The organism is Flavobacterium sp. LS1R10, from assembly GCF_003968825.1.
Classification (GTDB): Bacteria; Bacteroidota; Bacteroidia; order Flavobacteriales; family Flavobacteriaceae; genus Flavobacterium.
The window spans coordinates 230,686-288,356 of record NZ_RYDH01000003.1 but is presented as its reverse complement, the minus strand read 5'-3'; the positions used below and the strand labels follow the sequence as shown (position 1 = coordinate 288,356).

General features: G+C 36.0%; 53 protein-coding genes and 1 riboswitch (1 of these 54 running past the window's edge). Of the genes, 35 read left to right on the top strand and 18 right to left on the bottom strand.

The window, feature by feature from the left end:
- Positions 1–77, bottom strand: a riboswitch (cobalamin riboswitch); it reaches 193 nt to the left of the window's first position.
- Between the two features lie 40 nt (positions 78–117).
- From cobC to EKL96_RS08410, 6 genes are all read right to left on the bottom strand, one after another.
- Positions 118–642, bottom strand: coding sequence for an alpha-ribazole phosphatase (gene cobC, locus EKL96_RS08435; protein WP_126460790.1), 525 nt, complete (start codon positions 640–642; stop codon positions 118–120).
- On the bottom strand, positions 627–1,403 hold the full coding sequence (locus tag EKL96_RS08430; protein WP_126460787.1) for an adenosylcobinamide-GDP ribazoletransferase: 777 nt from the start codon (positions 1,401–1,403) through the stop codon (positions 627–629). Before EKL96_RS08430 ends, cobC begins: the two co-directional genes overlap by 16 nt.
- 66 nt (positions 1,404–1,469) lie before the next feature.
- Positions 1,470–3,146 carry a nicotinate-nucleotide--dimethylbenzimidazole phosphoribosyltransferase gene (gene cobT / locus EKL96_RS08425; protein ID WP_126460784.1) on the bottom strand — a complete coding sequence of 559 codons (1,677 nt, stop codon included), beginning with the start codon at positions 3,144–3,146 and terminating at the stop codon, positions 1,470–1,472.
- Positions 3,147–3,216: 70 nt separating this feature from the next.
- Positions 3,217–3,384 carry a hypothetical protein gene (locus EKL96_RS08420; RefSeq protein ID WP_126460781.1) on the bottom strand — a complete coding sequence of 56 codons (168 nt, stop codon included), beginning with the start codon at positions 3,382–3,384 and terminating at the stop codon, positions 3,217–3,219.
- 3 nt (positions 3,385–3,387) lie between these two features.
- Positions 3,388–3,897 (bottom strand): bifunctional adenosylcobinamide kinase/adenosylcobinamide-phosphate guanylyltransferase, encoded by a 510-nt coding sequence (locus EKL96_RS08415; protein ID WP_126455584.1) that lies wholly within the window; start codon positions 3,895–3,897, stop codon positions 3,388–3,390.
- A 1-nt stretch (position 3,898) separates the two neighbouring features.
- Complete coding sequence (locus EKL96_RS08410) at positions 3,899–4,276, bottom strand: DUF5522 domain-containing protein (protein ID WP_126455583.1); 378 nt, start codon at positions 4,274–4,276, stop codon at positions 3,899–3,901.
- A gap of 94 nt (positions 4,277–4,370) precedes the next feature.
- Here EKL96_RS08410 and EKL96_RS08405 point away from each other — a divergent pair, with 94 nt between their 5' ends.
- The 3 genes from EKL96_RS08405 to EKL96_RS08395 all read left to right on the top strand — a co-directional run bounded on the left by EKL96_RS08405 (position 4,371) and on the right by EKL96_RS08395 (position 7,412).
- Positions 4,371–5,513 (top strand): ABC transporter substrate-binding protein, encoded by a 1,143-nt coding sequence (locus EKL96_RS08405; RefSeq protein ID WP_126460778.1) that lies wholly within the window; start codon positions 4,371–4,373, stop codon positions 5,511–5,513.
- 1 nt (position 5,514) lies between these two features.
- A complete protein-coding gene (locus EKL96_RS08400; protein ID WP_126460775.1) occupies positions 5,515–6,546 on the top strand; it encodes an iron ABC transporter permease in 1,032 nt (343 codons plus the stop codon).
- 80 nt (positions 6,547–6,626) lie between these two features.
- A complete protein-coding gene (locus EKL96_RS08395; RefSeq protein ID WP_126455577.1) occupies positions 6,627–7,412 on the top strand; it encodes an ABC transporter ATP-binding protein in 786 nt (261 codons plus the stop codon).
- Here the strand turns inward: EKL96_RS08395 and EKL96_RS08390 are convergent.
- Together EKL96_RS08390 and EKL96_RS08385 are read right to left on the bottom strand one after the other, a co-directional pair.
- Positions 7,409–7,864: a tRNA (cytidine(34)-2'-O)-methyltransferase gene (locus tag EKL96_RS08390; protein WP_126455575.1), complete on the bottom strand. Its 456-nt coding sequence runs from the start codon at positions 7,862–7,864 to the stop codon at positions 7,409–7,411. The two genes, EKL96_RS08395 and EKL96_RS08390, sit on opposite strands and share 4 nt — an antisense overlap.
- 23 nt (positions 7,865–7,887) lie before the next feature.
- Positions 7,888–8,472: a pseudouridine synthase gene (locus EKL96_RS08385; RefSeq protein WP_126455573.1), complete on the bottom strand. Its 585-nt coding sequence runs from the start codon at positions 8,470–8,472 to the stop codon at positions 7,888–7,890.
- Between the two features lie 465 nt (positions 8,473–8,937).
- Between EKL96_RS08385 and EKL96_RS08380 the strand changes: the two genes are divergently transcribed.
- From EKL96_RS08380 to EKL96_RS08360, 5 genes are all read left to right on the top strand, one after another.
- Positions 8,938–12,351, top strand: coding sequence for a T9SS-dependent choice-of-anchor J family protein (locus tag EKL96_RS08380; protein ID WP_126460772.1), 3,414 nt, complete (start codon positions 8,938–8,940; stop codon positions 12,349–12,351).
- 200 nt (positions 12,352–12,551) lie between these two features.
- A complete protein-coding gene (rmuC, locus tag EKL96_RS08375; protein WP_126460769.1) occupies positions 12,552–13,910 on the top strand; it encodes a DNA recombination protein RmuC in 1,359 nt (452 codons plus the stop codon).
- A gap of 17 nt (positions 13,911–13,927) precedes the next feature.
- On the top strand, positions 13,928–14,293 hold the full coding sequence (locus tag EKL96_RS08370; RefSeq protein WP_126460766.1) for a 6-phosphogluconate dehydrogenase: 366 nt from the start codon (positions 13,928–13,930) through the stop codon (positions 14,291–14,293).
- The gene (locus EKL96_RS08365) at positions 14,294–14,839 is read left to right on the top strand and encodes an acyl-CoA thioesterase (protein ID WP_126455565.1); all 546 of its coding nucleotides are present in this window, start codon (positions 14,294–14,296) and stop codon (positions 14,837–14,839) included.
- Between the two features lie 174 nt (positions 14,840–15,013).
- The gene (locus EKL96_RS08360) at positions 15,014–15,553 is read left to right on the top strand and encodes a YceI family protein (RefSeq protein WP_126460763.1); all 540 of its coding nucleotides are present in this window, start codon (positions 15,014–15,016) and stop codon (positions 15,551–15,553) included.
- Positions 15,554–15,555: 2 nt separating this feature from the next.
- Here the strand turns inward: EKL96_RS08360 and EKL96_RS08355 are convergent, their stop codons facing one another.
- Positions 15,556–16,470 (bottom strand): TIGR01777 family oxidoreductase, encoded by a 915-nt coding sequence (locus EKL96_RS08355; RefSeq protein WP_126460760.1) that lies wholly within the window; start codon positions 16,468–16,470, stop codon positions 15,556–15,558.
- A 118-nt stretch (positions 16,471–16,588) separates the two neighbouring features.
- Between EKL96_RS08355 and EKL96_RS08350 the strand changes: the two genes are divergently transcribed.
- The 9 genes from EKL96_RS08350 to EKL96_RS08310 all read left to right on the top strand — a co-directional run bounded on the left by EKL96_RS08350 (position 16,589) and on the right by EKL96_RS08310 (position 24,979).
- Complete coding sequence (locus tag EKL96_RS08350; RefSeq protein WP_126460755.1) at positions 16,589–17,248, top strand: TetR family transcriptional regulator C-terminal domain-containing protein; 660 nt, start codon at positions 16,589–16,591, stop codon at positions 17,246–17,248.
- Positions 17,248–18,555, top strand: a complete 1,308-nt coding sequence (locus EKL96_RS08345) for an ABC1 kinase family protein (protein WP_126460752.1) — start codon at positions 17,248–17,250, stop codon at positions 18,553–18,555. The genes EKL96_RS08350 and EKL96_RS08345 overlap by 1 nt, the downstream gene beginning before the upstream one ends.
- On the top strand, positions 18,555–18,689 hold the full coding sequence (locus EKL96_RS08340; RefSeq protein ID WP_126460749.1) for a DUF2256 domain-containing protein: 135 nt from the start codon (positions 18,555–18,557) through the stop codon (positions 18,687–18,689). The genes EKL96_RS08345 and EKL96_RS08340 overlap by 1 nt, the downstream gene beginning before the upstream one ends.
- Positions 18,665–19,972 (top strand): DASH family cryptochrome, encoded by a 1,308-nt coding sequence (locus tag EKL96_RS08335; RefSeq protein WP_126460744.1) that lies wholly within the window; start codon positions 18,665–18,667, stop codon positions 19,970–19,972. Before EKL96_RS08340 ends, EKL96_RS08335 begins: the two co-directional genes overlap by 25 nt.
- Positions 19,973–19,979: 7 nt before the next feature.
- Entirely contained in the window at positions 19,980–21,464 is a 1,485-nt protein-coding gene (locus EKL96_RS08330; protein ID WP_126460741.1) for a cryptochrome/deoxyribodipyrimidine photo-lyase family protein, read from the top strand.
- 51 nt (positions 21,465–21,515) lie between these two features.
- A complete protein-coding gene (locus tag EKL96_RS08325; protein ID WP_255416288.1) occupies positions 21,516–21,800 on the top strand; it encodes a TIGR03643 family protein in 285 nt (94 codons plus the stop codon).
- A 56-nt stretch (positions 21,801–21,856) separates the two neighbouring features.
- Positions 21,857–22,540, top strand: a complete 684-nt coding sequence (locus EKL96_RS08320; RefSeq protein WP_126460738.1) for an SDR family NAD(P)-dependent oxidoreductase — start codon at positions 21,857–21,859, stop codon at positions 22,538–22,540.
- Between the two features lie 148 nt (positions 22,541–22,688).
- On the top strand, positions 22,689–23,300 hold the full coding sequence (gene folE / locus EKL96_RS08315) for a GTP cyclohydrolase I FolE (protein WP_233579281.1): 612 nt from the start codon (positions 22,689–22,691) through the stop codon (positions 23,298–23,300).
- A gap of 260 nt (positions 23,301–23,560) precedes the next feature.
- Positions 23,561–24,979, top strand: a complete 1,419-nt coding sequence (locus tag EKL96_RS08310) for an SDR family oxidoreductase (protein ID WP_126460729.1) — start codon at positions 23,561–23,563, stop codon at positions 24,977–24,979.
- 1 nt (position 24,980) lies between these two features.
- Here EKL96_RS08310 and EKL96_RS08305 read toward each other — a convergent pair whose 3' ends face one another.
- The 7 genes from EKL96_RS08305 to EKL96_RS14195 all read right to left on the bottom strand — a co-directional run bounded on the left by EKL96_RS08305 (position 24,981) and on the right by EKL96_RS14195 (position 31,220).
- Entirely contained in the window at positions 24,981–26,276 is a 1,296-nt protein-coding gene (locus EKL96_RS08305; protein ID WP_126460726.1) for a cryptochrome/photolyase family protein, read from the bottom strand.
- Positions 26,276–26,737, bottom strand: a complete 462-nt coding sequence (locus EKL96_RS08300) for an SRPBCC family protein (RefSeq protein ID WP_126460723.1) — start codon at positions 26,735–26,737, stop codon at positions 26,276–26,278. Before EKL96_RS08300 ends, EKL96_RS08305 begins: the two co-directional genes overlap by 1 nt.
- Before the next feature lie 166 nt (positions 26,738–26,903).
- A complete protein-coding gene (locus EKL96_RS08295; RefSeq protein ID WP_126460720.1) occupies positions 26,904–27,344 on the bottom strand; it encodes a sterol desaturase family protein in 441 nt (146 codons plus the stop codon).
- 45 nt (positions 27,345–27,389) lie between these two features.
- Positions 27,390–28,229 carry a phytoene/squalene synthase family protein gene (locus EKL96_RS08290; RefSeq protein ID WP_126460717.1) on the bottom strand — a complete coding sequence of 280 codons (840 nt, stop codon included), beginning with the start codon at positions 28,227–28,229 and terminating at the stop codon, positions 27,390–27,392.
- Positions 28,226–29,707 carry a phytoene desaturase family protein gene (locus EKL96_RS08285; protein WP_126460714.1) on the bottom strand — a complete coding sequence of 494 codons (1,482 nt, stop codon included), beginning with the start codon at positions 29,705–29,707 and terminating at the stop codon, positions 28,226–28,228. The genes EKL96_RS08290 and EKL96_RS08285 overlap by 4 nt, the downstream gene beginning before the upstream one ends.
- Positions 29,708–29,746: 39 nt before the next feature.
- A complete protein-coding gene (locus EKL96_RS08280; RefSeq protein ID WP_197037229.1) occupies positions 29,747–30,646 on the bottom strand; it encodes a MerR family transcriptional regulator in 900 nt (299 codons plus the stop codon).
- A gap of 436 nt (positions 30,647–31,082) precedes the next feature.
- Entirely contained in the window at positions 31,083–31,220 is a 138-nt protein-coding gene (locus EKL96_RS14195; RefSeq protein WP_158614851.1) for a hypothetical protein, read from the bottom strand.
- A 1,003-nt stretch (positions 31,221–32,223) separates the two neighbouring features.
- On the opposite strand from EKL96_RS14195, the gene EKL96_RS08275 reads away from it, so the two are divergent.
- The 6 genes from EKL96_RS08275 (at position 32,224) to EKL96_RS08250 (ending at position 35,492) form a co-directional block, all read left to right on the top strand.
- Positions 32,224–32,484 (top strand): heavy-metal-associated domain-containing protein, encoded by a 261-nt coding sequence (locus EKL96_RS08275; RefSeq protein ID WP_126460711.1) that lies wholly within the window; start codon positions 32,224–32,226, stop codon positions 32,482–32,484.
- 103 nt (positions 32,485–32,587) lie between these two features.
- A complete protein-coding gene (locus EKL96_RS08270) occupies positions 32,588–32,920 on the top strand; it encodes an ArsR/SmtB family transcription factor (RefSeq protein ID WP_126460708.1) in 333 nt (110 codons plus the stop codon).
- Between the two features lie 19 nt (positions 32,921–32,939).
- Positions 32,940–33,410: a DUF6428 family protein gene (locus tag EKL96_RS08265; RefSeq protein WP_126460705.1), complete on the top strand. Its 471-nt coding sequence runs from the start codon at positions 32,940–32,942 to the stop codon at positions 33,408–33,410.
- 15 nt (positions 33,411–33,425) lie between these two features.
- Positions 33,426–34,058, top strand: coding sequence for a low molecular weight phosphatase family protein (locus EKL96_RS08260; RefSeq protein ID WP_126460702.1), 633 nt, complete (start codon positions 33,426–33,428; stop codon positions 34,056–34,058).
- A gap of 2 nt (positions 34,059–34,060) precedes the next feature.
- Positions 34,061–35,155: an ACR3 family arsenite efflux transporter gene (gene arsB, locus EKL96_RS08255; RefSeq protein WP_126460699.1), complete on the top strand. Its 1,095-nt coding sequence runs from the start codon at positions 34,061–34,063 to the stop codon at positions 35,153–35,155.
- A gap of 127 nt (positions 35,156–35,282) precedes the next feature.
- Positions 35,283–35,492: an FAD-dependent oxidoreductase gene (locus EKL96_RS08250; RefSeq protein ID WP_126460696.1), complete on the top strand. Its 210-nt coding sequence runs from the start codon at positions 35,283–35,285 to the stop codon at positions 35,490–35,492.
- 37 nt (positions 35,493–35,529) lie between these two features.
- Here EKL96_RS08250 and EKL96_RS08245 read toward each other — a convergent pair whose 3' ends face one another.
- Together EKL96_RS08245 and rocD are read right to left on the bottom strand one after the other, a co-directional pair.
- Entirely contained in the window at positions 35,530–36,492 is a 963-nt protein-coding gene (locus EKL96_RS08245; RefSeq protein ID WP_126460693.1) for an arginase, read from the bottom strand.
- An 11-nt stretch (positions 36,493–36,503) separates the two neighbouring features.
- Positions 36,504–37,787 (bottom strand): ornithine--oxo-acid transaminase, encoded by a 1,284-nt coding sequence (gene rocD, locus EKL96_RS08240; protein WP_126460690.1) that lies wholly within the window; start codon positions 37,785–37,787, stop codon positions 36,504–36,506.
- Between the two features lie 231 nt (positions 37,788–38,018).
- On the opposite strand from rocD, the gene EKL96_RS08235 reads away from it, so the two are divergent.
- From EKL96_RS08235 to EKL96_RS08180, 12 genes are all read left to right on the top strand, one after another.
- The gene (locus EKL96_RS08235; protein ID WP_126454003.1) at positions 38,019–38,471 is read left to right on the top strand and encodes an Lrp/AsnC family transcriptional regulator; all 453 of its coding nucleotides are present in this window, start codon (positions 38,019–38,021) and stop codon (positions 38,469–38,471) included.
- 124 nt (positions 38,472–38,595) lie between these two features.
- Entirely contained in the window at positions 38,596–40,689 is a 2,094-nt protein-coding gene (locus EKL96_RS08230; RefSeq protein ID WP_233579280.1) for a penicillin acylase family protein, read from the top strand.
- A 111-nt stretch (positions 40,690–40,800) separates the two neighbouring features.
- Positions 40,801–41,571: a dienelactone hydrolase family protein gene (locus tag EKL96_RS08225; RefSeq protein WP_126460684.1), complete on the top strand. Its 771-nt coding sequence runs from the start codon at positions 40,801–40,803 to the stop codon at positions 41,569–41,571.
- A 750-nt stretch (positions 41,572–42,321) separates the two neighbouring features.
- Entirely contained in the window at positions 42,322–44,097 is a 1,776-nt protein-coding gene (locus tag EKL96_RS08220; protein WP_126460681.1) for an AMP-dependent synthetase/ligase, read from the top strand.
- A 5-nt stretch (positions 44,098–44,102) separates the two neighbouring features.
- Positions 44,103–45,155, top strand: coding sequence for a proline iminopeptidase-family hydrolase (locus EKL96_RS08215; protein ID WP_126460678.1), 1,053 nt, complete (start codon positions 44,103–44,105; stop codon positions 45,153–45,155).
- 403 nt (positions 45,156–45,558) lie between these two features.
- Entirely contained in the window at positions 45,559–46,068 is a 510-nt protein-coding gene (locus EKL96_RS08210; protein WP_233579279.1) for a MarR family winged helix-turn-helix transcriptional regulator, read from the top strand.
- Between the two features lie 43 nt (positions 46,069–46,111).
- The gene (locus EKL96_RS08205) at positions 46,112–48,502 is read left to right on the top strand and encodes a 3-hydroxyacyl-CoA dehydrogenase/enoyl-CoA hydratase family protein (protein ID WP_126455655.1); all 2,391 of its coding nucleotides are present in this window, start codon (positions 46,112–46,114) and stop codon (positions 48,500–48,502) included.
- 91 nt (positions 48,503–48,593) lie between these two features.
- A complete protein-coding gene (locus tag EKL96_RS08200) occupies positions 48,594–49,775 on the top strand; it encodes a thiolase family protein (protein ID WP_126460675.1) in 1,182 nt (393 codons plus the stop codon).
- Positions 49,776–49,922: 147 nt separating this feature from the next.
- The gene (locus EKL96_RS08195) at positions 49,923–51,728 is read left to right on the top strand and encodes an acyl-CoA dehydrogenase family protein (RefSeq protein ID WP_126460672.1); all 1,806 of its coding nucleotides are present in this window, start codon (positions 49,923–49,925) and stop codon (positions 51,726–51,728) included.
- 152 nt (positions 51,729–51,880) lie between these two features.
- Positions 51,881–55,165, top strand: a complete 3,285-nt coding sequence (locus EKL96_RS08190; RefSeq protein ID WP_126460668.1) for an amidohydrolase family protein — start codon at positions 51,881–51,883, stop codon at positions 55,163–55,165.
- Between the two features lie 402 nt (positions 55,166–55,567).
- A complete protein-coding gene (locus tag EKL96_RS08185; RefSeq protein WP_233579283.1) occupies positions 55,568–56,227 on the top strand; it encodes a superoxide dismutase in 660 nt (219 codons plus the stop codon).
- A gap of 220 nt (positions 56,228–56,447) precedes the next feature.
- Positions 56,448–57,647 (top strand): LETM1-related biofilm-associated protein, encoded by a 1,200-nt coding sequence (locus EKL96_RS08180; protein ID WP_126460662.1) that lies wholly within the window; start codon positions 56,448–56,450, stop codon positions 57,645–57,647.
- Positions 57,648–57,671: the final 24 nt, after the last annotated feature.

Below are 57,671 nucleotides of genomic sequence, written 5' to 3'. Positions count from 1 at the left end.
ATCTGTAATCGCTTACCTGATTCCCTTTTAATGCTGGTATGAAAAACAAAACAGCAACCTCATTACGGTGGCAAAGATAAAATTATATTACGTTATTATCCTACACTATTCTCAATTTTATACTTCAATTTTAATCACCGCTCCAAAGTTCACTTTATTTTGAAACGCTTCTTGTAATGGCAACTTTGTAATTTTACACAAAATACTTCGAATCACTCCGGCATGGGTCACGATCACAATAGGTTTAATGGTCTTTTTAGGAAGTCCATTATCTAAAAAATCGCTAACTCTATCATGGAGGTCTGTAAAAGACTCCCCGTTTGGCACACGAACATGAACAAAATCATTCATCCAAGGAGTAAAATCGATAACCGGAACGCTATCCCAATTTTTTAATTCCCAATCACCAAAATTCATTTCCATTAACCGGGAGTCCATTTGTATTTTTGTTGATGATAGGAAGTTTGCCAACTCCACGCACCGATTTAACGGACTAGAGTACACGATACTTTCAGCAGGAATTTGTGCTTTTATGGCTTCAAATTGTTGTTCATAAGGTTCCAACAATGCCACATCAGCTTGTCCGTAGCAAATTCCTTTTTCACAAACGGTTTCGGTATGGCGTACTAAATAAACTTCCATAAAGCAATACAAGATAAGTAGAATATAATTTCACAAACTTGCTGTGTTGCACCAAGACAGTCCCCCGTATAGCCATCTAACCATTTTTGAAAATAACGAGCCAGAAAAAAGCGGGTGATAAAAACCGGCACTAACACCAACAGCATTTGCCAATGAAAAAAAGACAAAACAATAAGCGGTAACAACCCAAAAAAGAACGCCCCAATCACCTCACGCCAGGAATAACTTTGTGCAATGGGCTTGCTTTTACTCGAGGCATCTTCACGGGAATACTGATGCGTAAAAACAATAGAAATGGCTGCCAGACGACTCACGGAATGTGCTGCAACAAAAAGCAATAAATTCTGTAATGAAGAAGTAGTAAGTACCTCCGAAACAGCCTGAAACTTCAATAAAAACAGCAGTACCAAACCTATGGCACCATAAGCTCCAATGGCACTGTCTTTCATTATCACCAAGATTTTTTCTTTGGTCCAACCCCCACCAAAACCATCACAAACATCAGCAAAACCATCTTCATGAAAAGCACCGGTAGTAAGGATTCCAGCAATCATCGAGAGAACAATCGCTATTTCAGGGGTAAAAACACCAACCGATACATCATAGACTAAAAAACTAATAGTACCTACAATCCAACCAATTAAAGGAAAATAACGAGATGCCTTGTTTAAATAATCCGGGTTATGATCGATGTTTTTAGGACAGGGAATTCGGGTGTAAAACATCAATGCGGTAAAAAATATGTGTAGTTCTTTTTTCATGTGAATGCAATCTGGATTTTATGTCGTTTTTAGTGCTCTATTTATGAATTTGGACTGAAAAAATTATTATTTTGTACTCACACCGGCACTATCAAAACTGGCCATTTCATTCAAAAAAGCAACTGCCGATTGAATAATTGGAAAAGCCACCGCACAACCCGTTCCTTCGCCCAAGCGCAAGTCAAGTTGGAGCAGGGCTTTTACACCTAAATAATCCAATAATTTAGCATGCGCCTGTTCTGCAGAACAATGACAGAAAACAGCATTTTTTAGAATCAGTGGATTTTTTTTATAGGCAATCAAAAAAGCCACACTGCAAATAAATCCATCTACGAGAAGCAGCATTTTGTTTTGATACGCTGCAAGCATTCCAGAAACCATTTGCATAATTTCAAAGCCGCCAAAATGAGCTAACTGAGCCTCTAATGCTGAGGAGCCTTGATAATCATCTATAGCTTTTTTGAGTAAGCGGTGTTTTTGAAGTAGTCTTTCATCGCTAACTCCCGTTCCTTTTCCGATACAGTCTTCAATTGCAATTCCAGTAATTACACTCATCAAAACTGAAGCAGTTGATGTATTCCCAATACCCATTTCTCCAAAACCAATACAATTACTTCCCGTTTTGGCAATAGCAGTAACAATTTCATTTCCCTTGGTATAACAGTGCTGCAATTCGGTAAGACTCATTGCCGGACCCTGCAGAAACGACTGGGTTCCTTTGGCAATTTTGGCCGAAATCAAAGTACTCGTCATCGAAAAATCATAATTTACTCCTGCATCAACTATGGCTAATTTGATGGAATTTTGTTTACAAAACACATTTATTGCAGCTCCACCGTCCAGAAAATTAGCCACCATTTGTCTGGTAACATCTTGTGGATAAGCGCTAACACCGTGGGCAGCAATTCCGTGATCTGCAGCAAAAACAACAAGTGTAGGTTCTAAAATTTTTGGTTCCAATGTTTGAAAAACTTCGCCAATTTGTTTGGCTAAAACTTCCAAAACACCCAATGAACCTGTTGGCTTGGTCTTCTGATCGATTTTATACTGCAGTGCTTCAGATAAATGGATTGTATCTAGAATTGCAGTCTTAAATTCCGGCACCGAAATTTTATCTTTTTGATGCACTTTCGTAATTTCTTCGACAGATGGACTTTCTGATTTTTGTTTCCAATTCAATTGCTGTAACATGGGTTGGTTGTCGTAATCAGTAGCTGGTTTTCCCACACAGAAATACCCTAAAGGCTCCATGTTTTCTCCCAAACCCAATAATTCCTTGAACTGACTATAATTCAAAATAGAAACCCAGCCCATGGAATACCCTTGTTCGGTTAGGGAAAGCCAAATATTTTGCGCAGCACAAACCGCACTAAATTTGATGGCTTCATTACTTCCCACGGTGCCGATGGTAAAATTATTCAAAACCGAACGATCATAACAAATCACCAATCCAAGCGGTGCTTCCTCTATTGCCTCTAATTTTAAAGCTTGATACTGCGTTTTTTGTGCTGCCGTGTCAGTTTGATTCGCTGCTTTTTTATCAAAATCCAAAAATAAATTTTTTATGGCTTTTTTTATGACATCTGATTTAATGAGGTAATATTTTGTAGCATCCGTCAATCCAACAGAAGGAGCATAATGACCGGCCTGCAATGCTTTTTCAATAACAGATTCAGGGACTGGTTCCGAGGTAAAATGACGGGTATCTCGGCGCGATTTTATAATTTCATCTAAGTTTTTCATCTTGAAATACGATGTTTTTGAGTACTTTTAAAGTTTGGACAAACAGTGATTCAATAGCCACCTGCATTTTTTAGGCTTGCTGCTTCAAAACAGACAACGGCAATCCGTGTGAGCGGGAAACTTTCCCGTTTTCATTCATCATATTGAGTAATCCCTTTGGAATAAAACCGTTTTGACTAGCTTTCATCACAGCATAACAGCTGTCTTTTCCTCCGCTCCAAGAACTTACAAAATTCATCTTTTATTGTTTTATAGTAACCGGAATTCCAGAAATCATCAAAATCACCTTATCCGCATTTTTAGCTAAATATTGATTCATCCAACCTTGTAATTCGGTAAATTTTCTGCCAATTTGAGTTTCAGCATGTACGCCCATGCCAATCTCATTAGTGATAATAATAACGGTTGTATTTTCCTGATTGGCCACTTGTTCAAATTCGGCTTTGGCTTGTTCCAAACATAAAGCGACATCATTTTTAGTGTCTACAAAAAAATTAGTCAACCAAAGGGTCACACAATCAATCACGGCTACTTTACCGGAAAAATCGATCTCGCTCCACTGTTTTTCTTTTTCGATATTTATCCAGCGCTCGTCACGTTCTTGTTGGTGACGATCAATTCGCTTTTGAAAATCACCATCCCATTTTCTGGCGGTTGCCACATACATGGGTCTGGCCGAAAGTTCCATTGCCAGATCCTGTGCATACCTGCTTTTTCCGGAGCGTTCTCCACCTGTTATCAAATATATCATGCTACTTTTTTTTAAATCCATAGGGACAATGGCGGCAACCATTAGTACAACAATGTCCTCTTTTTAAATGAAACCAAGCCTTAAAAACGTAATTGCCTTGTGCAATATAATAATCGATCCCTTCGATTAGCTGATCCGTTTTAGGCAAAGTTGCTGCTTTATTTCCTTTAGCCGTTTCCGGGGTTATTGTGCCCACATACTCCTCAATTTTAATCGAACAAGCCGTAGCAAAACAGCTGGGACAAAGGCAATCCACACCATCTAAAGGAGAAAAAACAGGAGGAAAATCAGCACACCAACAGCTATTACCTTGAAAATCGTCCCCGCAGTTAAAAGGTTTTGTACAACTGGAGCAGTTTTTAATCTTTAGGCTATCCATTTGTCAAAGATAGTATTTGTTGAAATTTTTACTATAAAAATTAAACAATAAATTTTATAAATGGCCTACCTTTGCCTGTATTGAAAATGGAATCATGAAAATTTATCTTTATAAAATCCTTTTTGCGGTGGCACTTTTATCATTCGTCAGTTGCAAAAAAAACGAAAACCCTGCAACACTAAAAATAAGTAACGCTAACAACGAAATTGAATATGCAAGTGGTCTGGCTATTTACAAATATCAAGGGTACTCGCTGGTAAAAGTGAGTAATCCATGGCCAAATGCTGCTACAGACTTCACTTACATCTTAAAAGAAAAAGGAGCTGTTATTCCCGATACTTTACAAAAAAACCTCATAATTCAAGTGCCGTTAGAAACGATTGTGGTTACCTCAACAACCAATATTCCTTTCCTGGAAATGATTGGTGCCGAAAACAAATTAGTTGGTTTTCCGCATACTGATTACGTATCTTCTGAAAAAACCCGTCGTTTAATTGACAAGGGTTCCGTCAAAAATGTGGGGCAAAATGAAAAGCTAAACATGGAACAACTCATCGATATCGCTCCTGACCTGATTGTCACTTTTGGCATCGACAATAACAACCCGATGATTGAAAACTTACAAAAAAGCGGATTGAAAATCATGATTCAAGGCGACTGGATGGAACAATCTCCTCTTGGAAAAGCAGAATGGCTCAAACTTTATGGCGCTCTTTTTGGCAAAGAAAAAGAAGCTAAAATACTTTTTGACCAGATTACAAAAGACTACAAGGAAGCGGTACAATTAGTTGCAGACAAACAGCCTGAATCTACTGTATTGTATGGCTCAATGTATCAAGATCAATGGTTTGTTGCCAAGGGAAACAGCTGGGTGGCACAATTCATGAAAGATGCAAAAGCAACGTATCTCTGGGCAAATCTGGAAGGAACAGGAAGCCAAGCACTTTCTTTTGAACAGGTATTGTATAAAGCAAAAAATGCGACTCACTGGATTGCTTCCGGGTCATTTAAAAACCTGTCAGAATTAGAAAAAAGCAATCCCCATTACAGTCAGTTTAACGCTTTTTCTACCAAAAATATTTATACTTTCGAAAGCAAATTAGGAGCAACAGGAGGAACCATTTATTATGAAACAGGACCGAGCAGACCGGATTTGATTTTAAAAGACTACATCAAAATGTTCCACCCTGAATTGCTTCCAAATTACACTTTTACTTTTGCACAAAAACTGAACTAAGTTGGCCAATAAAAACCGAAATATCCTTTTATTTTCCGCTCTTGCTTTAGGGCTTCTTTTCTTGTTTTTTCTGAACATCAGTTTGGGTTCGATACGAATTCCTTTTCGGGAGGTGTACACGAGTTTAACCGGTGGTCAGTCCAGCAGATCAACTTGGGAATACATTATCATCAACTACCGCTTACCTAAGGCTATCACTGCAGTTTTAGTGGGAATGGGACTTTCGATCAGCGGATTATTAATGCAAACCCTTTTTAGAAACCCGCTGGCTGGTCCCTATGTTTTAGGGTTGAGTTCAGGAGCGAGTCTGGGAGTTGCCTTTGTAATTTTGGGTGCGGGATTATTACCTCCATTTCTAAGTGGTATTTTACTGTCGTCTTACGGAGTAGTCCTTGCCTCTACCCTTGGCAGTTCTATCGTTCTACTTGCCATTTTAGTAATTTCCAGACGCTTGCGGGACACGATGACCATACTGATTGTAGGCTTGATGTTTGGTAGTTTTACAAGTGCTGTGGTGGGCGTACTGACCTATTTTAGCTCGGCAGAACAATTGCAAAAATTCACTTTCTGGTCTATGGGATCTTTAGGGAACCTTTCTTGGTCCTCGATTTTGATTTTGACAGTGTGCGTAGTTATAGGATTATTATTAAGCCTATTCAGCGTAAAACCACTTAATGCCTTGCTTTTAGGAGAGAATTATGCCCAAAGTATGGGACTGAATTTCAAAAGAACACGATTGATTATCATTATTGCAACGAGTATTTTGGCGGGAAGCATTACTGCGTATGCTGGACCTATAGCTTTCATTGGTTTAGCCGTGCCACATATAGCAAAATTACTGTTTCAAACCAGCAACCATTCTATATTGTACTGGAGCACCCTCCTTTTAGGAGCAGCAATAATGCTCATTTGCGATGCAATTTCCCAAATGCCAGGTACGAATATCACATTGCCAATAAATGCCATCACTTCCTTACTAGGAGCGCCTATAGTTATCTGGCTGATTGTCCGAAAACGAAAAATGATGGGATAATATTAAAAATTGCGTGCCTATATTTATATTTGTTTTTAAAATCGATATAATCGACGTTTAAATTTTCCAAAAAAAGAAAAATGAGTACCACTAAGAACATCCTTTCAACAAACAATTTGAGCATTGGTTACAAAACTAAAAGTGCGGCTATTTGTATTGCCGAAAACCTCAACTTAAACTTAGATAAAGGAAAACTCATTACCTTAATAGGCGCTAACGGAATTGGAAAATCTACACTTTTACGAACCATAACCGGAATTCAGAAACCCCTTTCAGGAACTGCTTTGCTGAATAACAAAAATATTCAAGAGCTGGATACGTTAACCTTGGCACAAAATTTAAGCATCGTTTTAACTGAAAAATTACCGCCCAGTAATTTGACCGTTTGGGAACTCATCGCTTTAGGAAGGCAACCGTACACCAATTGGATTGGAAAATTAACCGACACTGATATTGCTAAAATTAACCAAGCAATTGCACTCACACAAATTGGTCATTTGGTCTCAAAAAAACATTACGAAATCAGTGACGGACAGTTACAAATCGTTCTGATCGCAAGGGCTTTAGCACAAGACACACCGTTAATCATTCTGGATGAACCCACAACTCATTTAGATTTATTACACAAAGTGGTGTTGTTTAAACTCCTAAAAAAACTTACAGCGGAAACTCAAAAATGCATTCTTTTTTCTACACATGATATTGATATGGCCATACAATTAAGTGATGAAATGATCATTATGACTCCGGAAACCGTCGTTCAGGACCAACCTTGTAATTTGATTATGAAAGGAACTTTCAATACGCTGTTCAAAGATGAGCATATTGTTTTTGATGCTGAAAAAGGAAAGTTTATTATTTCTTAAATCTGCAATCCTATTTGTCTTTTTGCTTCGCCAATGACAAAAGCCACGGAATTAGCAATATTGAAACTCCGGATCAGCGGTGCCATAGGAATTGTCAGATGATTGGGGAATTCGTTTAAAACAGCTTCACTCAACCCTTTGCTTTCTTTGCCAAAAACCAACCAGTCACCCTCTTGAAAATCATTTTCTAAATACGATTTTTTAGAATGGGAACTCATCAGAAAAACGCGGGACAAATCCGGAATCTGCACTTTCCATTCGGCTATATTTTGATATTCGGTAACGTCAAGATGCACCCAATAATCGAGTCCAGAACGCTTTAGATTTTTATCATTGATCACAAAACCAAAAGGATGAATTAGATGCAACCGGCTTTCGGTTCCTACGCACAATCGGCCAATATTTCCGGTATTATTTGGTATTTCGGGTTCTACTAAAACGATATTTAACATTGTAACTATTGTATTTTTTATTGTTATTTTTCATTTGAATGGACTGCAAAATCAGACACTTCCACAACTTCTCCCGCCTGTAAATCATGTAAAAAAACATTTCCTATCCGCACTCGAACCAATCGCAAGGTAGGAAACCCAACCGCTGCGGTCATTTTTCGTACTTGGCGAAACTTTCCTTCATTGACAGTAATTGAAGCCCAGGAAGTTGGACCATGGCGTTCGTCCCTTATTTTTTTCCCTCTGGCACCAAAAGCGGGAACTTCATTTATCAAAAAAGCAGTACACGGTTTAGTGATGTATTTAGTGCCATTAAAACCAATTTCGACTCCTTTTTGCAATTGCTGAATGGCATCCTGATTAATAATACCATCAACTTGTACATAATATTCCTTGTCGACTTTTTTGCTTCTAATGATTTCGCTCATCATTCCGTCCGTGGTCAGCAACAATAACCCTTCTGAATCTTCGTCAAGACGTCCTATTGCCATCGTTCCTTTGGGAAAATCGTACAATTCACCCAGCAGTTTCTTTTTCCTTTTGAGCTCATAAATAAACTGGCTCAGATAGCCGTATGGTTTGTGTATGATAAAGTGCGAATGAGACATGTTATACTTTCTGTTTTGGCACAAAGATAGCTTAGTTTTTAATGGGTTTAAAAAAGTAAAACCGAAAACATTTATTGGTGTAAACTAAATATTTTATTAACGAATAGAATTACTTTGGATAAATGATGAACTGTTACAGCAAGTTGCTATCTTAACTTTAAAAATACAGATTGCAGAAAAACAACTGCTTTAGGTTTGAAAAAGCCGACTGACAGATGAAGTATGCAGTAGTAGTTAAAATCCACCCAAAAATATAAATTCTGAAGTATAGCTTTTGAAATCGAAGGAAATATAAAACTGGATAAAATAAGAATTCATCGTATTGAAAAAAAGCGAACAATTGGGTTTTACTGAAGCTCTTTTCTTTTATAATAAATTCCTTTAAAAACAATCTGAAGTACGAATTTATAATATTCTGTTAACGTAAGAAATGTTATTTTTGACTCCTAATTCAATCGTAAACCTATGAAAAACAAGTACCATTTGTGCCATATCCTGGCTTTTTTAAGTTTTTTTTATTGCTTTACGGCCTCTATTTTTGCCCAAGGAACTGCGCCAGCTCCTCAAGATTTACTTTTTTTACAGGATTTTTCAACTTTAGATGCAGCCTCTGCTACATATCCCGCCGGATTTCAGGGCTGGACAGCCAGTACAGCACCGGGAAGTACATTTAATACCGCAGCTGCAGTTGTTGCAGACAAACCATTAGTGGCCAGTAGTACCGCTGCAACAACGAGCGGGAATTTCCATAATTACAATGGAAAAATTGGTTTTCTAAATACCGGTTCATTGGATTTAACTTTAGGATTTGCTTTCAAAACACTTGGTAAATCTAGAATTACCGTAGAATATGATGCCATGGTGATTCGTAATCCCTATAACGGAACTTCTAATACGCGGATCAACGAGTTCGTCCTGCAATACAGAGTGGGCACCGCTGATGCTTTTATTACTTTATCCCCAACGGTGTATTCGAGCGGTACAACAGGACAAACTTCAGGAACAATAGGGCAAAACATTCAAAAAATAAAAGTTGTACTGCCAATAGAATGCGACAATAAAGACGTAGTTCAGATCCGATGGATTTCAAGACAAGTTTCAGGCGGTGGTTCCCGTCCCTCATTTGCCATTGATGACATTAGTGTGATAAATGATGTTACAGCTCCTGTAAATGCCGTGGGATATCCAAAAATAAGCAGCATTCTTTCTGATGGATTTGATTTTTCGACTAAACTAGACGAGCCCGGAAAAACCTATTTTGTGCTATTGCCTTCAGGAAGTGCGACCCCAAGAGGTGCACAAATAAAAGCAGGAACAAATGCGACCAATGCACCCGCTTTACAATCCGGTATCCTGGAAATTAAGGACGCCGCGATTGAGTCTGTAAAAACCATAACGGGATTATCGTTAGGCACTGATTATGTTTTATATTCTATATCTGAAGATGCAACTGGTAATACTCAAACTGAAAGCAATCTATTAAACATAACAACTTCCAGCGTTCTTGTTCCCTCTTTGTCGACTACTAAAGCTGCATTAGATTTTAATTTTGTGGAGCAAAATTTCAGTTCAACGGCAATAAACTACCAGATTGAAGCGCTTAATCTTACTGGAGCAGTAACCCTGACAACATCCGGAAACTTTACCATTTCTAAAAATCAAAGTACTGGTTTTCAAACGGCATTGGTTTTTGCTTCCCAAGATTTCAATAACAATACAACACCTACAGTTTATGTACGATTTACACCTACTACAACTGGTCTTTTTTCAGGTCAAATCACTCATGAATCTACTGGCGCTTCTACAAAGACGGTGTCTTTATCAGGAACAGGAATAAATCCTTATTTTCAAAATTTTAATGATGTAAATGTACTTACAAACAGTGGTTGGACAGAATATAGTGTGGCAGGAGGCAAGAGTAAATGGGTGAGCACAACTACCCGTTTCAACAGTTCTCCTGCTGCTGTACAAATGAATGGATATTCAGAAACAGGTGCCAGTAAAGATTGGTTAATTTCTCCTAATTTACGTTTGGACACTTTTGATAAATTCCCATTATTGTCTTTTTATTCGCGTAAATTTTTCGCTGGAACACCGCTTAAATTAATGGTCTCAGTAGATTATGATGGCAAAAGCACCCCGGAAACAGCCACTTGGACGGTTCTTGAAGGCGATTTTCCAAGTACTACAGGAACTTTCAAACAATCGCAATATATCAATCTCGAGGCCTATAAAACCAATCATACTTATGTGGCCTGGGTATATGAGGCTGCAACTTCCGGCGGTACGGATAGCGCCGAATGGACTGTTGATGATGTGAAAATATCTAATGAAGCGTCATTTTTAGCTTCAAATCCTAATTTTAATTTTGGAGAAGTAGCACCAAATACCGCATCAACAAGCCAGTCGTTTGTTTTCATGGCTGGTGGTTATAGCGATATCACTGTTACAGCTCCTGCTGATTACCAGTTGTCTGTTGACAACAGTAATTTTCAATCCAGTGTAGCGGTTTCAGCTGCTGACGGAGTTGCTGGAAAAATAATTTATGCACGTTTTTTCCCTTCCTCTAAAGCATTGAGTATTTCAGGTCGTTTGACCGCTGTTGGAACCGGGTTAAATCAAGAAATTGGATCTTTATCAGGATCCTCGTTACCTAAAACAGAAACATTTGACATCGTAACGTACAACGTAGAATTTTTTGGAAGCAATGTAATCGGTGCAACAGGAACTGAATTTGGTCCAACTGATGATGCGCTACAAATTGAAAATGTGGCAAAAGTCATGAATACGTTGAATGCTGATGTTTATGCCGTACAAGAGGTTTCAGATGATGCGGCTTTAGAGACATTAATCCAAAAAATAAGCATCAACGGAAAAACTTTTGCCAAAGTGATTTCTCCTGCTTGGTCCTATTCTTTCAATGCGCCTACACCTGACTTCCCTGCTCAAAAATTAGTGGTTCTTTACAATACTCAAACAAGCTCAGTAAAAAAAAGTCGAGTACTGTTCAGCAAACTTTTTGATGATATTCGTGCAGGAAATGCAACTTTACCCAATTACCCGGGCGGAAATAGCGCTAGTTTTTATTCCTCTGGTCGCTTACCGCAAATGGTTGAAATTGAAACTAATATTGGCGGTATAAAAAAAGACATAAAAATCATTAACATTCATGCCAGAGCAAATAGTGGCAGCGATATCGCAAGATACAATATGAGGAAATATGACGCTGAATTGTTGAAAGACAGTTTAGATGTCAATTATCCAGAGGCCAATTTAATCCTCTTAGGAGATTATAACGATGATGTCGACGAATCTGTAATTGCAGGTAACCCATCCTCGTACCAAAAAATGGTTGAGGATACGGCCCGTTACAACCCTTTGACTTTAGAAATCAGCAAAGCGGGAGCTTTCAGCTACCTGTCTTCTGGAGGTTTCTTAGACCATATTATCATTTCAAATGAATTAATGGCAGAGTATGTACCAAATTCAACAACAGTTTACGACCCGAGACTGGATGTGGCTAATTATGTCAACACCACCTCTGATCATGGGCCGGTCATTGCGCGTTTCCAACTTAAAACGAATACCACCTTATCAACTAATGATTTGATTTCGACTACTAAATCAACAGTAGTTACGTATCCAAATCCTGCTTCAGAATCCTTTACTATCGTAATTAATTCCGGAAACACAAAAGACCTGAAGCTAACTATTTATGATATTCAAGGAAGATCGGTGGGAGTTCCAATTGAATTAAAAGGTTTTAACAGCGATAACACAACAAGAATTGATGTGGCTCATTTACCGGTAGGAATTTATATTTATACCCTTTCCAATGGTACTAAAGTAGTTTTCAAAGATAAATTAGTAAAAAAGTAAACGACTAATTTCAGTATTCAAAAAAGCCAGATTTCAAAAATGAAATCTGGCTTTTTTATCTAATATGTTTTTAAAACTCCGCCTGTTTGAGTCATCAAAATTAATAACTTTCTATAAAAAAACTTGCATTAGTATTTTGATTTCCGAAAGAAAATCAGGAAACTTTTGTTTATTTTTACAACGTTTCAAAAAGAAATTCTATGTCAGATATGTTTCCGTTTTTATTGATTTTTATTGTTGCGCTCGCGATTGGTGTTTTCATTGGCAAGCTCATTTTCTCTGCTCGATTTCAATCGGAAAAAATTAGTTTAGAAGAAAAACTGATTGCATTTTCCACCCAATTCAATCAACTGAAAGAACAACTAATTGTAGACAAAATAACTTTTGAAAAGCAACTGGAAAACACCCATTCCCAAAAAGAAAGCATCAGGAACGAAAAAGACAGTTTAGCCATTCAGCTTTCAAAAAAAGAAGTTGATTTTGAGAATCTTTGGGAACGCAACAAAGAACAAAAAGAAGAAGTGGAAAAACTACAAGAAAAATTCACCAAGGAATTTGAGAATCTTGCCAATAAAATATTAGAAGAAAAGTCCAATAAATTCACGGAACAGAACAAGGAAAACATGAAAAATATCCTGACACCATTACAGGATAAAATTCAATTGTTTGAAAAAAAAGTTGAAGACACCCACAAAGAAAGTATTGATTATCATGCGGCATTACGCCAACAAATTCTGGGCTTACGCGAAATGAATATCCAGATGAGCAGGGAAACTATTAACCTAACTAAGGCTTTGAAAGGCGACAGTAAGATGCAGGGAAATTGGGGCGAATTAGTATTAGAACGCGTTCTTGAAAAATCAGGTTTGGAGAAAGGCCGTGAATATGAGGTGCAACAAGCCTTTACTACCGAAGATGGAAATCGTGTTTTCCCTGACGTTGTGATCAATCTGCCGGAGGGTAAAAAAATGATAGTTGACTCTAAAGTTTCTTTGACGGCGTATGAAAAATATATCAATGAAGAAGATGATCTACTGAAAATTGCCTATCTAAAAGAGCATGTCAGTTCCATCAAACGCCACGTAGAGCAACTTGGCAATAAGAACTACCATGATTTGTACCAAATAGAAAGTCCTGATTTTGTGTTGTTATTTATTCCTATTGAACCTGCTTTTGCCATGGCACTCAATGAGGATACGTCTTTATACAACAAAGCGTTCGAGAAAAACATTGTCATTGTTACTCCAGCAACTCTTCTGGCTACCCTGCGAACAATTGACAGCATGTGGACCAATCAAAAACAACAGGAAAACGCACTCGAAATTGCACGTCAAGCTGGTGCATTGTATGATAAATTTGAAGGTTTTGTGGCAGACCTAATCAAAATTGGAAAAAAAATAGACGAGAGCAAAATAGAATACAGCGGTGCGATGAATAAACTTGTAGAAGGAAAAGGAAATCTGATTGTGAGTGTCGAAAAATTAAAAAAAATGGGCGCTAAAGCGAAAAAAGCACTTCCCGAAAGCATTATAAACCGATCCGAAAAAAACGAAAATTAACTTTAAACTAAATCCCAATGAAAAAATTCATACTAATCCTTTCCGTATTGCTTGTAGTAACTGTTGCGGGTTATTTCACTTTTATATACTATGCTACGTACAGTGAAGGAGTTCGCTCCGGCGAATTAATAAAAGTGAGTCGCAAGGGCGTTGTATTCAAAACTTGGGAGGGCGAAATTAGTCAAGGCATTTCCGGTGCGCAAATTTTTTCTTTTTCGGTAATGGACAGTGAGGAAAAAGTAATTACGGATTTAAAGAAATTTGAAGGACAATACGTCCAAGTAACTTATATGGAACGATACAGAACTTACCCATGGTGGGGCGATTCACACTATTTTATTACTAATGTCAAGAAAGTTAATTCTCCCTTTAAAATCAAATAAATGAACAGCATTTTTAAAACAGTAGCATCATCTGACATTAGTATTTCAGAATTGATGTTACCCTCAAACACTAATTTCAGTGGCAAGATTCATGGTGGGTATATCTTATCCCTAATGGATCAAATTGCTTTTGCCTGTGCTTCAAAATTTTCAGGAAATTACTGCGTAACGGCATCGGTAGATACGGTTAACTTTCTTAAACCTATTGAAGTGGGTGAATTGGTAACCATGAAAGCCAACGTGAATTATGTAGGGAAAAGCTCTATGATTATTGGCATTCGGGTAGAAGCCGAAAACATTCAAACCGGAAAAATTAAACATTGTAATTCCTCCTATTTCACAATGGTTGCCAAAGATAAGGAAGGCAACAGTACCCTTGTTCCCAGATTGATCCTCACGAATCTCAATGAAGTACGCCGTTTTTATAATTGCATCAAACTAATAGCGTTAAAAGAAGAAAAAAATCTCCATAAAGAAGCGTTTGATTACCGTTCAGAAAAAGCACTAGAAAATATAAAAAAATATAATGTTCGAGTAGAATTATAATGTTGCAAACACTTATTATCCAAAAGACCAGCTGTTCTTTTGGACAATAAACCTCTAATTTCTTATTAAAAAAGAACAGATAAATTAACTTATCCAGTTGTTATTTCAAGCAAACAATGATTTTATATTTACTGCTTATTTTGTAACTTTAAGTAATTTAATTCATAAATCATTATGAAAAAAATTATACAAATAATGCTGCTCTTTACTGTAATAGCAACCACTGCTCAAGAAAAAATGGTATCCTATTCCGGAATCATTAATTTTGAGGCTTCAATCCCATTATTTGAAGAAGTGAACGCAATCAACGAGAAAACAACCTGTATTTTAATCACTAAGACAGGTCAGATCATTTGTTGGATTAGCATCAAAGATTTTAAGTTCAAAAAAAAAATGATGCAAGAACATTTTAACAATAATTATATGGAGAGCAACCGTTTTCCAACAGCCATTTTTAAAGGGAAAATTGCTAAATTCGATTTAAAAAACATAAATACTACTATAGGAGAATATCAAATAAATGGAAAGATAACCATTCGTGGAAGAACTAAAAGGCTCCTTTTTAACGGAACCTTAAAAAAAGTAGATCAGGGAATTGAGCTATATGCCACATTTCCCCTAAATACGGATGATTTCAAGATTAAAATTCCGTTCATTGTTCGCAGAAAAATATCCAAAAATGTGAACACAAAAATCATTTGTGTCTTATATTAAATCTATTTTGTTAAACAATTTCTCAAAGCTCCTTCTAAATTTTTAAATTTAAATTTAAACCCAGTTTGAGTTATTTTATCCGAAGAAACCCTTCGTCCCGTTAGTACAATTACCGCCATTTTCCCCATCGCTAATTTCAATACAAAAGCAGGTACATTTGGCAACCATATTGAATATCCAAAAACACATGCCAAGGTTTTAGAAAAAACGGTGTTTGTAGTATTATCAGTAATCGCTGCATTATACGGCCCAGCCATATTGGGATTGACAATTGCCTGAAAGTAGATCGCACACAAATCATCGATATGAATCCAAGGCATGTACTGCTCTCCCGATCCCAATCCAGAACCCAATCGATACTTGAATAAAGGAGTGAGTTTCATTAAAAAACCATCATTTTTTCCTAACACTAATCCGGTACGTATTTTTACGGTACGTATGTTTAAATTCTCTATAAAGTCTATGGCATCTTCCCATTTCTGGCAAGTATATCCTAGAAAATCATTGGCAGGAGCCATGGTTTCTGAACAAATTTCTTCGCCATTGACAGCACCATAAATACCTACTGCCGAAGCGGAAATAAACGCTTCTACTTTTTTATCATGCTTTTTTAGAACCGTATAAAGCAACTGAACAGATTGCTCCCTGCTATCAATAATAGCCGCTTTTTGTTTGGCCGTCCAGCGTCTCTCCCCAATATTCTCGCCAGCTAAATGTACAATATAATCGGCGTTCAAAACTGCCGCTTCATCAATAGTGTGATTTACTACATCCCACTTATAATAAAACACAGCTTCTGTATTACGCTTTTCACTTCTACTCAAAATGGAAACTGTATACCCTTTTGCGACCAACAAAGCAGTTAAATTTTTTCCGATAAATCCCGAACCTCCGCTTATTAAAACATTCTTTTTCATAATACTGTAAAGCTACTGATTTATATTGATACTAAAATTATATTAAATTTTGTTTAACTTTATTGATATATGTTTAAACATTTATTACCTTTATACTCTAATTTGAAACACCGAAAAAATGGCTACTAAAAAAACAACCGTAACAAAAGACAAAATAGTTTCGTTCTACATGAATTATGTTCTTGAACACAGCGAGAAACCAAAATCAGTATATCATTTTACAAAAATAAATGATTTTACAGAAACTGAATTTTATGCTTTTTTTGGTACAATTCAGAGTATTGAGAAAGAAATTTTTAAAATGTTTGTAGAAAAAACTACTGACTTACTGAACAAAAATAAGGAATACGAAATGTATGACATGAAAAGTAAAATGTTAAGTTTTTACTTTACATTTTTTGAGATCCTGACTGCTAACAGGAGTTACGTTGTTCTTGTATTAAAGGAGCACAACAATCAGTTGAAAAAACTAATGCAACTCTCTGGGCTCAGAAACAGTTTCAGAAATTATTTATCTGAAATAATCTCAGATGAATTTAGAACACAACAGGAAAAACTGCAAAACTTTCAAGAGAAATCCTTTCAGGAAGCATCCTGGATTCAACTTTTGTTAACGCTAAAGTTTTGGTTGGATGATGCCTCAGCTGCTTTTGAGAAAACAGACATTTACATTGAAAAATCTGTTAAAGTAACTTTTGAATTAATGAATATCGCACCAATAGACAGCTTAATCGACTTTGGAAAATTCATTTTCAAAGAAAAAATATACAACAAGTAATGAAAACTATAGATTATATTCCAACATCAAAAATTGAAAGAGCAACTAAGCTGGTACAAACCGGTGCTAAAGTTGGCGTAAATTACCTAAAATATTACGGTGAAAAAATAGTCAATTCTGATTTGACCCGTGAAAAATTAAACGAGGACAATGCCGAGGATATTTACGACGGACTAAAAAGCCTAAAAGGAAGTGCGCTCAAAGTAGCACAAATGTTGAGTATGGATAAAAGTTTTTTGCCTCAGGCCTATGTAGAAAAATTTTCACTATCCCAATTTTCTGTCCCACCACTTTCAGCTCCGTTAGTACTGAAAACCTTCAAAACAAATTTTGGGAAGACACCCTATGAAATATTTGATGAATTCAACGCCAACTCTGTAAATGCAGCAAGTATTGGGCAAGTGCATGTTGCTATGAAAGACGGTAAAAAACTAGCGGTAAAAATTCAATATCCCGGAGTGGCTAACAGCATCTCCTCTGACTTATCCATGGTGAAACCTATTGCCATCAGAATGTTCAACCTTCAAGGAAAAGACTCTGATAAATATTTCAAGGAAGTTGAAGACAAATTGATTGAGGAAACTAATTATGTTTTAGAATTAAAACAAAGTCAAGACGTAGTTGAAGCCTGCAAAAAAATAGAAAATCTGGTTTTTCCGGAATATTACCCTGCCTTTTCAACTGACAAAGTCATCACAATGGACTGGATGAATGGCAAACATCTCTCTGAATTTACAAAAACAAATACCAATCAGGAAGTAGCAGATAAAGTTGGTCAGGCTTTATGGGACTTTTATATGTACCAAATTCATATTTTAAGAAAAGTACACGCTGATCCACATCCTGGAAATTTCTTAGTCAACGATGCAAACCAATTAGTAGCATTAGATTTTGGTTGTATGAAACAAATTCCAACAGAATTTTACACCCCCTATTTTGAGCTGGTAAGTAAAGATGTAATTAACGATACTAAAATATTCAATTCAAAATTATTTGAATTAGAAATTTTACGTGCTGATGATTCTGATGCAGAGATAGCCTATTTCACAGAATTGTTTCATGATTTATTATCGTTGTTTACCAAACCTTTTCAAGAGAAAATATTCGATTTCTCGGATGAAAGTTTTTTTGAAAGTATCGCACAATTGGGGGAACGATTTTCAAAAGACACCAATATTCGTAAAATGAATGGAAATCGTGGATCTAAACATTTTATATATATGAACAGAACTTTTTTTGGATTGTACAATTTAATGTTTGATTTAAAAGCGAAAATAGTTGTCAATGAATTTGAAAAATACAAGTAGTGAAAAAAGAAAATCTGCCTTCAAAAATGTGTACGGTCTGCAACCGACCATTCAGCTGGCGGAAAAAATGGGAAAAAGTTTGGAACGAAGTTAAATATTGTAGTGAAAAATGCAAAAGAAACAAAAAGGGTTAATTTGGTTTAGGAATGATCTTAGAGTTCATGATAATGAGTCTCTATCTACTGCGGTGGAAGAAAATGACCATGTAATTGCAATTTATTGCTTTGACCCACGACATTTTGAAGAAAATGAATATGGTTTCAAAAAAACAGAAAAATTCCGTGCTAAATTTCTATTGGAATCGGTAGCGGCTTTAAAACAGAATCTAAAAAATTTGAATGTTTCTTTATTGGTTTATCACCAAAAGCCAGAAGACTGTATTCCAGCGATTGTCATTCAAAACGAAATTAGTTCGATCTATTTTCAAGAAGAATGGACTTCTGAGGAAATGATAGTTTCCGATAACATAAAAACTCAGGTTCCAAATTCAGTAGCGTTTAAAAGTAGTTATAATCAGTTCTTATTTCATCCGGAAGAAATACCGTTTGCAATTGAAGCGGTTCCAAATGTTTTTACACAATTCAGAAATAAATGTGAAAAAACGACAAAAGTCAGACCTGAGTTTTCAGTTCAACCGTTGTCAATTGATAATTACACCATAGACCAAACTGTTATTCCTACGATAAAAAATTTAGGTTTTACTGATTTTGAAATAGATTCCAGAACGGCATTTCCTTTTGGTGGTGGTGAAGATGAAGCAATGAAACGTTTGCAAAATTATTTTTGGAAAACCAAAAAACTGAGCGTTTATAAAGTAACTCGAAACGGATTAATTGGAACTGATTTTAGTTCGAAATTTTCACCTTGGTTGTCTAATGGATCAATTTCTGCAAAAACTATTTATTGGGAAATTTTGAAATATGAACAACAAATCGAGAAGAATGACTCAACATACTGGTTGGTTTTTGAACTAATTTGGAGAGATTATTTTAAATATATTTCGTTAAAAAATGGAAATTCAATTTTTAAGATTGGCGGAATTTTAAACAAAAAATACGATTGGAAAAGAAACAAATATGCCGTCAATAAATGGATAAATGGTGCAACTGAAGAACCTTTTATAAATGCAAATATGCTTGAATTACAACAAACAGGTTGGATGAGCAATCGCGGCAGACAAAATGTAGCGTCGTATTTTGCAAAAGATCTGCTATTGGACTGGCGTATAGGAGCGGCATACTTTGAAGCAATGCTTATTGATTACGATGTTCACAGCAATTATGGAAACTGGATGTATGTTTCAGGAGTAGGCAACGATCCCAGAGATCGCAAATTTAATATTAAATTACAAGCCACGAATTACGACGGACAATCAAAATTTCAAAAATTATGGCTACAACAACAATTATTATTATAAAAAATAAATGAATACAAATAAAAAAAATATCAATGTAGTTTGGTTCAAAAGAGATCTTCGTTTGCAGGATAACGAAGCAATTTTTAATGCCACAAAAACAGATACGCCTACTTTGTTGCTTTATGTGTTCGAGAAATCTTTAGAAAATGATTCGCATTACAGTTCTAGACACTGGAATTTCATCAAGCAGTCCCTTGTTGATATCAATAAGCAGCTGGAGCAATCGAACACGCAGGTTTTAGCAGTCTCCTCAGAAGTGCTTCAGGTATTTAATATCCTTGAGGAAACATACAAAATTGATACTGTTTTTTCGCATCAGGAAACAGGGTTAAAAATTACTTACGAAAGAGATAAAACCTTCAAACGATTTTGTAAAAATAATCAGATCAATTGGGTTGAAAATATTAATAATGGCATTTTCAGGGCATTGAGAAACAGAGCAAACTGGGTTTCTAAATGGGAAGAATATATGAATGAATCATTATTTATTTTCGATTCGAAAGCAGAGAATTTCCTTAATATGGCAGCAATTAATGAGCTTGAAAAAGCACTAGAAAAAACCAATCTGGAAACCATTCCCGATACTATTTTCCAAAAAGGAGGTAGCAGTATGGCTGGAAAGTATTTACAAACATTTTTTGAGGAACGGTATCACAATTACAGTTCTCATATTTCAAAACCATTACTAGCTCGAAAAAGTTGCAGCAGATTATCCCCTTACATTGCTTGGGGAAATCTATCTTCCAGACAGGTTTTACAAAAAGCAGCGACATTCAGACTCAACTGCAGCGACAAAAAACAAATTGATTCGTTTGTATCCAGACTGACTTGGCAGGCACATTTCATTCAAAAATTTGAAACGGAAGAAGTCATGGAGTTTGAAAGTGTGAATAAAGGATTCCATTCGTTGCAAAAGAAAGTGAATGAAAATTATATTAAAGCTTGGAAAACGGGATACACCGGATTTCCATTAGTCGATGCTTCCATGCGTTGTTTGAACGAAACAGGGTATTTGAACTTTAGAATGCGTGCAATGTTAGTTTCCTTTTTTACTCATAATTTATGGCAACCTTGGCAGAACGCTACACAACATTTATCGCAAATGTTCCTTGATTTTGAACCCGGAATTCATTTTCCTCAATTGCAAATGCAGGCTGGCGAGACCGGAATCAATATGTTGCGTATTTATAATCCCATAAAAAACAGCTATGAGCACGATCCTGATGGTGAGTTTATAAAAAAATGGGTTCCAGAATTGCGAAACTTACCAAGGGCATTTGTGCACGAACCAAATAAAATGACCTATTTAGATCAAAAATTTAATGAGTTTGAAGTGGGCATTCACTATCCAAAACAAATTGTAAACATGGAACGAACAAGAAAATATGCTAGCGATTTATTATGGAAAATGAAGAAAAATCCATTAGTAAAAGAGGAAAGTTCCCGGATATTAAAACTGCATACCATGACTGATATTGGCGATAGCGAATAATTTTTCAGCGATAAGCACAAAGAAATCAATACCACTTTTAAATAACATATTGTGAATATAAAAAAAGAACTTACCGATTTAGACAAAGACCGTATTATAGAAATGGCTTGGGAAGACCGCACGACTTTTGATGCAATTTTAATGCAATTTGGATTAAAAGAGCAAGAAGTAATTGACCTGATGCGCACCGAGATGAAACCATCCAGTTTTAGAATGTGGCGCGAAAGAGTGCAAGGTCGTAAAACAAAACATGAAAAATTAAGAGATTTTCGCGAAGGCCGCTTTAAATGTACGATGCAAAGACAGATTAATAACAATAAGATTTCCAAACGATAAATTGGATCCAATAAACGACAAAATCAAAATAGAATTTAAATAACTGACCAAATAACATGAAAAATATCGTAATCATTGGCGGAAGCAAAGGAATTGGAAATGCCATTTTGTTGCAGCAATTAGAGACAAACATGGTGTATAACATCAGCCGAAATGCACCAGAGATCACACATCCCAATCTGAAACATTTTTCAGTAAATGTGTTACAAGATACACTTCCGGAAATTGAAGCGATAGATACATTAATTTATTGTCCGGGTTCTATCAACTTGAAACCCATAGGAAGTCTTAGTATTGACGATTTCAGAACAGATTTTGAAATTAATGTTATTGGTGCCGTAAAAGCGATCCAAAAATATTTGCCTGTTTTGAAAAAAGGAACCAATCCATCCATTATTTTGTTCAGTACGGTTGCTGCAAAATTAGGAATGCCGTTTCATGCGAGCATTGCTACTGCAAAAGCGGGTGTAGAAGGATTAGTGAAATCATTAGGAGCAGAACTAGCTTCAGTAGTGCGCATCAATGCCATTGCTCCCACAATTACGGAAACGACACTAGCCGCAGGAATTTTGAGAAATGACCGTATGAAAGAGAATATGATAGAACGCCACCCGATGAAAGGCTATTTGAAACCTCGGGAAGTAGCACACATGGTAGACTTCCTGATATCTGAAAATGCAAAATCAATTTCAGGTCAGGTATTCGAAATGGATTACGGAATAGTGAGTTTTAAAATCTAAACAAGTTAATCTTCAGGATATATAAAATAATTTTCTTAACCATTAATAAATTTAAGTTTATTTAGAAAGGGTGCTTTACTTTTTCAGAATTTCTTGATGGTTTATTTAAAAAAACAAATAAAAAGCCAAAATTAAAAATCAGCATACCATGATAAAAGAAATGAGAAGTTACGAGAAAGTCGAGCAATATGATCCAGAAACTACCGAGGCGTTAGCTGAAAATTATAAAACTATTATTAGTAATTTAGGAGAGGATGTGACCAGAGAAGGACTTGAAAAAACTCCAGAACGTGTAGCCAAGGCCATGCAATACCTTACGCACGGTTACGGACTAGATCCTTTAGAAATACTAAAATCGGCATTATTTAGTGAAGACCACCATCAAATGATTGTGGTAAAAGATATTGAAGTATATTCGATGTGTGAACACCACATGTTGCCGTTTTTTGGAAAAGCGCATGTTGCTTATATCCCTAATGGTAAAATTGTTGGTTTGAGTAAAATACCAAGAGTGGTGGATGCTTTCGCCAGAAGGATGCAAGTGCAGGAACGATTGACAGATCAGATAAAAAATTGCATTCAGGAAGCTCTGAATCCGCTTGGAGTAGCGGTAGTAATTGAAGCGCAACACATGTGTATGCAGATGAGAGGGATTCAAAAACAAAACTCAGTTACCACCACTTCCTCTTTTACAGGTGCGTTCGAAAAAAATAAAACCAGAAGAGAATTTATTAGTTTGATTTCTACTAAACTGAGTTAAATTTAATTTTTACAACTAATAAAACAGATTAAAAGTGGCTAAAAAAATGCAAAACCCAAAATAAACTACCTCGGTGCATAGCCCCAGAGGTATTAACTAAATAACTGTCACAGATTTTCAAAAATCTTTTTAATCTGTGAATCTGTGGCAAAAAAAATAGAAGTAGAGCTTCGAGGAATTAAACCTGAAAAGATTAAAATGGGATCAATTAAAGCGGTAAGGTAGTATCTTTACAATATGATGGCAAAATATAAAAACTTATGAAAATTCTCTTAACAGGTGCAACAGGTTACATCGGGAAACGAATCTTACCCCTATTGGCAGGACAAGGGCACGATATAATCTGTTGTGTAAGAGATAAAAACAGATTTAATTGCCCGGTCGAATATCAAAAAAATGTTACCATAATTGAGGTAGATTTCCTAAATCAAGAAACATTGACAGTTATTCCAGAAACTATTGATGCGGCGTATTATCTGATTCATTCCATGTCAAGTTCAGCTGCTAATTTTGATGAATTGGAAAGTGAATCGGCTCTAAATTTTGTGCATCGCTTGAATAAAACCAAAGCCAAACAAGTAATTTATTTGAGTGGAATTATCAACGATAAATCATTATCCAAACATTTATCGTCGCGAAAAAAAGTAGAAGAAATTTTGAATACCGGCACTTTTCCCACTACTACTCTAAGAGCAGGAATTATTGTAGGTTCTGGAAGTGCTTCGTTCGAAATAATTCGGGATTTAATCAATAAACTGCCTATAATGATTACTCCAAAATGGCTAAACACTAAATGTCAGCCCATTGCAATTCCGGATGTTCTTGAATTTTTATCCAAATCATTATTAAACCCCGTTACTTATAATCAAAGTTTTGATATTGGCGGACCTGATATTTTAACGTATAAAGAGATGCTTTTGGGTTTTGCAGAAGCCAAAAAGCTAAAACGATGGATCTTTACTGTTCCTATAATGACGCCAAAATTATCTTCCTATTGGTTGTATTTTGTAACCTCAACATCTTATCGACTGGCTTCAGCACTGGTCAGCAGCATGAAAGTAGAAGTTGTTTGCAGTGATAATAAAATCAATGAGTTATTGCATGTTACGCCAATGACCTACAAAAAGGCACTTTCCCGTGCTTTGATAAAAGTAGATGAAGACAAAGTAGCTTCGAGCTGGAAAGATTCCCTCATTAGCGGCCGTTTCAACAGTAACATGTCAGAATATTTGAAGGTTCCAAAAAAAGATTGCTTTATAGACCGACGCAAAATGGAAATCATAGACCGAGAATACACTATAAATAAAATCTGGTCCATTGGTGGAGATTCCGGTTGGTATTATGGCGATTGGCTTTGGAGTTTACGAGGTTTTATTGATAAATTATACGGAGGTGTAGGTAGTAGAAGAGGAAGAACCAACAGACACGAGATTCATTCTGGTGATGCTTTGGATTTTTGGCGCGTACTATATGCCAATAAACAAGAAGGAAAATTAATCTTATTTGCCGAAATGAAGCTACCTGGTGAAGCGTGGCTGGAATTCAAAATAATAGGAAATACGCTGTACCAATCGGCTACTTTCCTCCCAAAAGGGATTTGGGGAAATTTATATTGGTATTCTGTTTTGCCGTTTCACGGGTTTATATTTAATGGCATGCTGAACAAATTAATAAAATAAATCACTTCAAAATTCCGGCTTTGTACGTCGCAATAGCTCTGTCTCTAGCCATTGCATGTTCTACCATTGGCTGTTTGTATCCTAAATCGAATTCTTTAATCCATTTGCGGATATAAGTTCCTTTTTCATCGAATTTTTTTTGTTGGATCTCCGGATTGAAAACTCGGAAATATGGTGCGGCATCACAACCTGTTCCCGCAGCCCATTGCCAATTGCCAACATTGGCAGACATCTCATAATCCAATAATTTTTCGGCAAAATAGGCTTCACCCCATTGCCATTGAATCAATAAATGCTTGCAGAGAAAACTCGCGACAACCATGCGAACTCTGTTGTGCATATACCCGGTTTCATTGAGTTGCCTCATTCCGGCATCAACCATTGGATAGCCCGTTGTTCCGGTACACCAGCGCTTGAAATCTTCTTCATTATTGCGCCACTGAATCCCATTATAGGCTGATTTGAAGTTTTGCGTACCGACTTTTGGAAAACTAAATAAGATTTGCATGAAAAATTCTCTCCAAATTAGTTCACTTAAAAACACATCATTTTTATTAAATGCCCAATTGACCAATTTCCGGATACTTACCGTTCCAAAGCGCAGATGTGGCGAAAGATAAGAAGTTTTATCTAAGGCTGGGAAATCTCTTATATCTTGGTAATTTGCAATGAATTTAAGGTTATGTGGTTTTACTTTGATAAGACTTTCTACGAAACCTATTTGTTCCAAAGTGGGAAAAGCAAAACTGTTTTTATAGAAATTAGCAAAATAAGCAGCAGTATCATATTCTTGAACTGGAGTCATTGACTTGTATTTCTCCAGCCATTTATTTTTAAACGGTGTATACACCGTGTAGGGCAATCCATCTGCTTTAGTAACTTCTTTTTCTTCAAAAATGACTTGGTCTTTAAAAGAATAAGAAATGGTTTTATTAGTTTCTAAAAATTCACAAATTGCAGAGTCACGTTGTATCGCGTACGGTTCGTAATCTTTGTTGAAAAAGACTTCTTTAACATCAAATTCTTTTAATAAAAATTGCCAAACAGCGGTAGTTTTTCCTTTTTTAACCAAAAGTGAACTTTCAATTTCCTGTAATTGTCTATTTATTCTAGAAAGTGATTCGTGAATAAAACCGACTCGAGCGTCGTTTTTAGGCAAAGTATCTAAGATGGAATCATCAAAAATAAACAACGGAATAACCGGATATTCAGACTTTAAAGCATGAAACAATCCAACGTTATCTTCCAGACGCAAATCGCGTCTAAACCAAAAAACAGAAATTTCTTGCTTGCTCATTACTTTGAATTAAACATTTGGTCCACTTTTGCAACACGATACGCAAAAATGGATTTCAATTTATTTTTCACGACTAAGGTGTTCATGATTCGTCCCAATATACCAAGTGGCAAACCGTAATGGACCACATCGGTCATTTTTGTTCCATTTGGTGTGGTCTCAAAGAAATGTTTGTGGTGCCAGAAACTATAGGGACCAAAACGCTGCTCATCAATAAAATAATCATTTTCCTTTACTTGTGTAATTACCGTCATCCACGACAAGGTAATCCCAAAAAGTGGCGTTACTTTATATTGAATGATTTGCCCGGGATACATAGATTTATTATCGAAATCTGTGATTTGGAAACCCATTCCTTCTGGTGTGATTTTTTGAAGATTTTTTGGATTGGAAAAAAAAGTCCAACATTCTTGAACAGTTGCATTCACGTGCTGTACGGTTTCTTGTTTGTATATTTTCATGGTTGTGTTTTAAAGATAAATGCCTTCATAGAACACTGTGTTCGCGTGAGGGATAGTAGTGGAGCTCTTTTTATACCTGGCTTTTTTGCCTGGTATAAAAAAGCGGGAACGGATAGCCTGACCCCGCTGTAACACTAGTGAAAGCGGGGTCACGCCCAAATTAAATTTATATTTTGTAGTATTTTAAAGGAACGAACAGCATGCCAAAACATTCTCCATGCTCTTTGCCTAAGTGTTTGTGATGTACTTTATGGGCTTTTCGCAATCCTATTAAATACTTGTTGTTTGTGTTTTTGAACCATTTGAATCGTTGGTGAATTAGGACGTCATGTATCATGAAATAGCAAAAGCCGTAAAACATAATTCCCAGTCCGAGAAAGAATTTATAATTCAGTCCTCCTTCGACACCATAATAGAAAAGCAGGATGCTTGGGATGGCAAAAATGACGAAAAAAATGTCGTTTCGTTCAAAAACATTAGTGTATTTTGGTTGGTGATGATCGGCATGAAAGTACCACATTGAGCCGTGCATAACGAATTTGTGGGTACACCAGGTGACACATTCCATTATTAAAAAAGTACCTATAAATATCAAAAAAAATATCATTTTATTCTATGTTTAATTAAAAAATATTTAAAAACAAGCTGTAACTTAAACTAACTTCAATTTATAAGAGACAAAAGATTTTGCCAGTAATCCGGCTTTGGTGTAGTTAGAAACTCGGATTCTTGCACTTCCAATTTCATGACACGGAGTGTTTTTTAGCTTTTTTAATAGTTTTTTGTAGTACACAAAAGCGGTGTATACGCCAAACTTAGCTTCAATAGGAAGTTTTACAATTCCTTCATAGGCTACTTTAAAATCTGCTTCAATTTCATTAATGATAGCCGCTTTAGCATTTTCATCGAAGGAATTTAAATCGACTCCTGGGAAATAATTCCGGTTCAGGACAAGATTATCGTCTTTTAAATCCCGAAGAAAATTCACTTTCTGGAACGCAGATCCCAGTCGCATGGCTTCGTTTTTCAGTTGCTCATATCGTTTGTGATCTCCGGCAACAAAAACCTTGAGACACATAAGACCCACCACATCAGCCGATCCATAAATGTAATCATCATACTCTGCTTTACTGTGATAATCCGATTTGATTAAATCTAATTTCATGCTTTTCAAAAACGCCTGAATGAGATCATCAGAGATGTTGTATTTGTTTACCGTTTGCTGAAAAGAATTTAATATAGGATTTAAACTAATCCCTCTGTCAATGGCTTTGTAGTACTCATCTTCAAACTCAGTGATCAGATTTTCTTTGTCAAAACCATGAAAAGTGTCTACAATTTCATCCGCAAAACGGACAAAACCATAAATACTATAAATGGCATCCCTAATACTGGGCGAGAGCATGTAAACTGCCATAGAGAAAGAGGTGCTGTAGTTTTTAGTAACTAATTTGCTACATTTAAAAGATACGTCATCAAATAATTGTTTCATAATTGTTGTGCTAAAAATTGTTTGTTAATTAACTCCGACACTAATTTTCCGGAAATCAATGCTGGTGGAACACCTGGTCCGGGTACGGTCAATTGACCGGTAAAATATAAATTTTTCACTTTCTTGCTCTTTAACTTAGGTCTCAAAAAGGCAGTTTGCAATAATGTATTTGCCATTCCGTAGGCATTTCCTTTGTATGAATTGTATTCTGATACAAAATCATTTTTACAAAAGGATTGTTTAAATAGTATAGTATTGCGTACTTTTTGTTGTGTTAAAGTTTCGAAACGATCCATTATTTTTTCAAAGTATTCTTCTCGGAGTGCTTCAGTATCGTTGATTCCGGGAGCTAAAGGTATTAGAAAAAACCCTGATTCCATTCCTTCCGGAGCTGCAGTTTCATCTGTCACTGATGGAAAATTAGCATAAAATAAGGGTTCTTTTGGCCACTGTGGTTCATCATAAATGTCTTTGGCATGCTGATAAAAATCAACATCAAAGAATAAGGCATGATGTGAAATGTTTTTTATTTTTTTATTGAAACCAACATAAAACAATAATGATGATGGTGCAAAAACACGACTGTCCCAATATTTTTCAGAATAAGTACGGTGCTCCATATCCAATAATGTTTCCGTGTGATGGTAATCGGCTCCGCTTAGAATTACATCAGAGGTAATGATTTCTCCATTTACCTGAATTGAATTGGCTGTTTTATGCACTACGATGATTTTTTCGATGTTGGAATTCATTTGAAATTTCACTCCCAACTCTCTTGCTAAACTTTCTATACCCCGAACTACATCAAACATTCCTGTTTTAGGATGCCAAGTTCCCAGACCAAAATCAGCATAATTCATGAAACTGTAAAATGACGGGGTATCAGATGGCTTGGCTCCAAGAAATAAAACCGGAAATTCCAGAATTTGAATCAATCTTTCGTTTTTGAATTTCTTACGAACATCTTTACTGATAGTACTAAAAAACTGACCCACTTTCATGGCTGTTTCTGCTGTTATTAATTCCAGTGGAGAAATCCCGGGGCGATACACTAAATCTTTGATGGCGATGTCATAATTACTTTTGGCCTCAGCCATAAATTCGTTTAACAGGCTGCCGCTTCCTTTTTCGATGGCTTCAAAAGCGATTGTAATATCCCTTAAATTATCTGCTATGGTAATAAAATCATCAATTCCATAGTACACGCGGTAGGCTGGTGCTAATTTAATTAATTCGTAATAATCAGTGGTTTTCTTTCCAAAATCAGCAAAGAAGCGATCGAATACGTCTGGCATCCAGTACCAACTTGGTCCCATATCAAAGGTGAAACCTTCTTTTTTTAATTGTCGTGCTCTCCCTCCGGTTGTTGCATTTTTCTCATATACAGTCACATCGTGACCACTTTTTGCTAAATAGCAGGAAGCGGCTAAAGCCGAGAATCCAGAACCTATAATTGTAATTTTTTTTATATTCTTCATTTGTTTAGCAAATATACAAAATGTTTAAACAAAAAACAACTAGATCCAATCTACCAATTCAGTAATTGAACTAAAAAGAGTAATTCGATCTGAAAGTTCCTCTTCTTTTATAAACTCAATCATACGACCAATATACCATAATTCAGTCGTATCATCCACCAACTCATCGGACATTTTTTGAATGTATCCATCGAGTTGACATCTTTCTGGTTGTACTGTAAGGTAGGAAACAAAAATAATGGAATCAAAATGTTTTTTCAAGTCTTTCAGATTTTCAATAGGCATACTTTCTCCTAAATAAATAGTTTTGTAGCCATGCAATAAAATCTCATAATTCAGGTACATCAGACCTAATTCATGAATTTCATTCATAGGAAGTGACAGGACAAAAACTTTATCTACTTTTGTTTGCTTTAAAACTTGAAGTTTTTCGGTGTTAACTAATAATTTTTGTTTAATTAAGTAGCTGATAAAATGCTCGTGGGCTGGAGTTATCGTGTCCGATTGCCATAATAATCCCAGTTCATTCATTAATGGTATAAAGACTTGATGAAATACTTCCTTAAATGATTTTTCTGCAATTAACCAATTATAAGTATTAAAAAACAGCTCCTGATCAAAATTCATCATGGCCATTTTAAATTCACTTATGGCATGACTTTTTGCTGTTTTGCTCGAAATTATTTCACGTACTAAAGAGGGTATTTTTTCTTGAGGATAGGTTGCTATTTTTGAGATTTTATAGCCATAATCGTGTAACAATGTAATATTTAACAGTTTTTGCAAACTCACTAAATCATACAATCTAATATTAGTGTCGGTACGCATGGGTTGCAAAATATTGTATCTTTTTTCCCAGATTCGTATGGTGTGCGCTTTTATACCTGAAAGATTTTCAAGATCTTTTATACTGAACACATTTTTTACATTGTTTATCATTTATCGAAATTTAATGAACAAATGTAAAATAAATTTAATTATAAACTCTTATGATCACACCGAAACTTTTTTTAAACTCAAAACACCCCAAGATTCTATAAAACGGTACACTGCTGAAACTGATTATTTCTCGAATGCTACTAGCTGATTATAAAACTAATACACACTTTTTTTGGGATTAAACATTGAATAGCAAATAATCAATCCCTATTAATAATAATAATAAGCCGCAGTTTCCTTCTTATTAAATGGCTGCACTTAAAATTACTTTCTGATTTTCAACTATTTTCAAAAGAAAAACAGCACTAAAAAAAAGCTTTAGAAAAACTACTGCTCCATTTTATTCTCTTAAACATAAGAAAAGCCGTGTGAAAATCTGACCTTTTTCGCAACTTTTCTTAATAATGATTCCTATTATTTATTAAATTTATTAAATTTATTTTTTTATGATTGTTCGGGTGATGTCGTCCTGATTATAGACCGTAATAAAATACATCTCACTAGAATAAGAACTTAAAACCATACTTGCCGCTTCCAAAGTTACTTTGATCTCTTGAACTAAAGCGCCTAACATATTAATACTTTAATGCCTCTGATGGGAGTAATACTCTGAATCTTCAAAATAGTAGTGATAGGATTGAGTTAAGAGCCCGTCAGCGGTGGCAGTTACCCAACTTGAAGCTAAATTATTATCCAGAGTGGTACTTATTAATTCGAGGTAACTTCCTCGACCTTCAGGAGCTAATGGACAAGACACGGAATCAAAATATTCTACTGAATCAATTTTAAATAAGTAATCACCATGGTATAATGTCGTATTTTAAAATCAGGATAAAATCATGTAAAAATCTGATTTAAAGCTGTTTTACTTAAAGTTAATTCTTTTGACTTTACGACTTTTAAACTTTCGACTTACTTACATGACAAAAAGCGGTTATAAATAAACAAATAAGCTTGACCCTGACCCTAACTAGATCGAGTTTGACTTTAAAATGAATTTGCAAAACTGAAATTAACGCTGTATCTTTACTCTCAAGACTGATGTTTCTCATTAGAAATATTATCTGGTAATAATTCTTTAATATACTAAATTTCAGTGTTTTTACTGATTAATTATTATTTATTGTATCAATTTTTATTAAAATATATTTTTGTCATGTACTAAAAAATAATAGATACAATTTAATATCGTATTTTATTAAAACTCTAAATTTCTTTACTACCGATTTCACAGATTAACACAAATTAATTCGTCATTTAGCTTTAAAAATCGTTTTAAACCTTCAAATCTATGACAAAACTCTTTTTAATAATTGCGACAATATATCTTTCATGCTGCTTATTTCAGTATAAAATAACAATCGGACAGGTGAATAAAGCGTAATCTTACGCAAATTTATTTAACACTAGAGTAGCGATATCCTTTTTCAAACCGTTCCGGTGCATTCGTATTTTTTCTTAGTAAACCTATTGCATTTTAAAACTTAAAAATGATTGTTTATCCGTTTTAAAAAGTATAAACAACTAATCTTAAAATACTTAGATACCTAAAAACAACTAATTTAAAACACAAAATCATGAGCATACTCACTGACAATGTAATTCCAGGAAATCATGGTAAAATTTTTGGTACCAATGCGATCAAAGATTTAGATTTATTAGAAATTAAAGCAAGTCTGCTGAAGTTAGACGGAATAATAGACGTCCTTTTGAATACTGATCTTTTCCCTAGAGAATTTACAATACACACCTCCAAGATGATTCCTGTAAGTGTTATTCAAGATCAAGTACGATCAGTGGGGTTTCACGCCATCCCAAAAGAAGTATTTGAACTTTAATTTTTAAAGGTAACTTTTAAAAATCAACACTATCTTTAAAAAAATCAATATCATTTGTTTATTTCAAATCTATATCGTAATATTGCAATATAAATATATAACGATGGGAATTACTAAATCAGACCATTTCACAGACGAGCAAAACGAATTGGCAACTTTAGCCAAAGCCATAGGCCATCCTGCACGTATTGCTATTATTCAACACCTCATCAAGGTAGATAGTTGTGTGTGCGGTGATATTGTAAACGAACTGCCTCTAGCCCAGCCTACGGTTTCGCAGCACCTGAAGGAACTTAAAAATGCCGGACTCATAAAAGGCAATTTTGAAGGAAATGCAATTTGTTATTGCCTAAACGAAGAAGGCTTTAATAAAATAAAAGGCTTTTTTCAGCACATCAATACTTATTTAGAAAACAAGAAAAATCAATGCTGTTAATTTTTAAATTACAAAAATAATGAAACTATCCGAAATTAAAAAAGAGTTGATCACATTAGACAATGTTGCTTTTGTATTACCAAACGAAACCTTTGTTCCTGAACATTTCCATGTAACTGAAGTGGGTTTGATCACTAAAAATTTTATTGACTGCGGTGGAAAAGTTAGAAAAGAAACTGTGGTAAATTTTCAATTATGGGATGCCAATGACTTTGAACACCGCCTAAAACCAAAAAAACTTTTAGAAATTATTGCGCTTTCAGAAAAAATACTGGGCATTGAAGATTATGAAGTAGAAGTCGAATTCCAATCAGAAACTATTGGGAAATACGACATTAGTTTCAACGGAACAGCATTTACCTTAATCAACAAGCAAACGGCTTGTTTGGCAGAGGATCAATGCGGAATTCTTCCCGAAAAACAAAAAGTAAAATTATCCGAAATTCCAAGTCAAACCAATACTTGCACCCCTGGTGGTGGCTGTTGTTAATTTTAAAACTAAGATATGACATTAATCAAAACAAACTTGTTTCCAGAAATAGAAACACAAATAACTGCCTTTGGTTTTGAAGATATTTCAGTTGAACGCAAAATTATTTTGCAACCGCTAATTGACTTTATTCAGACAAAAGTAGCCCATCAACAAGAGATCAGATTGAATTTGATTTGCACACACAATTCCAGAAGAAGTCATCTGGCACAAGTTTGGGCACAAACAGCCGCAGCATATTTCAATATAAAAAATGTATTTTGCTATTCTGGTGGGACCGAAGCAACTGCTTTATTTCCTATGGTTGCCCAAACTTTAATACAATCAGGATTCAAAATCAAAGCAATCACAGCAGGAAATAATCCCATTTACAGCATAAAATATGGAGAAAATGAGCCTCCTATTATTGGTTTTTCCAAGACCTACGATGATGATTTTAATCCGAAAAATGAATTTGCAGCGATTATGACTTGCTCTCAAGCAGATGGAGGCTGTCCTTTTATCGCTGGTGCTGAAAAACGTATCCCAATTACTTTTGAAGATCCAAAAGCATTTGACAACACTCCGCAACAAGCCGAAAAATATCAGGAGCGAAGTTTACAGATTGCCACCGAAATGTTTTATGTCTTCTCCCAAATAAAATTATAAATATGTCAGCATCTACTTGTTTTCCCGCAGCAGAAAGAAAAAAACTAGGTTTCCTAGATCGATTTTTAACCCTTTGGATCTTCCTTGCAATGGCACTTGGTGTTGCTGTAGGGAATTTCATCCCTTCCAGTGGGAATTTTATCAACTCTTTTTCCAGCGGAACAACTAATATCCCACTCGCCATTGGTTTAATCTTAATGATGTATCCGCCATTAGCCAAAGTGAATTATAGTAAAATGGGGGACGTATTCCAAAACACCAAAGTATTGGGTGCTTCCCTGTTCCTGAATTGGGTGGTAGGCCCAATCCTCATGTTTTCATTAGCCTTACTTTTCCTAAATGGATATCCGGAATACATGATTGGAGTCATCTTGATCGGATTAGCCCGATGCATTGCGATGGTAGTGGTTTGGAATGATCTGGCCGACGGTAATAGAGAATATGCCGCTGGATTAATCGCTTTGAATAGTATTTTTCAGGTATTGCTTTACAGCGTATATGCGTATGTTTTCATAACCATTTTGCCACCGTATTTTGGCTATACCGGTTTTGATGTGACGATAGGTATTGGTCAAATTGCAGAAAGCGTAGGTATTTATTTAGGAATTCCATTTGCTTTGGGAATAATCAGCCGGTATGGTCTTATAAAACTCAAAGGCGAAACTTGGTTTCAAAACAAGTATATACCTTTTATTTCTCCTATTACTTTAGTGGCCTTGTTATTTACCATAATATTAATGTTTAGTCTGAAGGGCGCATTAATTGTGCAAATCCCCCTGGATGTAGTTCGGATAGCTATTCCTTTAGTTATTTATTTCACCTTAATGTTTGTGATCAGTTTTTTTCTCGGAAAGTATTTTGGTGCTGATTATTCTAAATCTACCGCAATCGCTTTTACGGCAACCGGAAACAATTTTGAATTGGCTATTGCAGTTGCAATTGGCGTTTTTGGAATCAACAGCGGACAAGCATTTGCCGGCGTTATTGGTCCTCTGGTCGAAGTTCCGGCGCTAATTGCATTGGTAAACGTCGCTTTTTGGTTTAGAAAAAAATATTATACAAAACCCGAATTAGACCCAAAAACTGGAACCTCTTAAATGTTCCGCTACTAGAGAACTCAACTATTTTATCACAGACTCTCTTTTGTTTTAAACTTGTTTTAAAACAGTGAATCTGTGGTAATCTAAAAAACTAAAATAGAATTTAATCCAGATTCAAAACAGAATGAATGAAATTAAAAAGGTCATTATCATTGGTGGCGGACAAAGCGGATTGGCTTGCGGATATTATTTAAAACGCAATAAATTAAACGTTTCTCTCCTGGATAAAGAAAAAAAATGCGGTGGTACCTGGCAACATGTTGGGGATAGCCTAACGCTTTTTTCTCCTGCCGAACACAATTCATTGCCCGGCTGGCTAATGCCAAAAATCTAAAACTGATTTCGGGCTTTTTTATACACGCTAAAAAAAATTATTCTGCAGAAATAACTAGTTCTGAGGTAATGGCTTCTAAAACTTCAAAAGCAGTTTCTGCCATTTTATTTCCTTTGGTGTCTAATAATGGGTTAATCTCGACAAATTCGATACAAACTACTTTTTTGGTTTGAACAATTTGTTTGATGATCGCTATTACTTCATACTGATCAAAACCTTTGGAAACCGGTGTTCCAGTCCCGTAAGAAATCATATCACAATCCATAGAATCCACATCAAAAGAAACATATAGCACTTCACAATGCGATAGTTTAGTTAATGCTTCCGCGACACACTTTCGTAAACCGCGATACCGCACTTCATCAACTTTATAATTTTTGATTTGCAATTTTTCAATTTGCTTATCCTCCTCTTCTTCGGTATCCCGAACGCCAAAATATACCAGGTTTTCTGCCAAAACTTTCGGTCCCTTACAACCTATATTTTTCATGTCTTCCCAGTGCTGTTGGGTTTCCGGAGGCACTTCGTTATTCTGGCAACTCAAATTATCATCCGCAAGAGCCGCAGATAGTGGCATTCCATGAATATTACCGGATGGCGAAGTGTAAGGCGAATGCAAATCCGCATGGGCATCAATCCAAAACACCCCGATATTTTGTTCCGGAAAAGCTGCTTTTATACCACTTAATGTTCCTAATGCCGAAGAATGATCACCTGATAAAACAATTGGAAAATAATTTCCTGCTAAATTTTTCTGTACTGCATTACAAACTCTGGTGCATTGCTCCACTACATGCTCAATTCGTTTAGCCGAAGAACTTCGGTTTTTATCATATATGGATTCGTTGTGCGTTTTGACATCTTCAAACTCAAACTGATTAAAATAATCACTGTTTTGATTGATTGCCGCAATTTCGATAGCATCAATCCCTAAGTCGGATCCTCGTGTACCAGCACCTATATCGGATCTGTTCTTTATTAATTTTATAGATTTTCCCATTGTACTTAAAATTATTTGAAATCGTTTAGAGCTCGCTCAATTATACCCAAACATTCCTGTATTTGAGGTTCTGAAATTACTAATGGTGGTGCAAATCGAATTTTGTTTCCGTGTGTTGGTTTTGCCAATAATCCATAATCTCTAAATTTCATACAAATATTCCAGGCTAAATCAGATTCTTCACCACTGTTGATAACTATGGCGTTCAGTAATCCTTTTCCTCTGACCAACGTAATTAATGGGTTTCTGGAAGCAATTTCGTTAAGTCCTGTTCTTAAAACTTCGCCTAAGTACGCCGCATTTTGTGCTAAATTTTCCTCTTTTACTACTTCCAGTGCAGCAATAGCCACAGCCGCTGCAACAGGATTTCCTCCAAAAGTGGAACCGTGTTGTCCTGGTTTAATCACATTCATAATGGGATCATTCGCTAAAACTGCCGAAACTGGGTACACACCGCCCGAAATAGCTTTTCCTAGAATAAGGATATCTGGTTTTACTTCCGGTCTGCCTTCACATCCTTTTTTACAGTCACAATTTCCGCAAGTTGCTAATAATCTTCCCGTGCGTGCAATTCCTGTTTGCACTTCATCCGCGATAAATAGAACGTTATGTGCTTCACAAAGCGCTTTTGTTTTTGCTAAATATCCTTCGGCAGGAACATACACTCCCGCTTCTCCTTGAATTGGTTCCACTAAAAATCCAGCAATATTTGGGGTTGATTTTAATACGTTTTCTAGGGCGTCAACATCATCGTACGGAATTTTAATAAATCCAGCAGTGAATGGTCCAAAGTTTTTACGGGCACTCTCATCATTCGAAAATGAAATGATTGTTGTTGTTCTTCCGTGAAAATTGTTTTCACAAACAATGATTTGTGCTTGATTTTCAGGAATTCCTTTTATCTCATAGGCCCATTTTCTACACAATTTCAAAGCAGTTTCCACTGCTTCAGCACCTGTATTCATGGGCAACACTTTATCAAAACCAAAATACTTAGTCACATATTCCTCAAAAGGTCCTAGTTGATCATTATGAAAAGCACGTGAAGTTAAGGTCAATGTTTGTGCTTGTTTTATCATTGCATCCACAATTTTTGGATGACAATGCCCTTGGTTTACGGCAGAATAGGCCGATAAAAAATCATAATATTTTTTTCCGTCTACATCCCAGACATAAACCCCTTCGCCTCTTTCTAAAACCACAGGTAAAGGATGGTAATTGTGTGCTCCGTATTGATTTTCTTTAGCTATTAACGCTTCCGATTTTGAAGAAAGGTTTTGTTCTGTGTGTGTCATGATATTCCTATTTTGATATTACAAAGTACAAAACTACAGATTTTTTTTAAATTGACAATAAAAATAAATATTTTGACTTTTTTAAAAGTATTATTTTAAATAAATTACTTAATTTACATTAAAAAAAGTCATTTTTTAAATATAAAATTCAAATAATAGAACTATTCCAATATAAATAAAAATAAGTACTTTTATACAAACACAAAAAGCATCATTTATAAGTAAACCAACATGGATATATTAGACGAGTTTGATATCAACATTATCAAAGAATTAGAGAAAGATGGAAGAATGGCGTATTCTGCTATTGCAGCCAATCTAAAAATATCAAATACAATGGTGCATCAGCGCATGAACAGATTAACAGAACAAGGAATACTTATCGGAATAAAACCGGTCATCAATGAAAAGAAAATTGGATATGATTGGGGATCATTCACAGGAATTACCTTGAATAAAGACCAAGATTCTGACCGGATTATTGAGGAACTGAAAAACATTCCAGAAATAACGGAATGCTATTATATCACCGGATCTTTTACCCTTTATATAAAAATAATTGCCAAAAATCATGAGCACATGCGTAAAGTTCTGTATGAAAAAATAGACACTATTCCGGGTATTGCCAAAACAGATTCCATAATCGAACTGGGGTGTGCATTTAAACGAAACGTAAGTCTCTAATTAAAATTCAATAATAATGACGTATTTCAAGAACCATTTACCCCTTGCAGTTTTAATTTTTTGTTTTAGTTGCTCCCTGTTTTCACAAAAGATATCAAACCAAGAACTAGAAAGACTAAAAAAAATGTCGCAACAAGTCACTATTATCAGAGACAATTGGGGAATTGCGCATGTGTATGGCAAAACGGATGCAGATGCCGTTTTTGGAATGCTGTACGCACAATGTGAAGACGATTTCAAACGGGTAGAAATGAATTACATTGAAAAACTGGGCCGTCTTTCCGAAATCAAAGGACAGTCCGTTTTGTACAATGATTTAGAAATTAAACTTTTAATCGATACCGAAGATGCTAAAAACGATTATAAAAAAGCAGCGCCTTGGTTGAAAAAATTATTAAACAGTTATGCGGACGGGATCAACTTTTATCTATACAATCACCCCGAAGTAAAACCCGCTTTATTAACTCATTTTGAGCCTTGGTTTCCATTGCTTTGGACTGACGGAAGTATTGGAGCCATAAGCACAGCTGATCTTTCTACTGGAGAATTGAAAGCTTTTTATTCGGGAAACACCGATAAAGTAGCCTATATAGAACGAGAAAAAGACGTACAAACGGGTTCTAACGGATTTGCAATTGCACCTTCAAAAACAGCGTCTGGGAATGCCATTTTATACATTAATCCGCATACCACTTTTTATTTCAGGCCAGAAATACAGATGAGCAGTCAAGAAGGGCTGAATGCGTATGGAGCCGTTACTTGGGGACAATTTTTTATTTACCAAGGATTTAACGAAAACTGTGGCTGGATGCATACCTCCTCAAGTGTTGATGTTGCGGATATGTATGCCGAGAAAATCGTGACCAAAAACAACAAACTATTTTACGAATACGATACCAAATTAGTTCCAGTTGTCGAGAAAAAAATAACCATCAAGTATCTGGAAAATGGAAAATTGATTCCTAAAACATTCAATACTTATTATACCAATCACGGTCCAATCATGGCTAAAAGAGACGGGAAATGGATTAGCTTAAAATCCAATAACCGTTCGATGAAAAGTCTGGAACAAAGTTGGATACGAACAAAATCAAAAAGTTTTGAAGACTACAAAACTGCAATGGATTTGAAAGCCAATACCTCAAACAATACTGTTTATGCCGATAAAGAAGGAAACATTGCCTACTGGCATGGGAATTTTGTTCCCATTCGGGACAAAAACCTAAATTGGTCAAAAATAATGGACGGTACGACACCGGCTACACAATGGAAAGGATTACATGAAGTTTCAGAAACAGTACATTCTTATAATCCTATAAACGGCTGGTTACAAAACTGTAATTCTACACCATATACCGTGGCAGGAGATTATAGTCCAAAAGAAGAAAATTACTTGCCTTATATGGCTCCAGACGGAGAAAGTTTCAGAGGATTAAATGCTGTACGATTATTGAACAAAGGCAATAAATATACACTAGACAAAGTGATTGCTGACGGTTACGACACGAAACTAACGGCCCTCGAAGTGTTAATTCCATCCTTAATTTCCAGTTTTGAGAAAAACATCAGTCCCGAAGATCCGCTTTATACAGAACTGTCAGAACCGATAACCTTATTGAAAAACTGGGATTATTACGCCCGGGAAAATTCTGTGGCTACCACCTTAGCTGTGGAATGGGCTTATAAATTAAACCCCATTATTCAAAAAGTATATATTGATCAGGGCCAAAAGGACCAAGTAGAAAATACCCGTGATTTTGCTAAAAATGCGTTTCCAGATCAACTGATTCCACAATTGCAAATGGTGATAAACGAATTGAAAATAAAATTTGGTACTTGGCAAATTCCTTGGGGCGAAATCAATCGTTTCCAGAGAACATCAGGCGACATAAATCTGGTTTATAGTGATGCTTTGGAAAGTTTACCTATTAGTTATGGACCAGCGCTTTGGGGAAGTTTACCTGCTTTTAAAAGCAATTATCAAAAAGATACCAAAAAACGCTACGGATTTAACGGAAATAGTTTTGTGTGTGCGGTGGAATTTGGACCAAAAATAAAAGCCAAATCGTTACTTGCGGGAGGAAATAGCGGTGATTCAAAATCGAAACATTTTTACGATCAAGCTGAAATGTACCGAAAAGGACAATTCAAAGACGTATTATTTTATAAAGAGGATGTCCAGAAAAATGCCGAAAAAACATATCATCCCGGCGAGTAATCGCTTGTCTGTACGCCATAAGAATTAAAAATTACATCATCAATTAAAAAATCAAAGTCTTAGTTTTAGGATAAATTGATTGAGACATTTGTAAAAATAAAAATATCTAATATGAAAAATATTTTCTTTGCCTTTTTAGGATTCTTTTTGTTTTCCAATGACACATTTGCACAATTAAAATCCGTCAAATACACGGATGGAAACCAACAATTAAATGGCTTGTCTATTGCACCTAAAAAAGGAAGCAAAACAAAACCCGGAATTCTAATCCTTCCCGCTTGGAAAGGAATCGATACACATTCAAAACAATCTGCTGAGAGACTTTCAAGCATGGGCTATTATGCATTTGTAGCAGATATTTATGGCCAAGGGAATTATCCTACAACCACACAAGAAGCGGGAAAACAAGCTGGTTTTTACAAAAAAAATGTAGCTGATTATCAAAGACGCATTCAACTTGCTTTAGACCAATTAGTAAAAGCAGGCGCAAATCCTGCCAATATCGTAGTAATAGGCTATTGTTTTGGCGGAACAGGAGCACTGGAAGCCGCAAGAGCGGGAATGAAAATTCAAGGTGCAGTTTCTTTTCACGGAGGTTTAGGACATGATGCCGCAAGGGTAAATAATCCAATCACGGCTGAAATCCTGGTTTTACATGGTGCTGACGACACCTATGTGCCAGCAACGGAAGTATCGTCCTTTCAACAAGAAATGAGAGATACAAAAGCAGAATGGGAAATGATTTATTATGCAAATTCCGTACATGCCTTTACTGAAATTGAAGCTGGTAATGATAATTCAAAAGGAGCAGCGTATAACGAAAAAGCTGCTATACGTTCTTGGGAGCGCATGAATTCTTTCTTAAAAGAAGTTTTAAAATAATTTAGAATTTTTTTTTTTTTAAAAAGTATACGTTCCAATTTTTTGTTAATTTTATAAATTAAAATGTACCTGACCGCGCTAATATACCACAATCGTTAGCGTAGTTTTGCAAGCTGTGCCCACAACAGAGAGCAAATAATGCAAAAAACTATGAGCAATTCAGGGTTTTTTGCTGTTTTTAAAACAAAAAATGTCTGCTAAGAATAAAGCCCTAAAAACCGAAGACCGGATTAGAAAATGAATTAGAATTGGTTTTATTAGATTTATTTTAGTGGCTAATTGGAATTGATACGGTTTTCAAAACTGCGCCAACGATTCTCTGTAAATACTAATGATCTAGTGAACGCTTTTCCTCACTGGCGCTCGTTTATCCATGTTCTTTGGTGCTCGTTTGCAACGAGTACATACTTAAATTAAGACACAAATTATAATATTTATAATGCGGATCGTTAAAAATTTCTTTAAGATTTTTTACAGAATAGATTATATAACTGCGTTACAAAAACTTTATAGTTCACATTAGTGACTAGGCACTAAAGTTTAACGGCACATTGAAAAGGGTACGAAGCCGGAAAATCTCGCACGGCCGTACACGCTTTTTTATTATAATCCTACACTAAAATTTTACTTCATGAAAACGATTTCGTTAAATAGTAACAATCCTTTCATAATTTTGCGATATAATTTCTAATTTTTAAAATTTATCCTTATTTTTTTTTTAATTTGCAATCAAATCCAATATTTTCTATAATGACAAACATCACCCGCCTTTTTGATTTCCCTTATTATCAGCAAGAAAAATACAATTCCATTCCGGATGCTTTAACAACAAAGCAAAATGGAGTTTGGATCAAAACATCTACACAGGAATATATCGCTAAAGCCAATGCCGTTTCGAGAGCACTACTTCGAATGGGTGTTCAAAAAGACGATAAAATTGCTATCATCTCTTCTAATAACAGAACCGAATGGAATATTATGGATATTGGTGTGTTGCAAACCGGCGCACAAACCGTTCCCATTTATCCTACCATTTCAGAAGAAGATTACGAATATATTCTAAACCATTCCGGTTCTATGTACTGTTTCGTATCGGATGCCGAAGTGCTTCGAAAAGTAAACCTCATCAAACATAAAGTTCCTACACTCAAAGAAGTATATTCCTTCAACGAAATAGAAGGTTGCACCAACTGGAATGAATTACTGATTCTTGGCGTAGACAACGGAAACCAAAACGAAGTGGAACAACGCAAAAATAACGTAAAAACTGAAGATTTAGCTACAATAATCTATACTTCCGGAACAACGGGAAGACCAAAAGGAGTCATGCTTTCGCATAAAAACATTGTATCGAATGTTTTAGACAGTGCTTCGAGAATTCCGTTTGAAGCCGGAAAAAGCCGTGCTTTAAGCTTCCTTCCTATTTGCCATATTTTTGAAAGAATGATTTTGTATTTATACCAATATTACGGAGTTTCAGTATATTTTGGCGAATCAATTGATAAAATTAGTGACAATCTAAAAGAAGTAAGACCAACAGTAATTACTGCCGTTCCGAGACTTTTAGAGAAAGTATACGATAAAATATACGCTAAAGGAACGGAGTTAACCGGTGTCAAAAAGAAACTATTCTTTTGGGCGATTGACTTAGGTTTAATCTATGAGCCGTATGGCAAAAATGGTTTTTGGTATGAATTACAACTCAAAATTGCCCGCAAACTGATTTTTAGTAAATGGAAGGAAGGTTTGGGTGGAAACCTCGATTTAATGGTTTCCGGAAGCGCTGCTTTGCAACCAAGACTAGCCCGCATTTTTGCCGCTGCCGAAATCCCAGTTATGGAAGGCTACGGATTGACCGAGACCTCTCCGGTAATCTCTGTAAATGATATTAGAAATGGTGGTTTCAGAGTGGGAACGGTGGGTAAAGTAATTGATAATGTGGAAGTGTTAATTGCTGAAGACGGCGAAATCCTTTGTAAAGGACCAAACGTAATGATGGGCTATTACAAAGATGAGAAATTGACCAATGAAGTAATAACTGACGGCTATTTTCACACTGGTGATATTGGAATTTTTGACGAAGACGGATTCTTAAAAATCACGGATCGTAAGAAAGAAATGTTCAAAACCTCAGGTGGTAAATATATTGCCCCACAATTAATCGAAAATACGATGAAACAATCGCGTTTCATTGAACAAATTATGGTTATTGGTGACGGTCAAAAAATGCCGGCTGCCTTTATTCAGCCGAGTTTTGATTTCATCAAAGAATGGGCCGTTATCCACGGAATCAACATAGGAAAAAGTAATGAAGAAATAATTGCCAACGAAAAAGTAATCGAAAGAATCCAATTGGAAATTGACAATCTGAACGAAAAATTTGGAAATTGGGAGAAGATAAAACGTTTTGAGCTAACGCCGGATTTATGGTCTGTGGAAGGTGGACAGCTTACGCCAACCCTGAAACTAAAACGAAAAATAGTAATGGAAAAATACATTGATTTATTCCATAAAATCTACAACTAGCCGTTATGAAACTAAAAGTCTTGATTTACTCCGTTGTCAGTGTGTTCTTTTTTTCTAATTGTCAGGAAAAACCAAAGGAAGATTCCATAAAAACAAATTATTTAGATTTCTCCAAACGGGACGACCAACTCACAGGCGGCATCAAAATGATTCCGATTCATACGCCAAAAGGCACGTTTAAAGTCTGGACCAAACGAGTGGGCAATAATCCTAAAATAAAGGTGTTGTTGCTACACGGCGGTCCAGGTTTGACCCATGAATTATACGAGGCCTTTGACGGTTATTTTCCCAACGAAAGCATTGAATACATTTATTACGATCAGTTAGGCTCGTATTACAGCGACCAACCCAACGACAACAGTTTGTGGACCAATGAACGTTTTGTGGAGGAAGTCGAGCAAGTGCGAATCGCATTAGGCTTGGACAGTTCTAATTTTTACCTGATGGGACAATCTTGGGGCGGAATCCTAGCAATGGAATACGCTTTGAAATACCAAAAAAACCTGAAAGGATTAATTATCTCAAATATGATGGCGAGTGCTCAGGAATATAACGCTTACGCAAAAGACGTTCTGGCACCGCAAATGGATTCTAAAATCCTAAAGCAATTACAGGATATCGAAAAAAATAATGATTTTGATAATCCAAAATACAGCGAATTACTGTTCAAACATTACTACACGGAACATATTTTGAGAATGCCACTCGAAAAATGGCCAGAATCCATCAACAGATGTTTCAAGCACATTAATCCTAATGTATATGTTTTTATGCAAGGCCACAGTGAATTTGGCATCACTGGAAATGCCTCCCTTAAAAATTGGGATGTCAAAGCCAGACTAAAAACCCTTACTGTTCCAACCTTGAGTATTGGTTCTAAATACGATACTATGGATCCCGAACACATGAAATGGATTGCTAACGAAGTCCAAAACGGACGTTTCTTGTTTTGTCCTAACGGAAGTCACCTTTCACAATACGATGACCCAAAAACCTATTTTCCGGGTGTGATTAAGTTCTTGAAAGATGTGGATAAAGGGGAGTTTAAGAAGGGTTAAATAAAAGATACTATAAAAAACCACGAATTGATTTTCGTGGTTTTTTGGTTTTTAGTCGAGAACAATAAACTCAAAAATCAAATTTAACGATAGTAAACTACTTATTACGTAAATCCATAATCCCAACAATTAAATTAAAATCCCCAATCATTCTCCTCAGCAGGATTTGCGTAAGGGATGGAAGTGGCATCGCACGCTTTTTAGCGTGGATACAACGTACAGCCCGACCCGGAGTTTTTACGCAGGGATACGACCAAAAAATTAATTACTCTTAAAAAAAGAGTATAATCTCCTCTATTTCAGTGGAGATTTTTTATATTTAATGCTTTTTAACAAAAAAATGTTTTAATATATTATGCGTGCATAGTATTTTTTATTATATTTGAAAACGATATAGTTACTTATGAAAGATAAAACGATAGATTATATTTTACGTGCCACCTGGCAAGCAGTGGCCAGAATGTATAATGAAGAAGCTTCGAAATACGATGCGAGCATGGCTACTGGGTTCGCTTTATTGAGTATTGATAAGGAAGGTGGGACGCCATCGACCTCATTAGGACCAAAAATGGGAATGGAAGCTACCAGCTTAACCAGAACCCTTAAATCTATGGAGGAAAAAGGCTTGATTATTCGCAAGAAAAATCCAGTGGATGGCCGTGGAGTATTGATTTACCTCACGGATTTTGGTAAAGAAAAAAGAGAATTGTCAAAAAATACGGTGTTGAAATTTAATGAAACGGTAAAAAAAACGATCTCGGAAGAGAAGCTGCAGCACTTTATTGAAGTTGCAGAAGCCATCAATGAATTAATTCAAGAGAAAAATATATTTACGCACACGAGCGCCAGCGAACTGGCGGAACAAACTGAAAAAACAGCGAATGACACCGCCAAAATTGAAATCCTTCAATAAAAATAGCGCTGTCATTTTCTAATGAAAATCAAATATTATTTATATGAAACGCACAATTAAAAAAGTTGCAGTGATTGGATCCGGAATTATGGGTTCAGGAATTGCTTGTCATTTTGCTAACATTGGAGTTGAAGTTCTGTTATTAGATATTGTTCCAAGAGAACTTACCGAAGCGGAAGCTAAAAAAGGACTGACTTTAGAAAGCAAAATCGTTAGAAACCGATTGGTAAATGAGCATTTGGCCAATTCCCTGAAATCGAAACCCTCTCCTATTTACAATCCAAAATTTGCCAGCAGAATTACTACTGGAAATACCACAGATGACATGGCGAAAATCGCTACTGTGGATTGGATTATTGAAGTTGTTGTAGAACGGTTAGACATCAAGAAAATGGTTTTTGAACAAATTGAAAAATTCAGAAAACCGGGAACTCTAGTAACTTCAAACACATCTGGAATTCCAATTCACTTTATGAGTGAAGGACGAAGCGACGATTTCCAAAAGCATTTCTGCGGGACACACTTTTTTAACCCTGCGCGTTATTTGAAATTATTCGAAATCATTCCTGGCCCGCACACAGCATCGGAAGTTTTGGATTTTCTTACGGATTATGGATCCAAATTCTTGGGTAAAACTTCGGTCGTGGCCAAAGATACTCCAGCGTTTATTGGAAACCGAATCGGGATTTATGGGATTCAAAGTTTGTTTCATTTAGTTAAAGAAATGGGATTGACGATTGAAGAAGTGGATAAATTGACCGGTCCAGTTATTGGAAGACCAAAATCAGCTACTTTCAGAACTGTTGACGTAGTTGGATTGGATACTTTGGTGCACGTTGCCAACGGAATCTACGAAAATTGTCCGAATGACGAGCAACACGATTTGTTTAAATTGCCGGATTTTGTCAACAAAATGATGGAGAACAAATGGTTGGGAAGCAAAACTGGTCAAGGTTTTTATAAAAAAGTAGACAAGGATATTTTATCATTGGATTTAGATACTTTAGAATATCGTCCGGCTAAAAGAGCGTCTTTCGCCACTTTAGAACTGACAAAAACGATTGATAAACCTATTGACCGTTTTAAAGTTTTGGTAAAAGGAAAAGATAAAGCAGGCGAATTTTACCGTAAAAGTTTTGCGGGAATGTTTGCTTACGTTTCCAACAGAATTCCTGAAATTTCAGATGAATTATACAAGATTGACGATGCCATGAAAGCCGGTTTTGGATGGGAAAATGGTCCTTTCGAAATTTGGGACGCCATTGGTGTTGCCAAAGGAATCGAAATGATGAAAGCGGAAGGCCTTGAACCAGCTGCTTGGGTAACTGATATGCTTGCTAATGGAACTAAAAGTTTCTATTCAATAAAAGAAGGTGCTACTTATTTTTATGATATTCCAACAAAATCTGCAACTAAGGTTCCTGGTCAGGATGCCTTTATTATCCTGAACAACATACGCGAAAGCAAAAAAGTGTGGAGCAATAGCGGCGCTATTATTCAAGATTTAGGAGATGGAATTTTGAACTTAGAATTCCAGTCTAAAATGAATACGATTGGTGGCGATGTTTTACAGGCGATCAACAAAGCGATTGACTTATCTGAAAAAGAATATCAAGGATTGGTTATTGGAAATCAGGCAGCGAATTTCTCTGTGGGTGCTAACATAGGAATGATTTTCATGATGGCCGTCGAGCAAGAATACGACGAGCTGAATATGGCCATCAAAATGTTCCAAGACACAATGATGCGCGTGCGCTACTCCGGAATTCCAGTTGTGGTTGCTCCACACGGAATGACTTTTGGCGGTGGTTGCGAAATGAGCTTACACGCTGATAAAGTTGTTGCTGCAGCCGAAACGTATATGGGATTAGTAGAATTTGGCGTTGGAGTTATTCCTGGCGGTGGCGGATCTAAAGAGATGGCATTGCGTGCTGCAGATTTATTCCATAAAAATGATGTGGAGTTGAACGTATTGCAAGAATATTTCTTGACGATCGCTATGGCAAAAGTATCTACTTCAGGTTACGAAGCTTTTGATACCGGACTTTTACAACACGGAAAAGATATCATCGTTGTGAATAAAGACCGTCAGATTGCTGAAGCAAAGAAACACGCTTTATTAATGGCAGAAGCAGGTTACACACAACCAATTCGCAGAAGCGACGTAAAAGTTCTTGGAAAACAAGCTTTGGGAATGTTCTTAGTAGGAACAGACCAAATGGAAGCCGGAAAATACATCTCGGAACACGACAAGAAAATCGCTAACAAACTAGCTTATGTTATGGCTGGTGGAGATTTATCAGAACCAACTTTAGTAACCGAACAATATTTATTGGATCTGGAACGTGAAGCATTCTTATCTCTTTGTACAGAAAGAAAAACATTAGAAAGAATCCAGTTTATGTTAACCAAAGGAAAACCGTTACGCAATTAGAAAATAGAACAAGGAGAATAGAATATAGATTAAAAACAAAATTTAAAGTCTATTATTTATTCTCTATATTCTCAACTCTTAAAAAAAAAAAATGAAAACAGCCTATATAGTAAAAGCATACAGAACAGCCGTGGGGAAAGCCCCAAAAGGCGTGTTTAGATTTAAACGTCCTGATGAATTGGCAGCAGAAACCATTCAGTTTATGATGAATGAGTTGCCTGATTTTGATAAAAAACGTATCGATGACGTGATGGTAGGAAATGCCATGCCAGAAGCAGAACAAGGACTAAACGTGGGACGATTAATTTCCTTAATGGGATTGAAAATTGAAGATGTACCAGGTGTAACCGTAAACCGTTATTGCGCGTCAGGATTAGAAACAATTGGTATGGCTACAGCCAAAATTCAATCGGGAATGGCAGATTGTATTATTGCCGGTGGTGCCGAGAGCATGAGTTTTATTCCAATGGGAGGGTACAAACCAACTCCGGATTATGCTGTTGCAAAAGCGGGGAACGAAGATTACTATTGGGGAATGGGGCTAACTGCAGAAGCTGTTGCCAAACAATTCAATGTGTCTCGTGCAGACCAAGATGAGTTTGCTTACAACTCACACCTGAAAGCTCTTAAAGCACAAGCCGAAGGCAAATTTGACAAACAAATTGTTCCTATTACGGTAGAACAAACATTTATCAATGAAAATGGTAAAAAAGAAACCAAATCCTATATCGTAAATAAAGATGAAGGCCCGAGAGCTGGAACTTCAGTAGAAGCTTTGGCTGGTTTACGTCCTGTTTTTGAAGAAGGCGGAAGTGTAACTGCCGGGAATTCTTCTCAAATGAGTGACGGAGCCGCTTTTGTTCTAATCATGAGCGAAGAAATGGTTAAGGAACTGAACCTTACTCCTATTGCTCGTTTGGTGAACTTCGCTTCGGCAGGAGTAGAACCAAGATTAATGGGAATTGGCCCGGTAAAAGCGATTCCAAAAGCATTGAAACAAGCAGGATTAACATTAAATGATGTTGATTTAATTGAATTAAACGAAGCTTTTGCATCACAATCGTTAGCCGTAATTCGTGAATTAGGATTGAATCCTGATATCGTAAACGTCAACGGTGGAGCAATTGCAATGGGACATCCACTGGGCTGTACCGGAGCAAAACTGTCTGTTCAACTCTTCGACGAAATGAAAAAAAGAGGCAACAAATACGGAATTGTGAGTATGTGTGTGGGAACTGGACAAGGAACTGCTGGGGTTTACGAACTTTTGTAGTCAAAGATTTCCATCCGTTTGTCATTCCGACAAAGAAGGAATCTTTACTATTAATGCAGAATTAGCTACTGAGATTCCTCCTTGTTTGGAATGACAATATTGACAATTCAATTTATAAATAAAATTCATCATTTAAAATAACAAGAAATGGCAGATACAATTGAAAAAAACGTAACCCGTGGCGGTCAGTTTTTAGTTAAACAAACAAAGTGTGAAGATATCTTTACACCAGAAGATTTTTCAGAAGAGCAATTAATGATGCGTGACTCTGTAAAAGAATTTGTAGATAAAGAATTGTGGGCACACAAAAATCGTTTTGAGAAAAAGGATTATGCGTATACACAAGAAACCATGAAAAAAGCTGGGGACTTAGGACTTTTAGGAGTTGCTGTACCTGAAGCTTATGGTGGATTAGGAATGGGATTTGTATCAACAATGTTGGTTTGTGATTATATTTCGGGAGCAACAGGTTCATTTTCAACTGCTTTTGGAGCACATACCGGAATTGGGACTATGCCAATAACTTTGTACGGAACAGAAGAACAAAAGCAAAAATACGTTCCAAAATTAGCTTCTGGCGAATGGTTTGGAGCCTATTGTTTAACAGAGCCAGGCGCAGGATCTGATGCTAATTCTGGAAAAACAAAAGCTGTTTTATCAGAAGATGGTACACATTACAAAATCACAGGACAAAAAATGTGGATTTCAAACGCTGGATTTTGTTCATTGTTTATCGTTTTTGCCCGTATTGGTGATGATAAAAATATCACTGGTTTTATCCTAGAAAACACAGCTGATAACGGAATATCAATGGGCGAAGAAGAGCATAAATTAGGAATACGTGCTTCCTCTACGCGTCAGGTTTTCTTTAATGAAACAAAAGTTCCTGTAGAAAACATGTTGTCCGAAAGAGGAAACGGTTTCAAAATTGCCATGAACGCTTTGAATGTAGGTCGCATCAAATTAGCAGCTGCTTGTTTGGATGCACAGCGCAGAGTTATTTCAGGTTCAGTGAAATATGCTAATGAAAGAATCCAGTTCAATACTGCAATTTCTCAGTTTGGTGCTATCCGTGCAAAACTAGCAGAAATGGCTACAAGTTGTTACGCTGGAGAAAGCGCTTCCTACCGCGCTGCAAAAGATATTGAAGACAGAATTATAGCTCGTGAAGCCGAAGGAGTTTCACATCAGGAAGCAGAATTGAAAGGCGTTGAAGAATATGCTATTGAATGTTCAATCCTTAAAGTAGCCGTTTCTGAAGATGTACAAAATTGTGCTGATGAAGGAATTCAAATTTTTGGCGGAATGGGATTCTCTGAGGACACTCCGATGGAAAGTGCTTGGAGAGATGCCAGAATTGCCCGTATTTACGAAGGAACTAACGAAATCAACAGAATGCTTTCAGTAGGGATGCTGATTAAAAAAGCGATGAAAGGTCACGTTGATTTACTTGGACCTGCATCAAAAGTACAAGAAGAATTAATGGGAATTCCTTCTTTTGAAACCCCTGATTATTCTGAATTGTTTGCAGAAGAAAAAGAAATGATTGGCAAATTAAAAAAAGCATTCTTAATGGTAGCCGGTGGAGCTGTTCAAAAATACGGTCCGGATTTAGATGCACACCAACAGTTATTGATGGCCGCTTCAGATATTTTAATCGAAATCTATATGGCTGAAAGCACAATCCTTAGAACGGAGAAGTTAGCCAAAAAAGAAGGAGAAACTAAAGTACAAGAGCAAATTGCAATGGCCAAATTATACTTGTATAAAGCCGTAGATATTGTTACTCAAAAAGGAAAAGAAAGTGTTATTTCCTTTGCTGAAGGCGATGAACAACGTATGATGTTGATGGGACTACGTCGTTTTACTAAATATACAAATATGCCAAATGTTGTAGGATTAAGAGAAACAATAACGGTTAAATTAGTAGCTGAAAATGAATATTGTTTTTAATTACAAAAAAAAATACTGCTTTAATTGATACAAAAACCACTCGCAACTGCGGGTGGTTTTTTGCTTTTATAGCAATAAGATATAAATAGAAATACAAACTACTTCATTTTATTACCTATATTTATCCTCTATCACTATTTAATTTCTTTTTAATGAATAAAAAAACAAGCTTATTTCTACTCGCATTTTCTTTTATTTCCACCATTTATGGACAGGAAAAGCCGAAATGGGATGTCGCAAAACCTGGAAAAGAATTCAATTACAAGGCCCATAAATTTACCACATCCGAAGGAACTTGGATGAACCTCGATGTGAGTCCAGACGGGAAAACTATCGTTTTTGATCTCTTGGGAGATATTTACCAAATGCCTATAACAGGCGGAACAGCAAAAATACTTCGTTCCGGTATTCCTTTTGAAGTACAACCCAGATTCAGTCCTGACGGAAAACACATTTCGTTCACTAGCGATGCTGGTGGTGGCGATAATATTTGGTTCATGAAAGCCGATGGAAGTGAAGTGAAACAAATCACTAAGGAAAATTTTCAACTACTGAACAATGCGACTTGGATGCCCAACGGCAATTATCTGGTAGCAAGAAAACACTTTACATCAAGCCGTTCTCTTGGCGCTGGTGAAATGTGGCAATACCACATTAGCGGTGGTAGTGGCGTACAATTGACCAAACGAAAAAACGACCAGCAAGATGTTAACGAACCTGTAATTTCTCCTGATGGCAAATACATGTATTACAGTGAAGACGTTTCTCCCGGTGGTTATTTCAAATACAATAAAGATCCTAACAGTGAAATCTATGCTATCAATCGCTATGATTTTGAAACGGGAGAAACAGAAAAAATTACGGGTGGTCCGGGAGGCGCCGCTCGACCACAAATTTCAAGAGATGGTAAACTGTTAGCGTATGTAAAACGAGTGCGTACCGCAACGGTTTTGTATGTTCATAATTTAGAAACAGGTGAAGAAGGTCCCGTTTATGATAAACTTAACAAAGATCAACAAGCCGCTTGGGCTTTGTTTGGTGTGTATCCTAATTTCAATTGGATGCCCAACAATGAGGATATTATAATTTGGACCGGAGGTAAAATTCAAAAAATAAATACAAAAACAAATCAGGTAACACAGATTCCTTTCACAGCCGATGTCGCTATTGACATTGCAGATCGGGTACATTCTGATACTCCAATAACTGACAATGACTTTACAGTAAAAATGATCCGTGATGCTGTAACCGCTCCCGATGGAAAAACAGTAGTCTTTAGAGCTTTAGGATATTTATGGACTAAAAGCTTGCCTAATGGAAGTCCAAAACGATTGACTACAGATACTGATTTTGAAGCAGAACCTACTTTTACCGCTAATGGTAAAGAGATAATTTATGTTAGTTGGAACGACACAAATTTAGGCGCTATCAGAAAAATTAATTTAGAAAGTAAAAAATCTGTTAAATTAACCTCTGAAAAAGGAATTTACAGAACACCAAGTCTCTCTCCTGATCAAAAAACAATTGTCTACGTCAAGGAAGGCGGAAATATGGATCAAGGTTTTGCTTTTTCAAAAAAACCAGGGATTTACACCATGAATGTTACAGGTGGCAAATCAAAATTTATTACCTCAAAAGGAGAATATCCTGTGTTTACTAAAGAAGGAAATCGTATTTTCTTCCAAACTGGGGGAGTCTTTTTTGGGGATTTAACCAAAGAACTCAAAAGTGTTGACCTTAACGGAAAAGAAGAACGCACCCATATTAAATCCAAATATGCTAACCGATTGGTGCCAAGTCCAGACAATCAGTGGATCGCTTTCACCCATTTACACAAAGCTTATGTGGCTCCATTAAACATCAACGGCCAAGAAGTAGATTTGGACGAAAAAACTACGAATGTACCTGTGTCAGAATTGTCAAAAGAGGCTGGAATTAATTTACATTGGTCTCCCAATAGCAAAAACGTGATGTGGATGTTAGGCAATACTTATTTTTCGAATGCCGTAAAAAACAGATTTACTTTTTTACCGGATTCACCTGAAAAAGTTGAAAAACCATCTGATATAGGTATTAAAATAGATTTAAAATCAAAAGTTGATAAACCAAAAGGCAGAATTGCCCTGACGAATGCTCGTATCATCACTATGGACGGCGACAAAGTGATTGAAAACGGTAGTATTATAATCAATGAAAATCGGATTGAAGCCATTGGTAATGCAAGTGACATTCGTATTCCTGAAACGGCTATGGTTTATGACCTGACTGGTAAAACTATTATGCCCGGAATGGTAGATGCTCATGCCCATGTAGGTGCTTTTCGTTATGGATTAACCACCCAACAAAATTGGCCTTTCTATGCAAATTTAGCCTTTGGAGTAACGACATCGCATGATCCGTCTTCTAACACGGAATCTATTTTTACCCTTTCGGAAATGGTAAAAAGTGGTGCCATTGTAGGACCCCGAATATATTCAACCGGATTTATTTTGTACGGTGCTGAAGGAGACTTTAAAGCAATTGTCAATACTATTGATGACGCTCGTTTTGCAGTAAAACGGACCAAAGTTTTTGGAGCACTTTCTGTAAAAAGCTATAATCAACCAAGACGTGACCAACGTCAACAGGTATTGCAAGCGGCCAGAGAAGAAGAAATTAATGTGGTACCAGAAGGCGGCTCGACCTTCTTTACTAACATGACCATGGTGATTGACGGTCATACCGGAGTGGAACACAATATACCGGTGGCACCAGTTTATAAAGATGTACTCGAACTTTGGGGTACAAGTAAAGTAGGATATACTCCTACCCTAATCGTAAATTATGGCGGATTGAATGCCGAATATTATTGGTATCAAAAAACGAATGTTTGGGAAAACAAAAAACTACTCCAATTCACCCCAAGGGCCGTAATTGATTCCCGCTCGAGATACCGCATGATGGCTCCTGATGAAGAGTATGAAAACGATCATATTTTGACATCTAAAACCGTAAAAACGCTTGCTGACAATGGCGTAAAAGTCAATATGGGAGCACACGGACAGTTGCAAGGAATGGGAGCACACTGGGAATTATGGAGTATACAGCAAGGTGGAATGAGCAATTTAGAAAGTTTGAAAACAGCCACCATTAATGCAGCCAATTATATCGGAGCCGGAAAAGACATTGGTTCATTAGAAACCGGAAAATTGGCTGACATTTTAGTTTTGGATAAAAACCCATTAGAAAATATCCAAAACTCCAATACGTTATTGTATACCATCGCAAATGGCCGAATGTACGAATCCGAAACAATGAATGAAATAGGTAACGAACCTAAAAAAAGAGAAAATTTTTATTGGGAAAACAACGCATACAATGCTAATTTCCCATGGCATGAGGAGTCCAATAGCTTTATGCATCAACAATGTTGTAGTTCTGGCTTTAGCCACAACTAAGAATTAATTTTAAACTAAAAAAACCATTCGCAAAACGAATGGTTTTTTTGTTTAAATTCAACTTGTTAAAAAAGCAACTAATTACTTCATTTTTAAATACTTGTTAATTTCAGGATATGCCAATTCAAAATGAAATTTATATAATTTCCGTAAAAAAAATAGATATTCAAAATATCATTGTAGGTAAAACAAATCAAATTTTAAGTCTTTATTAACCCAAGTCGGTCTATTAATGATTATTTTTATACAAATATTTAATCCCTATTTAAGACTAACAAATAAATTATGGAAAATAATAATACACGAAGAAATTTTTTAAAAAAAACGGCCCTATTGTCTACAGGTACAATTATTGGCTCTGGATTATTCAATGCTGCATTTGCTGCCCAGCCAGTACTGCAAATTGACAATCAACCCTATGAAGCAGCTTTCACAGATACTCCTGGAACCTACAGTCTTCCTAAATTAGGTTATAGCTATAATGAATTAGAGCCTCATATTGATAAAGCTACAATGGAAATTCACTACAGCAAACACCATCAAGCTTATGTGACAAATTTGAATAAAGCCATTGATACTTTGGATAAAAACTTAATTGATTATTCAAAATCTTTAGAAAGTATCTTTGAAAAAATGTCTAAATTCCCAGAAGCGATTCGGAATAACGGAGGCGGACATTACAATCACAGCTTGTTTTGGAGTTTAATGAAACCTAATGGTGGTGGTATTCCAAAAGGCAAATTGGCAGCAGCCATAACCACAACTTTTGGTTCTTTTGATGAATTCAAGAAACAATTTAGTGATGCATCTATGAAAAGATTTGGTTCCGGTTGGGTCTGGTTAGTGGTGCAAGACGGAAAATTAGTAATAGGTTCTACGGCAAACCAAGACAATCCTTTGATGCGATTACGAGGGAAGGGACTCAAAGGAAAACCCGTTTTAGCTTTAGATGTCTGGGAACATGCGTATTATCTTAAAAATCAAAACCGAAGAGCTGATTATATAAACTCTTTTTGGAATGTAGTTGATTGGGATGCCGCCGAAAACTTATTTAATTCTTAAAAAACAATAAAAACCCTGAATTAAAAAGTAGGATTCCGGGTTTTTTATTTAAAAAAAAGGGGCCTCTGAGACTTCATTTTTTAATAATTATTCGTTAGAAATCCGTACTGTTCAAAATTAAAAAAACCAATACTAATTAAAAGTAATATCTGTGTTAAACTAAAAAACAGAAGTTAAAATTACGAAAAAAAGTATAGCTTTGTACCTTCAAATTAAAGCAATGATTAACCCTTCAGCATCAGGTTGGATAGATAAATTTTTTATTGAACAAAAGTTTTCAAAAGAAACGGTTTCAAAAACTACCGATATATTTTATCAAAAAGTTAGAGAAACAGGTTTTATATATGGCCATATCATTGCATTTGAAACTGTAGCACCTATTGAAACTAAGGGTTGGTTCAAAGAAGAGATTTCAAAAGTCGCACTTTTAAATACTTTGCATGCAGTTTTTTGTTTAACAAATGAAAATATCAGCCCTGATAATTTCATTAAACAAGCCGTTACTTTTTACAATCAAATGAATCCTCAAGGCTTTAACCTATTTAAAAAAATACTGCCAAAGAATTCTCCTGCTTTAACTTTAGAAAAAATAATTGATGAGCGTGTTCAAACAAATGATAGCATCATCAGTAAAAATTTTTCTCACCTAGTAACTAATGCCTTACTGTTTATTGATGTCTTGGCCTTTCGCCAATACTTAATTCATGGTGAAATTCCGGAAAAGTATTTAAAAAAGATCGAGGAAACTATTGTAAATGTGGTCACACTTGCTTTAAAAATTAAAACAAAAAAATCTCAATACGATGATTTATTAATCAAGCTTTTTGAAGCTTCTATTCGCTACAGTAAATTCTCTAAGGTGTCAGTACAAAGCTTAGAGACACTTGAACTAGATTATTTTTCAAATGACTTAGAAAAATACTATTTGATAGATCTTGCAGGAATGGCTTTATGGAGTGATGGAGAAATTGAAGATAATGAAGCTTATTTTTTGCATTCACTGGCTAAAACGGTTTCGATCCCGGATGGTTTTTCGGATGAAAGTATCCGCAATACGAATGCCTTTATTACGAAACATAAAAAGGAAATTCCTTATTTTAATTATTCAAATCCAGTAAAACATTTTTATGCCCAAACGACTCAAAGTGTGGTCACACTGATTAGTCGTAATAAGAACAGATTGTCTAAGGAAATCGCACAAAGTAAGGAGTTAATGGTACTATTAGCCTACTCTACTCGCAGGGATTTAGACGAGAAAGAGAAGAAAAAAGTCAAGAAACAATTACTGGAAATTTGCAAAACCATTCCGTCGTTGACTATATTCCTTCTTCCTGGCGGTAGCTTATTGCTGCCTATTTTAATTAAATTTATACCTCAACTACTACCCTCCGCTTTTAACGAAAATCTTGATGACGAATAATAAAAGCCGCTAAAAGCGGCTTTT

Bases quoted from the DNA above. Each gene is read 5' to 3' on its own strand.
- cobC (WP_126460790.1), bottom strand. From the start codon at position 642: ATGGAAGTTTATTTAGTACGCCATACCGAAACCGTTTGTGAAAAAGGA.
- EKL96_RS08430 (WP_126460787.1), bottom strand. From the start codon at position 1,403: ATGAAAAAAGAACTACACATATTTTTTACCGCATTGATGTTTTACACC.
- cobT (WP_126460784.1), bottom strand. From the start codon at position 3,146: ATGAAAAACTTAGATGAAATTATAAAATCGCGCCGAGATACCCGTCAT.
- EKL96_RS08420 (WP_126460781.1), bottom strand. From the start codon at position 3,384: ATGAATTTTGTAAGTTCTTGGAGCGGAGGAAAAGACAGCTGTTATGCT.
- EKL96_RS08415 (WP_126455584.1), bottom strand. From the start codon at position 3,897: ATGATATATTTGATAACAGGTGGAGAACGCTCCGGAAAAAGCAGGTAT.
- EKL96_RS08410 (WP_126455583.1), bottom strand. From the start codon at position 4,276: ATGGATAGCCTAAAGATTAAAAACTGCTCCAGTTGTACAAAACCTTTT.
- EKL96_RS08405 (WP_126460778.1), top strand. From the start codon at position 4,371: ATGAAAATTTATCTTTATAAAATCCTTTTTGCGGTGGCACTTTTATCA.
- EKL96_RS08395 (WP_126455577.1), top strand. From the start codon at position 6,627: ATGAGTACCACTAAGAACATCCTTTCAACAAACAATTTGAGCATTGGT.
- EKL96_RS08390 (WP_126455575.1), bottom strand. From the start codon at position 7,864: ATGTTAAATATCGTTTTAGTAGAACCCGAAATACCAAATAATACCGGA.
- EKL96_RS08385 (WP_126455573.1), bottom strand. From the start codon at position 8,472: ATGTCTCATTCGCACTTTATCATACACAAACCATACGGCTATCTGAGC.
- EKL96_RS08380 (WP_126460772.1), top strand. From the start codon at position 8,938: ATGAAAAACAAGTACCATTTGTGCCATATCCTGGCTTTTTTAAGTTTT.
- rmuC (WP_126460769.1), top strand. From the start codon at position 12,552: ATGTCAGATATGTTTCCGTTTTTATTGATTTTTATTGTTGCGCTCGCG.
- EKL96_RS08370 (WP_126460766.1), top strand. From the start codon at position 13,928: ATGAAAAAATTCATACTAATCCTTTCCGTATTGCTTGTAGTAACTGTT.
- EKL96_RS08365 (WP_126455565.1), top strand. From the start codon at position 14,294: ATGAACAGCATTTTTAAAACAGTAGCATCATCTGACATTAGTATTTCA.
- EKL96_RS08360 (WP_126460763.1), top strand. From the start codon at position 15,014: ATGAAAAAAATTATACAAATAATGCTGCTCTTTACTGTAATAGCAACC.
- EKL96_RS08355 (WP_126460760.1), bottom strand. From the start codon at position 16,470: ATGAAAAAGAATGTTTTAATAAGCGGAGGTTCGGGATTTATCGGAAAA.
- EKL96_RS08350 (WP_126460755.1), top strand. From the start codon at position 16,589: ATGGCTACTAAAAAAACAACCGTAACAAAAGACAAAATAGTTTCGTTC.
- EKL96_RS08345 (WP_126460752.1), top strand. From the start codon at position 17,248: ATGAAAACTATAGATTATATTCCAACATCAAAAATTGAAAGAGCAACT.
- EKL96_RS08335 (WP_126460744.1), top strand. From the start codon at position 18,665: ATGCAAAAGAAACAAAAAGGGTTAATTTGGTTTAGGAATGATCTTAGA.
- EKL96_RS08330 (WP_126460741.1), top strand. From the start codon at position 19,980: ATGAATACAAATAAAAAAAATATCAATGTAGTTTGGTTCAAAAGAGAT.
- EKL96_RS08320 (WP_126460738.1), top strand. From the start codon at position 21,857: ATGAAAAATATCGTAATCATTGGCGGAAGCAAAGGAATTGGAAATGCC.
- folE (WP_233579281.1), top strand. From the start codon at position 22,689: ATGATAAAAGAAATGAGAAGTTACGAGAAAGTCGAGCAATATGATCCA.
- EKL96_RS08310 (WP_126460729.1), top strand. From the start codon at position 23,561: ATGAAAATTCTCTTAACAGGTGCAACAGGTTACATCGGGAAACGAATC.
- EKL96_RS08305 (WP_126460726.1), bottom strand. From the start codon at position 26,276: ATGAGCAAGCAAGAAATTTCTGTTTTTTGGTTTAGACGCGATTTGCGT.
- EKL96_RS08300 (WP_126460723.1), bottom strand. From the start codon at position 26,737: ATGAAAATATACAAACAAGAAACCGTACAGCACGTGAATGCAACTGTT.
- EKL96_RS08295 (WP_126460720.1), bottom strand. From the start codon at position 27,344: ATGATATTTTTTTTGATATTTATAGGTACTTTTTTAATAATGGAATGT.
- EKL96_RS08290 (WP_126460717.1), bottom strand. From the start codon at position 28,229: ATGAAACAATTATTTGATGACGTATCTTTTAAATGTAGCAAATTAGTT.
- EKL96_RS08285 (WP_126460714.1), bottom strand. From the start codon at position 29,707: ATGAAGAATATAAAAAAAATTACAATTATAGGTTCTGGATTCTCGGCT.
- EKL96_RS08280 (WP_197037229.1), bottom strand. From the start codon at position 30,646: ATGATAAACAATGTAAAAAATGTGTTCAGTATAAAAGATCTTGAAAAT.
- EKL96_RS14195 (WP_158614851.1), bottom strand. From the start codon at position 31,220: ATGTTAGGCGCTTTAGTTCAAGAGATCAAAGTAACTTTGGAAGCGGCA.
- EKL96_RS08275 (WP_126460711.1), top strand. From the start codon at position 32,224: ATGAGCATACTCACTGACAATGTAATTCCAGGAAATCATGGTAAAATT.
- EKL96_RS08270 (WP_126460708.1), top strand. From the start codon at position 32,588: ATGGGAATTACTAAATCAGACCATTTCACAGACGAGCAAAACGAATTG.
- EKL96_RS08265 (WP_126460705.1), top strand. From the start codon at position 32,940: ATGAAACTATCCGAAATTAAAAAAGAGTTGATCACATTAGACAATGTT.
- EKL96_RS08260 (WP_126460702.1), top strand. From the start codon at position 33,426: ATGACATTAATCAAAACAAACTTGTTTCCAGAAATAGAAACACAAATA.
- arsB (WP_126460699.1), top strand. From the start codon at position 34,061: ATGTCAGCATCTACTTGTTTTCCCGCAGCAGAAAGAAAAAAACTAGGT.
- EKL96_RS08250 (WP_126460696.1), top strand. From the start codon at position 35,283: ATGAATGAAATTAAAAAGGTCATTATCATTGGTGGCGGACAAAGCGGA.
- EKL96_RS08245 (WP_126460693.1), bottom strand. From the start codon at position 36,492: ATGGGAAAATCTATAAAATTAATAAAGAACAGATCCGATATAGGTGCT.
- rocD (WP_126460690.1), bottom strand. From the start codon at position 37,787: ATGACACACACAGAACAAAACCTTTCTTCAAAATCGGAAGCGTTAATA.
- EKL96_RS08235 (WP_126454003.1), top strand. From the start codon at position 38,019: ATGGATATATTAGACGAGTTTGATATCAACATTATCAAAGAATTAGAG.
- EKL96_RS08230 (WP_233579280.1), top strand. From the start codon at position 38,596: ATGTCGCAACAAGTCACTATTATCAGAGACAATTGGGGAATTGCGCAT.
- EKL96_RS08225 (WP_126460684.1), top strand. From the start codon at position 40,801: ATGAAAAATATTTTCTTTGCCTTTTTAGGATTCTTTTTGTTTTCCAAT.
- EKL96_RS08220 (WP_126460681.1), top strand. From the start codon at position 42,322: ATGACAAACATCACCCGCCTTTTTGATTTCCCTTATTATCAGCAAGAA.
- EKL96_RS08215 (WP_126460678.1), top strand. From the start codon at position 44,103: ATGAAACTAAAAGTCTTGATTTACTCCGTTGTCAGTGTGTTCTTTTTT.
- EKL96_RS08210 (WP_233579279.1), top strand. From the start codon at position 45,559: ATGAAAGATAAAACGATAGATTATATTTTACGTGCCACCTGGCAAGCA.
- EKL96_RS08205 (WP_126455655.1), top strand. From the start codon at position 46,112: ATGAAACGCACAATTAAAAAAGTTGCAGTGATTGGATCCGGAATTATG.
- EKL96_RS08200 (WP_126460675.1), top strand. From the start codon at position 48,594: ATGAAAACAGCCTATATAGTAAAAGCATACAGAACAGCCGTGGGGAAA.
- EKL96_RS08195 (WP_126460672.1), top strand. From the start codon at position 49,923: ATGGCAGATACAATTGAAAAAAACGTAACCCGTGGCGGTCAGTTTTTA.
- EKL96_RS08190 (WP_126460668.1), top strand. From the start codon at position 51,881: ATGAATAAAAAAACAAGCTTATTTCTACTCGCATTTTCTTTTATTTCC.
- EKL96_RS08180 (WP_126460662.1), top strand. From the start codon at position 56,448: ATGATTAACCCTTCAGCATCAGGTTGGATAGATAAATTTTTTATTGAA.